General features: G+C 72.6%; 48 protein-coding genes and 1 pseudogene (1 of these 49 only partly in view). 27 read left to right on the forward strand and 22 right to left on the reverse strand.

Translation table 11 applies throughout. The features are described 5' to 3' along the window. Positions 1-184, forward strand: the end of a protein-coding gene (locus tag ACFXG1_RS08940; RefSeq protein ID WP_384741823.1) for an XdhC family protein. Its footprint begins 980 nt before the window's first position; the window shows 184 of its 1,164 coding nt (coding positions 981-1,164); its start codon lies beyond the left edge, outside the window; its stop codon occupies positions 182-184. Between the two features lie 21 nt (positions 185-205). On the opposite strand, the gene ACFXG1_RS08945 is transcribed toward ACFXG1_RS08940, so the two are convergent. Continuing rightward, positions 206-976 carry a class I SAM-dependent methyltransferase gene (locus ACFXG1_RS08945; protein ID WP_384741825.1) on the reverse strand — a complete coding sequence of 257 codons (771 nt, stop codon included), beginning with the start codon at positions 974-976 and terminating at the stop codon, positions 206-208. A gap of 846 nt (positions 977-1,822) precedes the next feature. Between ACFXG1_RS08945 and ACFXG1_RS08950 the strand changes: the two genes are divergently transcribed. Then, positions 1,823-2,488 (forward strand): hypothetical protein, encoded by a 666-nt coding sequence (locus tag ACFXG1_RS08950; protein ID WP_384741827.1) that lies wholly within the window; start codon positions 1,823-1,825, stop codon positions 2,486-2,488. Between the two features lie 231 nt (positions 2,489-2,719). Further along, complete coding sequence (locus tag ACFXG1_RS08955; protein WP_384741829.1) at positions 2,720-2,938, forward strand: heavy-metal-associated domain-containing protein; 219 nt, start codon at positions 2,720-2,722, stop codon at positions 2,936-2,938. Positions 2,939-2,994: 56 nt separating this feature from the next. Here ACFXG1_RS08955 and ACFXG1_RS08960 read toward each other — a convergent pair whose 3' ends face one another. Continuing rightward, positions 2,995-4,020, reverse strand: coding sequence for a LacI family DNA-binding transcriptional regulator (locus tag ACFXG1_RS08960; RefSeq protein ID WP_384741830.1), 1,026 nt, complete (start codon positions 4,018-4,020; stop codon positions 2,995-2,997). A 224-nt stretch (positions 4,021-4,244) separates the two neighbouring features. Between ACFXG1_RS08960 and ACFXG1_RS08965 the strand changes: the two genes are divergently transcribed. Continuing rightward, positions 4,245-4,973, forward strand: coding sequence for a type 1 glutamine amidotransferase (locus ACFXG1_RS08965; RefSeq protein WP_384718732.1), 729 nt, complete (start codon positions 4,245-4,247; stop codon positions 4,971-4,973). 15 nt (positions 4,974-4,988) lie between these two features. Here ACFXG1_RS08965 and ACFXG1_RS08970 read toward each other — a convergent pair whose 3' ends face one another. Beyond that, complete coding sequence (locus ACFXG1_RS08970) at positions 4,989-5,789, reverse strand: alpha/beta fold hydrolase (RefSeq protein ID WP_384718730.1); 801 nt, start codon at positions 5,787-5,789, stop codon at positions 4,989-4,991. Positions 5,790-5,917: 128 nt separating this feature from the next. On the opposite strand from ACFXG1_RS08970, the gene ACFXG1_RS08975 reads away from it, so the two are divergent. Both ACFXG1_RS08975 and ACFXG1_RS08980 read left to right on the forward strand, forming a co-directional pair. Continuing rightward, positions 5,918-6,520 (forward strand): helix-turn-helix domain-containing protein, encoded by a 603-nt coding sequence (locus ACFXG1_RS08975; protein WP_384718728.1) that lies wholly within the window; start codon positions 5,918-5,920, stop codon positions 6,518-6,520. A 5-nt stretch (positions 6,521-6,525) separates the two neighbouring features. Beyond that, positions 6,526-7,725 (forward strand): MFS transporter, encoded by a 1,200-nt coding sequence (locus ACFXG1_RS08980; RefSeq protein WP_384718736.1) that lies wholly within the window; start codon positions 6,526-6,528, stop codon positions 7,723-7,725. Between the two features lie 1,003 nt (positions 7,726-8,728). Here the strand turns inward: ACFXG1_RS08980 and ACFXG1_RS08985 are convergent. After that, positions 8,729-9,685: a DUF3152 domain-containing protein gene (locus tag ACFXG1_RS08985; RefSeq protein WP_384741833.1), complete on the reverse strand. Its 957-nt coding sequence runs from the start codon at positions 9,683-9,685 to the stop codon at positions 8,729-8,731. 184 nt (positions 9,686-9,869) lie between these two features. Here ACFXG1_RS08985 and ACFXG1_RS08990 point away from each other — a divergent pair, with 184 nt between their 5' ends. The 8 genes from ACFXG1_RS08990 to ACFXG1_RS09025 all read left to right on the forward strand — a co-directional run bounded on the left by ACFXG1_RS08990 (position 9,870) and on the right by ACFXG1_RS09025 (position 20,710). Continuing rightward, positions 9,870-10,526: a response regulator transcription factor gene (locus ACFXG1_RS08990; protein WP_384724414.1), complete on the forward strand. Its 657-nt coding sequence runs from the start codon at positions 9,870-9,872 to the stop codon at positions 10,524-10,526. Beyond that, positions 10,523-11,863 (forward strand): sensor histidine kinase, encoded by a 1,341-nt coding sequence (locus ACFXG1_RS08995; RefSeq protein WP_384741835.1) that lies wholly within the window; start codon positions 10,523-10,525, stop codon positions 11,861-11,863. Before ACFXG1_RS08990 ends, ACFXG1_RS08995 begins: the two co-directional genes overlap by 4 nt. 405 nt (positions 11,864-12,268) lie before the next feature. Beyond that, positions 12,269-13,630 (forward strand): cytochrome P450, encoded by a 1,362-nt coding sequence (locus ACFXG1_RS09000; RefSeq protein ID WP_384719644.1) that lies wholly within the window; start codon positions 12,269-12,271, stop codon positions 13,628-13,630. Beyond that, the gene (locus ACFXG1_RS09005) at positions 13,627-15,150 is read left to right on the forward strand and encodes a hypothetical protein (protein WP_384741837.1); all 1,524 of its coding nucleotides are present in this window, start codon (positions 13,627-13,629) and stop codon (positions 15,148-15,150) included. The genes ACFXG1_RS09000 and ACFXG1_RS09005 overlap by 4 nt, the downstream gene beginning before the upstream one ends. Positions 15,151-15,564: 414 nt before the next feature. Beyond that, complete coding sequence (locus ACFXG1_RS09010; protein WP_384722226.1) at positions 15,565-17,304, forward strand: hypothetical protein; 1,740 nt, start codon at positions 15,565-15,567, stop codon at positions 17,302-17,304. After that, positions 17,285-17,710 carry a hypothetical protein gene (locus tag ACFXG1_RS09015; RefSeq protein ID WP_384722223.1) on the forward strand — a complete coding sequence of 142 codons (426 nt, stop codon included), beginning with the start codon at positions 17,285-17,287 and terminating at the stop codon, positions 17,708-17,710. The genes ACFXG1_RS09010 and ACFXG1_RS09015 overlap by 20 nt, the downstream gene beginning before the upstream one ends. Position 17,711: 1 nt before the next feature. Continuing rightward, positions 17,712-18,743: a hypothetical protein gene (locus tag ACFXG1_RS09020; protein WP_384741839.1), complete on the forward strand. Its 1,032-nt coding sequence runs from the start codon at positions 17,712-17,714 to the stop codon at positions 18,741-18,743. A gap of 65 nt (positions 18,744-18,808) precedes the next feature. Then, entirely contained in the window at positions 18,809-20,710 is a 1,902-nt protein-coding gene (locus ACFXG1_RS09025) for a protein kinase (protein WP_384741841.1), read from the forward strand. Positions 20,711-20,767: 57 nt separating this feature from the next. On the opposite strand, the gene ACFXG1_RS09030 is transcribed toward ACFXG1_RS09025, so the two are convergent. The 7 genes and pseudogenes from ACFXG1_RS09030 to ACFXG1_RS09060 all read right to left on the reverse strand — a co-directional run. Then, positions 20,768-22,000 (reverse strand): MerR family transcriptional regulator, encoded by a 1,233-nt coding sequence (locus ACFXG1_RS09030; protein WP_384741843.1) that lies wholly within the window; start codon positions 21,998-22,000, stop codon positions 20,768-20,770. 60 nt (positions 22,001-22,060) lie between these two features. Next, a complete protein-coding gene (locus ACFXG1_RS09035) occupies positions 22,061-23,902 on the reverse strand; it encodes a hypothetical protein (protein WP_384741845.1) in 1,842 nt (613 codons plus the stop codon). A 257-nt stretch (positions 23,903-24,159) separates the two neighbouring features. Further along, positions 24,160-24,438: a hypothetical protein gene (locus ACFXG1_RS09040; protein WP_384718576.1), complete on the reverse strand. Its 279-nt coding sequence runs from the start codon at positions 24,436-24,438 to the stop codon at positions 24,160-24,162. An 85-nt stretch (positions 24,439-24,523) separates the two neighbouring features. Then, positions 24,524-24,886: a hypothetical protein gene (locus ACFXG1_RS09045; RefSeq protein ID WP_384718578.1), complete on the reverse strand. Its 363-nt coding sequence runs from the start codon at positions 24,884-24,886 to the stop codon at positions 24,524-24,526. A gap of 385 nt (positions 24,887-25,271) precedes the next feature. Next, positions 25,272-26,222, reverse strand: a complete 951-nt coding sequence (locus tag ACFXG1_RS09050) for an SUKH-3 domain-containing protein (RefSeq protein ID WP_384724201.1) — start codon at positions 26,220-26,222, stop codon at positions 25,272-25,274. Continuing rightward, on the reverse strand, positions 26,219-26,602 hold the full coding sequence (locus ACFXG1_RS09055) for a YwqJ-related putative deaminase (protein WP_384741847.1): 384 nt from the start codon (positions 26,600-26,602) through the stop codon (positions 26,219-26,221). Before ACFXG1_RS09055 ends, ACFXG1_RS09050 begins: the two co-directional genes overlap by 4 nt. A gap of 275 nt (positions 26,603-26,877) precedes the next feature. Continuing rightward, positions 26,878-26,976 (reverse strand): annotated as a pseudogene (locus tag ACFXG1_RS09060) (ABC transporter ATP-binding protein); the annotation flags it as partial. A gap of 85 nt (positions 26,977-27,061) precedes the next feature. Between ACFXG1_RS09060 and ACFXG1_RS09065 the strand changes: the two are divergent. Both ACFXG1_RS09065 and ACFXG1_RS09070 read left to right on the forward strand, forming a co-directional pair. Further along, a complete protein-coding gene (locus ACFXG1_RS09065; RefSeq protein ID WP_384718632.1) occupies positions 27,062-28,321 on the forward strand; it encodes an MFS transporter in 1,260 nt (419 codons plus the stop codon). 172 nt (positions 28,322-28,493) lie between these two features. Continuing rightward, complete coding sequence (locus tag ACFXG1_RS09070) at positions 28,494-28,769, forward strand: hypothetical protein (protein WP_384718634.1); 276 nt, start codon at positions 28,494-28,496, stop codon at positions 28,767-28,769. Positions 28,770-28,893: 124 nt separating this feature from the next. Here the strand turns inward: ACFXG1_RS09070 and ACFXG1_RS09075 are convergent, their stop codons facing one another. After that, positions 28,894-29,106, reverse strand: a complete 213-nt coding sequence (locus ACFXG1_RS09075; protein ID WP_384718636.1) for a DUF5133 domain-containing protein — start codon at positions 29,104-29,106, stop codon at positions 28,894-28,896. A 507-nt stretch (positions 29,107-29,613) separates the two neighbouring features. On the opposite strand from ACFXG1_RS09075, the gene ACFXG1_RS09080 reads away from it, so the two are divergent. Together ACFXG1_RS09080 and ACFXG1_RS09085 are read left to right on the forward strand one after the other, a co-directional pair. Then, complete coding sequence (locus ACFXG1_RS09080) at positions 29,614-30,312, forward strand: HAD family hydrolase (RefSeq protein WP_384741850.1); 699 nt, start codon at positions 29,614-29,616, stop codon at positions 30,310-30,312. Positions 30,313-30,516: 204 nt separating this feature from the next. Beyond that, positions 30,517-32,289 (forward strand): dihydroxyacetone kinase subunit DhaK, encoded by a 1,773-nt coding sequence (locus tag ACFXG1_RS09085; RefSeq protein WP_384741852.1) that lies wholly within the window; start codon positions 30,517-30,519, stop codon positions 32,287-32,289. Positions 32,290-32,317: 28 nt separating this feature from the next. Here the strand turns inward: ACFXG1_RS09085 and ACFXG1_RS09090 are convergent, their stop codons facing one another. The 9 genes from ACFXG1_RS09090 to ACFXG1_RS09130 all read right to left on the reverse strand — a co-directional run bounded on the left by ACFXG1_RS09090 (position 32,318) and on the right by ACFXG1_RS09130 (position 42,450). Further along, complete coding sequence (locus ACFXG1_RS09090; protein WP_384741854.1) at positions 32,318-33,514, reverse strand: SLC13 family permease; 1,197 nt, start codon at positions 33,512-33,514, stop codon at positions 32,318-32,320. Positions 33,515-33,817: 303 nt separating this feature from the next. Further along, positions 33,818-34,579, reverse strand: coding sequence for a creatininase family protein (locus ACFXG1_RS09095; protein WP_384718648.1), 762 nt, complete (start codon positions 34,577-34,579; stop codon positions 33,818-33,820). Beyond that, a complete protein-coding gene (locus tag ACFXG1_RS09100; protein WP_384718646.1) occupies positions 34,576-35,523 on the reverse strand; it encodes a dihydroorotate dehydrogenase in 948 nt (315 codons plus the stop codon). The genes ACFXG1_RS09095 and ACFXG1_RS09100 overlap by 4 nt, the downstream gene beginning before the upstream one ends. Continuing rightward, the gene (locus ACFXG1_RS09105) at positions 35,520-36,071 is read right to left on the reverse strand and encodes a nucleoside 2-deoxyribosyltransferase (RefSeq protein ID WP_384718644.1); all 552 of its coding nucleotides are present in this window, start codon (positions 36,069-36,071) and stop codon (positions 35,520-35,522) included. The genes ACFXG1_RS09100 and ACFXG1_RS09105 overlap by 4 nt, the downstream gene beginning before the upstream one ends. Positions 36,072-36,115: 44 nt before the next feature. Then, positions 36,116-37,711, reverse strand: coding sequence for an aldehyde dehydrogenase family protein (locus ACFXG1_RS09110; protein WP_384741857.1), 1,596 nt, complete (start codon positions 37,709-37,711; stop codon positions 36,116-36,118). Beyond that, positions 37,708-39,066 carry a hypothetical protein gene (locus tag ACFXG1_RS09115; protein ID WP_384741859.1) on the reverse strand — a complete coding sequence of 453 codons (1,359 nt, stop codon included), beginning with the start codon at positions 39,064-39,066 and terminating at the stop codon, positions 37,708-37,710. Before ACFXG1_RS09115 ends, ACFXG1_RS09110 begins: the two co-directional genes overlap by 4 nt. Next, positions 39,050-40,534, reverse strand: coding sequence for an amidase family protein (locus ACFXG1_RS09120; protein WP_384741861.1), 1,485 nt, complete (start codon positions 40,532-40,534; stop codon positions 39,050-39,052). Before ACFXG1_RS09120 ends, ACFXG1_RS09115 begins: the two co-directional genes overlap by 17 nt. Positions 40,535-40,627: 93 nt before the next feature. Continuing rightward, entirely contained in the window at positions 40,628-42,151 is a 1,524-nt protein-coding gene (locus tag ACFXG1_RS09125) for a condensation domain-containing protein (RefSeq protein ID WP_384741863.1), read from the reverse strand. After that, positions 42,079-42,450: an ectoine synthase gene (locus tag ACFXG1_RS09130; protein WP_384717060.1), complete on the reverse strand. Its 372-nt coding sequence runs from the start codon at positions 42,448-42,450 to the stop codon at positions 42,079-42,081. Before ACFXG1_RS09130 ends, ACFXG1_RS09125 begins: the two co-directional genes overlap by 73 nt. Before the next feature lie 206 nt (positions 42,451-42,656). On the opposite strand from ACFXG1_RS09130, the gene ACFXG1_RS09135 reads away from it, so the two are divergent. The 8 genes from ACFXG1_RS09135 to ACFXG1_RS09170 are packed head-to-tail and all read left to right on the forward strand — an operon-like array spanning position 42,657 to position 52,705. After that, the gene (locus ACFXG1_RS09135) at positions 42,657-43,784 is read left to right on the forward strand and encodes a sugar phosphate nucleotidyltransferase (protein WP_384717062.1); all 1,128 of its coding nucleotides are present in this window, start codon (positions 42,657-42,659) and stop codon (positions 43,782-43,784) included. Next, positions 43,781-45,310, forward strand: coding sequence for a class I adenylate-forming enzyme family protein (locus tag ACFXG1_RS09140; protein ID WP_384717065.1), 1,530 nt, complete (start codon positions 43,781-43,783; stop codon positions 45,308-45,310). The genes ACFXG1_RS09135 and ACFXG1_RS09140 overlap by 4 nt, the downstream gene beginning before the upstream one ends. Continuing rightward, positions 45,303-46,631 (forward strand): nucleotide sugar dehydrogenase, encoded by a 1,329-nt coding sequence (locus ACFXG1_RS09145; RefSeq protein ID WP_384717068.1) that lies wholly within the window; start codon positions 45,303-45,305, stop codon positions 46,629-46,631. The genes ACFXG1_RS09140 and ACFXG1_RS09145 overlap by 8 nt, the downstream gene beginning before the upstream one ends. Further along, positions 46,624-47,604, forward strand: coding sequence for an NAD-dependent epimerase/dehydratase family protein (locus ACFXG1_RS09150; protein WP_384717071.1), 981 nt, complete (start codon positions 46,624-46,626; stop codon positions 47,602-47,604). Before ACFXG1_RS09145 ends, ACFXG1_RS09150 begins: the two co-directional genes overlap by 8 nt. After that, on the forward strand, positions 47,601-48,698 hold the full coding sequence (locus tag ACFXG1_RS09155) for a glycosyltransferase family 4 protein (RefSeq protein ID WP_384741866.1): 1,098 nt from the start codon (positions 47,601-47,603) through the stop codon (positions 48,696-48,698). Before ACFXG1_RS09150 ends, ACFXG1_RS09155 begins: the two co-directional genes overlap by 4 nt. Continuing rightward, positions 48,695-49,846 carry a DegT/DnrJ/EryC1/StrS family aminotransferase gene (locus ACFXG1_RS09160; RefSeq protein WP_384741868.1) on the forward strand — a complete coding sequence of 384 codons (1,152 nt, stop codon included), beginning with the start codon at positions 48,695-48,697 and terminating at the stop codon, positions 49,844-49,846. Before ACFXG1_RS09155 ends, ACFXG1_RS09160 begins: the two co-directional genes overlap by 4 nt. A gap of 4 nt (positions 49,847-49,850) precedes the next feature. Further along, the gene (locus tag ACFXG1_RS09165; protein WP_384741870.1) at positions 49,851-51,647 is read left to right on the forward strand and encodes a cellulase family glycosylhydrolase; all 1,797 of its coding nucleotides are present in this window, start codon (positions 49,851-49,853) and stop codon (positions 51,645-51,647) included. Beyond that, a complete protein-coding gene (locus tag ACFXG1_RS09170) occupies positions 51,644-52,705 on the forward strand; it encodes an alcohol dehydrogenase catalytic domain-containing protein (RefSeq protein WP_384719417.1) in 1,062 nt (353 codons plus the stop codon). The genes ACFXG1_RS09165 and ACFXG1_RS09170 overlap by 4 nt, the downstream gene beginning before the upstream one ends. Positions 52,706-52,798: 93 nt before the next feature. Here the strand turns inward: ACFXG1_RS09170 and ACFXG1_RS09175 are convergent, their stop codons facing one another. Beyond that, positions 52,799-53,353, reverse strand: a complete 555-nt coding sequence (locus tag ACFXG1_RS09175; protein WP_384719419.1) for a LuxR C-terminal-related transcriptional regulator — start codon at positions 53,351-53,353, stop codon at positions 52,799-52,801. A gap of 1,306 nt (positions 53,354-54,659) precedes the next feature. Between ACFXG1_RS09175 and ACFXG1_RS09180 the strand changes: the two genes are divergently transcribed. Continuing rightward, positions 54,660-55,649 (forward strand): fatty acid desaturase family protein, encoded by a 990-nt coding sequence (locus ACFXG1_RS09180; protein ID WP_384719421.1) that lies wholly within the window; start codon positions 54,660-54,662, stop codon positions 55,647-55,649. Positions 55,650-55,735 lie beyond the last annotated feature (86 nt).

Below are 55,735 nucleotides of genomic sequence, written 5' to 3' on the forward strand. Positions count from 1 at the left end.
TCTGGGGGCGCGGACCCCGGAGGAGACGGCGCTGTCGATCGCCGCGGAGATCGTGGCCTGCCGCCGGGGCGGCGGCGGACTGCCGCTCACCGGGGCCGGGACACCCATCCACCACGACGGACCGCGACCGGGTCCGGTCCACCACGGCCGGCCGCGCCCCGGTCCCGTGGGCTCCGCCGCCTGACGACGCGCCGCGACCGGGGGATCAGAGGGCGCGGCGGGCCACCACGAGACGGCAGTTCGGGCCGCCGTCCGGCCGCCGGCCCAGCTCCTCCATCGGCATCAGCTCCACCGAGAACCCCGCCCGGGTCAGATCCGCCCGTACCGGACCGAGCGGAAAGGTGCGGTAGTACATGACGAACGGCGGCCGCCACACCAGGTTCCTGACCCGCATGGCCGTGTCGAACCCCCACAGCGCCCAGTACGGCCCCGAGCCCACCGGCGGCGGCGCGGGCAGCGGGAAGGCGAGGATCCCGCCCGGACGCAGGGCCCGGTGGATCCCGGCGAAGAGCGCCGGGCGCTCCCGGGGCAGGAAGTGCCCGAACGCCCCGAAGCTCACCGCCAGATCGAAACCCGGGCCGAACGGCAGCGCGCGGGCGTCGGCGCGTACCCAGTCGACGGCGGGGGACGGCGGACGCCCGGCGCCCTCCGGCCTCGGCGTGTCCTCCGTCGCGGCCGCCCCCTCCGCGGTGCGCGCCAGGTCGAGCATCCCGGAGCTGAAGTCCACCCCGACGACCCGTTCCTCGCACAGTCGGCGCAGGACCCCTACGCCCGCCCCCGTACCGGTGCAGACGTCGAGACCGATACGGAACGGCCCGAGCTGACGCACCGCGGAGACGAACGGATCGAGCAGACGATCGGGGGTACGGAACGGAGTCGCGTCGAACTTGGGCGCCAGCAGGTCGTATCCCCGCTCGACCGAGGAGAGCGCCTGGACGGCGAGTTCGCGGAGTGTGGGTCCTGATGAGGTGAACACCGGCGTCAGCCTACGGCCTGCGACGTACGCGCCCGCCGACCGGACGGCTTCTCCCACCCGCCCGGGCCCGGCCGTTGAACATCGCGCGCTCTCCGTCCGTATACCGGGGAGCGGCACCGTGTAGCGGCCCCCGGGCCCCGCGGGCGGGCGGCCGACATCCGCGGGACGGATGTGTGACGGCCGGATCCCTGTGCGGTGCATTCCGGCCGGACGCGACATGAGCGGGTGAGTAAACGGTAAGCAAATGCGAACATCGGACCAGAGGTGGCGGCTACGTTCGCCCCCATGAGTCCGCCCGGCGTCCACGGGCGCGGTGCCGGACGCCCGGCACCGGAGCCCGCGGCGCTCCGGCCGAGCCGGGCCCGGGACCGTACCGGGGAACCGGACGGTACCGGACCGCGGTCCTGGCCGCGATCCGGACCGGGCGTCGGTCCGGGCGTCGGTCCGCCGTACGGACTCCGGGAACGTCCCGCCGGACTCCCGCGGCCGATTGGGTCCCGGCCGTTCCGGCGATCGTTTCCGGCCTTTGTCCCCATTCCCCGAGACGTGAATCCCCGAGATCCGATTCCCCGACCGGTCATCCCTTTGGTGCGTCAGATGCTGATCCACAACAGCGCCCCCACCCGTTTCCCGACCCGTACCAGCCATTCCGGCAAGGGAATTCGGGGTAGCGAATCCTTCCGTTCCGCTCTTTCCCCCGGGGTCACGTACACCCCGCCGACCACGGCGGACACGGCCGTGAGGCACACCCGGCACACCATTGGCGCCGGTGCTCCGTCCGGTCGTATGGTTCGGTAACGCCGGATGTTCGGACGGCTGATACCAAGGTCGACAGCAGGGACACAGATGACCGACGAGCCTCGGATTCCAGCACAGCTGGGCAGGCCCGAGCGCATGTGGCAACGCGCCGTCGTGCTGGTACTGATCGCTGTCACCAGAACGGCAAGACCGGTATTCCGGCTCGGCGACCGCGAACTGTCCTGTTCGCATTCCAACGGCGGCTGGACTCTCGCGCTGCTGCCGGACGGAAAGGCGATCTTCTACGGCCAGGACGTCGATTGCAGCGACACCACATATGAGGGCGACAAGCCCGTCGATCTGTTGGCCGACGCCCCCGACTGGCTGCCCCAGCAGCGGCTGCGGGAGCTGAACGACGGCTATGAACTGGGCTATCTCTACTGGTGGGAGGAGGGGCGCTGGCGGCGCGCCCCCTATCCCGACTATGTCGAGGACGACGGTCTTGCCGCCTCCTGCGACGGTTACGCGGGCATTTTCGACGACCGGTCGCTCGCCGACAGCTTCGCGGACGCCGGATACCGCGATGCGACGGCGGCCGAGCGGTTCGTGACCCGGGTCGAGGCGGGCACCGTGAACACGTCGGCGCTGGAGGAACTGCTGGACTCCGCGTCCGAAGCGGGCCCGCTGCCCCGGGAGTCCCGGGTGCCCAACGCGCTGGAGTGGGCGGCCCGGCTGGGCGTCGCGGAACGGCCGTCGGCCGGATACGGCCGCTGAGCGGGCCCGGGGCGATCCGCCCCGGGCCCGCTCGACTTTCTCCGGGCTTCTCCTTCTCGCACCGGTGACGGTGGACCGGATTCACAGGTGGGAACCGCCTCCATGCGGGCCCGGGGCCGTCCTTCGGCCATCGCGGCCGGGGGGACCCACTTGCCTCGCATACCCCCTAGGGGTATAAATATCTCACGACAACGAGATACCCCTAGGGGGTACAGGAACGGGAGGGTCGTCATGGCGTCCTACACCACCACCTACCGCGTCGGCGGAGTCAACAGCGGTCACTGCAAGGCGATCGTCAGCAAGGCGCTCCGCGAACTGGACACGGTGCGCACCGTGGGGGTGGAGATCTCCACCGGTCTGCTGACCCTCGACACCACCACGGAACCGGACGACGCCCTCGTCTCCGAGACGATCGAGGAAGCGGGCTACGACTTCCTCGGCCGCGCGTAACGGAGTGCGCCGGGTGGGGGCGCGCCTTTCGGTGCGCCCCACCCCCGGCCCGCCGCTCAGCCCCGGGTCGAACCGCCCCGTACCAGGGCGCACGCCACCGGGACCGGTGCCGGGGTCCGTCCGTCGAGCAGATCGATCAGCATGCCGGCGCAGAGCGCGCCGATCCGGCGCGGCGCCAGATCGAGCAGCGTCAGCGCCGGGCGGGAGCCCGCTTCGGCCTCACCCGCCGCCGTCACCTGGAGGTCGCCGGGCACGGCGGCACCCGTCTCGGCGGCGACGGCCAGCAGCGCCTCGCCGTAGGTCTCGTTGAGGGTGTGGACACCGTCCGGCCGTTCGCCGGACGCGAGCAGTCTGCGGGCCGCGTCCCGCGCGGACTCCCCGTCCCCGATCCGCACCACCCGGCCGGGCAGCCCCCGCTCCGCGCACCAACGGGCGTACGCCCGCTCACTGTCGAGGGTGTACGAATCCAGCTCCGGGCCGGTCAGCAGACCGGTACGGCGTACCCCGCCCGCGTACAGATGGTCCAGCGCCAGGGGCACCCCCGCCGCCATATCGCTGTGGACGTACGGGATCCCGGCGTGCTCGGGGTCGAGCGGACGGCCGTCGGTGACCAGGGCCAGACCGCGCCTTACCGCCTCGGCGATCACGGGGTCGCCCGCCACCGGGTCCACCACGATCAGTCCGTCCATCGGGATCCGCGTCCACAACTCGCTCCCGGGCCGCGCCGGGACCACGACCAGGGCGTAGTCCCGGTCGACCGCCTCGACCATGGCACCGGCGGTCAGCCCCGCGTAGTACGGCCGGTAGGTGCGCTCCCACGCCTCGGCGCGTCGGTGCCCGGCGGCCAGGCCCACCACGCCCGTACGGCCGCTCAACAGGACCTGGGCCGCCGGATTGGGCCGGTACCCCAGCTCGTCGGCGATCTCACGGATCCGCTCCCGGGTACCGGCGTTCACCTTGCCCTTGCCGTTGAGGGCGTGCGAGACGGTGGTGATGGAGAGCCCGGCGGCCCGTGCGACGTCCTTGATCCCGGCCGAACGCGCGGTCTCCGGAACGTGGTGCGTGCGGGCCGGTCCGGCCATCGCGTATCCCTCCTGGTGGTCGCCGCCGCGATACGCACCGGGCGGCCGGTCGGTGAGCCCGTGGCCCGGCAGTCAATCTTCGGCCATCCCTTGACCACCAAAACCTTTTGGCCGAGCATATTGGTCACTCTCGCCACTCAAAAGGTTTTGGTTCCCGGGGCCGACCGGGTCGGCGGCACCGAATCCCGGAGGGCCCTCCGGCCGACAGCGGAGGCGGTACGACCATGACCACGCCCAGGATCCTGGTGATCCAGCACGAGGACGGTACGGGCCCCGGCCTGGTCGGCGAGGCGCTGACGGCGGCGGACGTCGCCCAGCACCTCGTCCACCCCTGGAACGGGGACCGGGTGCCGGAGTCCCTCACCGGATACGCGGGGCTCCTCGTCCTGGGCGGCGCGCCGGGCGCCGACGACGACGAGGCCGCGCCCTGGCTGCCCGCCGTACGCGTCCTCGTCCGGGAGGCCGCCGGCTCCGGTGTCCCGCTCCTCGGGATCTGCCTCGGCGGCCAGATCATGGCCGCCGCCCTCGGCGGCTCGGTCCGCGTCCGCCCCCACGGACCCGAAGTGGGAGCCCACCCCCTGCGCCGGCTGCCCGCGGCCGACGGCGACCCGGTGTTCGGCGCCGTTCCGGAAGGGGCGCCGGCCGCGCAGTGGCACTGGGACGAGATCGGCGAACTCCCGCCCGGCGCCGTACCACTGCTCACCGGCGACGACTGCGTCCACCAGGCGTTCCGGCTCGGCCCCCGGGCCTGGGGTGTCCAGTTCCATCCCGAGGTGCTCGGGGACGCCGTCGCCGACTGGGCCCGCTCGGACGGCCCGGCCGCCGCCCGCGCCGGAGCCGACCCGGACGCGGCCGTCGCCTCGGTCCGCGCGGCCGGGACGGAGCTGCGCGCGGTGTGGACGCGGGCGGCCGGAGCCTGGGCCCAGGTCATACGGGAGTACGCGCGGAATTAGACCGTCCCTTCCAGTTCAGGCCACGCTCCCGAGGAAGTCCGACACCACGGCGAACAGCGCGTCCGGCCGCTCCAGATGCAGATCGTGACCGGCCCCGGGCACACTGACCGCCACCGTGCCGGGCCTTCGCCGCAGCATGCCGTCCACCTCTTCCTGCGGTACGAAACCGGACTCGCCCAGGACCACCAGGGTCGGGCAGGCGACCCGCTCCCACTCGTCCCAGAACGTCCGCCGGGCGCCCTCCGCGAGCGCCCGGACCATCACATCGCGATCGAACCGCGGCCACCAGCCACCGTCCCGCTCCTCCAGGCCGGCCGCCCATCCCGCACCCACGGCGCCACCGCCCAGGAACGGGACGGCGGCCTCACGCGAGACGAACGGCACCGGCCACGAGTCGAGCCAGCGCCCCACATCGGCGGGCACCCCGGGATCTCCGGAACCGGGCCCCGCGTCGACCAGGACCAGCGCGCGTACCAGGCCGGGGTGGGCCGCCGCGGTGAGCATCGCCGTATGCCCGCCCAGGGACTGGCCGACCACCACCGGGCGTACCAGGCCCAGCCGTTCGGCGACGGCGACGACATCGGCGACGTACGCCGCGCGGGACACGTCCTCCGGACGCCGCTCACTCGCGCCGTGCCCCCGCTGGTCGACCGTGACGACCCGATGGCGCGAGGCCAGCCGCCGGGCCGTCGCTTCCCACTCGCCGCAGTGGCCCGCCAGACCGTGCAGCAGCAGTACGGGCGTCCCCGGCCCGCCCCGGTCGCGGCAGACGAGTCGTACGCCGTCGCGGATCACGGTGTGTTCGGACCAAACCATGCGAGATCTCCTCCGGGAGGCGGCCAACAGGGGCTCCATGAAAGGCCCTTGCTCCGATAAGCGGATCATTCGCCCAGCTCTCACAACAACTCTTTCGAAACAAATATTGTGAGACTAAGGTCCCCCCTATGGCCGACACCGAACCCGATCCCACCCGTGCCCCGGAAGCCGAACTCGGCACCGCCGCGCTGCGCGTGCTCGCCCACCCCGCGCGGATCCACCTCCTCGGGCTGCTGCGCCGCGAAGGCCCCTCCACGGCGACCCGGATCGGCGAGGCCATGGGCATCACCCCCGGCGCGGCCAGCTATCACCTGCGGCGGCTCGCGGCGGGCGGACTGATCGGGGAGGACTCCGGACGGGGCGTCGGCCGCGAGCGGTGGTGGCGCGCGCTCCACGGCCGCTCCCTCTACGATCCCGCCGCCGCGACCGGCGAACAGCGCGACGCCGGACTGGCGTACACCCGGGCCGTGGCCGTCGCCGCGACCGAGCGGCTGCGCGCCGCGACCGAGGAGATTCCGTATCTGCCCGTGCCCTGGGCGGAGGTCAGCACCTTCGCCGACTCCGAGCTACGGCTCGCGCCCGACGACGCGGCCAGGCTCCGCGACGAACTCCTCGGGGTGATCGCGCGCTACCGGCGGGACACGGCGACGGCGGAGAGCGGCCCGGTGGTGGTCCAGTTGCAGATCTTTCCCGCGCCCGGCACCGCCACCGGGTCGCCGGACCCGAGGTGACCGCCATCGCCGGAGCCGCAGGGCCCGCGTACCGGGACGGCAATGTGCTGCGCTGGCTCGCCGCGTACACCCTCTCCGTGACCGGCGACGTGATCTGCTTCCTGGCCCTGTCCTGGGCCGCGACCCGGGTGGCGGGCCCCGCGCAGGCCGGTCTTGTGGTCGCGGTCGGCGCCCTGCCGCGCGCCGTGCTGATGCTCGGCGGCGGCGTCCTGGCCGACCGCCTCGGGCCGCGGCCCGTCGCCGTCGCCGGTGACGCCGTCCGCTGTCTGACCGTTCTGGCCACGGCCGCGCTGATCGCCGCGACGGCGCCCGGTCTCTGGCTCCTCGTCCCGTTCGCCCTGCTCTTCGGGATCGCCGACGCGGTCCTCATGCCCGCGGTGGGGGCGTTCCCGCCCCGGATCACCGGGCGGGACCAACTCGTCCGCGTCCAGGGGATGCGCGGTCTGTCCCTGCGGCTGAGCAACGCCGCGGGGCCCGCCGTCGCGGGCACACTCCTCGCGACGGGCGGCGCGGCGGGGGCGTTCGGGGTGGCTGGGCTCCTCTTCGCCGCGTCCTGCGCGTTGCTGCTGGCGGTACGGACCACCCCGGCACCGGCACCGGCACCGTCCGCGCCCGTCTCGGCGTGGCGCGAGCTGACGGACGGTCTGCGCTACGTCCGCCGCCATCGCGCGCTCGCGCGACTGGTGACCGTGATCGGGCTGAGTGAGATGTGCTTCAGCGGCCCCATCGCCCTCGGTCTCGTTCTCCTCGCGGACGAACGCGGCTGGGGCGCGGCCGGTACGGGCTGGACGGCGAGCGCGTTCAGCGTCGGGGCGGCCGTCGCCGCGCTGCTGCTGACCGTGGCGGGGCGACTGCCGCGGGCCGGGGCGGCCCTGGTCGGCGCCCTGCTGCTGACTGCCGTCGCCACGGCTGTCCTGGGCCGTACGCCGTCCCTGCCGGTGGCGGCCGCGGCGGCGGCGTTCACCGGCCTGGGCAGCGGTATCACCATGACCCTCACCGGCGCGCTCCTCCAGACGACGACGGACCCGCACCGGCTCGGCCGGGTCACCTCGATCACCACCTTGGCCACGGTCGGCCTGGCGCCACTCCTCTTCCCCCTGGTGGGGCTGGTGGCGGGGGCATGGGGCGCGGAAGCGGTGTTCTCCCTCGCCGCGGCCCTGACGTCCCTCGCGGCGGCGCTCGCCGCCCGCCCGGGGGCACGCTGACAGGCGCCGCGTCGATACCCCTCTCGTTCCCGGCCGCACCCGCAACACAGGCAGCCAGCTTCCGGAAAGGGGGCGGTTTCGTCGGGTGCCGGGCTGTCGTCAGCCGAGCTTGCTCCGCGCGGACCGGGGGCCGGATGCCGACCGCCCGCCACGCGCGCGCCTGCCCGACGATGCGGGGGCCGGCGCCTCCGCCCGAGCGGCTGCACGCTCGGCCATCGCCTCGAAAACCGACATCGGCATGCCCGACGCCGCGACCATCCGTTCGGCGCGGGCGCGACATTCGGGGGTGGTGCAGTAGACCGGGCTGGCGGTGACGCCCGGGTGCGAGGGGTAGGTCATGGACTCCGGCGGAAGGTAGGCGGATTCGCATGCGAGGCACTGGTACCACGTGCGCACCGGGTGCTCCTTACTGTGGGGGCTGGTGGATGGCGCCGGTTCCCGAGCAGCGGTTGCATGCTCCGGTCCATCGATGGACGACAGCTTTCTGATTGCCGCTTTCGTCCAGTTCTATGGTGTGCTGCTCATGCTCGGTCAGGCCAGTCCCACCGCAGCCTGTACACGACTGGTCACTCATAGGGTCATGATGGCGCGTCCGGCGGTCCGCCCGAAAGGGGCGGCGACCAGCCGGACCGCCCGGCCGCGGCCCGGTGGGTGGCTTGTCGCGCAGTTCCCCGCGCCCCTCAAGCTCCTGGGCTGAGCGGTCATGTCCGTCGTCGTGGGGAGGGCGGGTGCGGGGTCGCCCCCGCAGCCGTCGGCGGGATGCAGCGGTGACCGCTGCCAAGGCCCCGAGTTCCGCCGATGGCGAGGAGGTGGCCCCGGGACCGACCGACCGACCCGCGCCGCACAGGCAACCCGCAGGGTCCTGGTGTGCGGCCAGCCGACAAGACACACCAGGGCCCCGCACCCCACCAGCAACATGGACCACGACATCCAGGGGCGCGAGGAACTGCGCGACCAGCCACCCACCGGCCCGTGGTCGAAACGCACCCCCACCCCGGAGGGGCTACGGGACCTTCGGCCCGTCGATCAGGCGGCCCGAGGTGTCGTAGACCCAGGGGTTCGCCACGCAGCCCTTCAGACCCTTTATCTGCTGCATCATCGCCGGCGCGAGCCGCCCGTCGCCCGGGCAGTCGCGGTGGCCGTAGCCCAGGACGTGGCCGGCCTCGTGGTTGATGATCAGGGCGTGGTAGTCGTCGGGGCGGCCCCGGTACTGGTCGCTCAGATCGACCCAGCGGCGGACGTTCACCACCAGGTCCGGCGCGTTGGCGCAGTTGACCTGGCCCCGGGTGTCGAGACCCCACGCCCCGCACAGCTCGTCGGTGGTGCCGGGGGAGACGACGTGCACGAGCATGTCGTACGGCGGGGAGTCGACCCGCTGGAAGGACGCGACGCCGTGCCGGGTCCAGCCCCGGGGGTGGCGCAGGATGTCGTGGATCTCGGCGGCGACGTCGTCGGCGTCGAGACCGGTGCCGTCCTCCAGTTTCACGCCGTAGCGGATGAGCCGCCCGCCGCTCCCGGCCCGTTCACCGGTGCCCCGGGCCCAGGTGTACGTACCGGGTCCGTTCTCCTGGTAGCGGACCCGGGCCTGCGGCCGGTCGTCGCCGCGGGACGGCTCCTCGGTGGCGGGCGCGGCGCGGCCCGACGTCCCGGGGCCGGGGGCCGACCGCCGTGACGGTTCGGCGGCCGTGTCCCGGGCATCCGCCGAACCGGACCGCGCCGAACCGGCGTCCGCCGAACCGGACCCCGCCGAACCGGATATCGGCAGCAGTGCGAGCCCCGCCCACCCTACGGCGCCCGTACAGACGAGGAGCAGCAGCGCCCGGACGGCGGTCGCGGCGGGGGAGCGGCGGCGGCGGGCCCGGCGGCTGCCGGGTCTCCGCGCGCCGCGACCGCCGTCCGGAGCCGCGACGCGGCGGCCGCGGCTCCTCGGTCGGGGCGCGGTCGGGAGCCGGTCGGCCATGGGAGTTCAGCCTTCGTCGGGGACAGGGGGACGGGAGCGGGGTTCGCGGCGGCGACGCGCGCGGCCCGTCCTCAGTTCACGCGAAGGTGTGTGCGATCACGGTGAGCGTATCCGCTCACATTGTCTTCACATCGGACGCGGATACTTGAGCCAGGTCAAACGTGGTGAGGAGCGGTGGAAACGTATGCGGGTGCTGGTGGTCGAGGACGAGGAGCTGCTCGCGGAGGCGATGGCCGAGGGGCTGCGCGACGAGGGGCTCGCGGTGGACGTCGTCCATGACGGCGAGGCGGCGCTGGAGAACCTGGCGGTCCACGCGTACGACGTGATGGTGCTCGACCGGGATCTGCCGCTGGTCCACGGCGACGAGGTGCTGCGCCGTACGGTCGCGGCCGGTGCCGAGGTGCGGGTTCTGATGCTCACGGTCTCCACCACCGTCGCCGAGCGGGTCGCGGGTCTCGGTCTGGGTGCCGACGACTATCTGACGAAGCCGTTCGCCTTCGCCGAACTCGTGGCCCGGATCCGGGCGCTCGGCCGCCGCTCCCGGCCCGCGGTGCCGCCGGTGCTGGAGCGTTCCGGGATCCGGCTGGATCCGCATCTGCGCCAGACGACCCGCGACGGCCGGTACATCGCCCTGTCCCGCAAGGAGTTCGCGGTGCTGGAGGAGCTGTTGCGGGCGGACGGCGCGCCGGTCTCGGCCGAACTGCTGCTGGAACGGGCCTGGGACCAGAACGTGGACCCGTTCACGACGGTCGTCCGGGTCACGATGCGGTCCCTGCGCCGCAAGCTCGGCGGGGAACCGGTCATCGAGACGCTCACCGGCGTGGGTTACCGGATCCGATGATCCTGCGCGCGCTCGGCGGCAGCCTGCGGGTCCGTCTTACGGTCGTCTTCGGTCTGATGTTCTTCGTCGCGGGTGCGGCGATCTTCGGCGGGGCGCTGATCCTCGTCGGGAACAGCATGCGGTACACCCTCTCCCTCCCGTTCGACACGGTGAACCGGACCACTCCGTCGCCGGGCACGACTCCGACGGAGAGCGCCCCCACCGGCGGCCGGGTCTTCTTCCCCGACCCGGAGTCGCCGTGGCCCGAGGAGGCGGCCCCGGGTCCCACGGGCACACCGGAGGACGGGCCGTCCGCCGATGCGGCTACCCCGGCCGGCCCGGCGGCGGACGGCAGGCCGGCCGTCGTGATCGACCCGGCCTCCCGGGAACACGTCCTGGCCACCATGCGGACCAACCTCATGGCCAAGGGCGGGCTCACGGTGCTGGGTGTCGGGGTGGTCGCCACCACCATGGGCTGGCTGGTCGCCGGGCGGCTGCTGCGCCCGCTGAACCGGATCACCTCCACCGCCGAGCGGATCGCGGGCCGTACCCTGCACCAGCGCATCGATCTCGACGAGCCGCCCGGTGAGGTCAAGCGGCTCGCGGACTCCTTCGACAGCATGCTGGACCGTCTCGACCAGGCGTTCGCGGGCCAGGACCGGTTCATCGCCAACGCGGCCCATGAGCTCAAGACCCCTTTGGCGGTGGGCCGGACCCTGGTCGAGGTGGCGGTCGCCCGCCGCGACGCGCCCCCGGAGGTGAGCCGCCTCGGCGAGAACCTCCTCGCGGTCAACGAGCGCCACGAGCGGCTGATCGACTCGTTGCTCACGCTCGCCCGCGCCGAGAGCGCGCCCGCCGAACGCCATCCCGTCGATCTCGCGGTGGTCACGGGGGCCGTGCTCACCCACACGGCGGCCGACGCGGAACGCGCCCGGCTGCGGGTGGAGGCCGTACTGTCCGGCGCCCCCACCCTGGGCGACCCCGTCCTGATCGAACAACTGGTCCGCAATCTCGTCGAGAACGCCGTCAAGTACAACGTGCCCGACGGGCTTCTCGCCATCAGGACGGGCACCGGCCCGCTCGGCGCGTATCTCTCCGTCACCAATACCGGCGCGGCCATCGAGGCCCATGAGATCCCGGTGCTGTTCGAACCGTTCCGGCGGCTCACCGACCGGGTGGGCTCGGCGCGCGGCAGCGGCCTCGGGCTCTCCATCGTGCGGGCGGTGGCCCGTACGCACCACGGCGACGTCGACGCAGAACCGAGGGCCGGCGGCGGACTCACCGTGACCGCGACCCTGCCGCCGCCGAACTCCCGGGGCACAGGACCGGCGCCGGCAACTGCCGTTTCCCGGCGGTGAGCTGAGAACGGGACGGCCGCCGCCGGAACCCCGGCGGCCGTCCGGCCCGGTCCGTACCGGAAAACGGCGGCGCCGGTACGTAAATGTCTTCGAAGGGCCTTCGAGGGACCTTCGAAGGACCCCGGCATCACCCCCGCGTGGCCGGAGTGGCACATGGCACTTCGGGTGGACGTGGTGTTTCAATCCGTATGCGTACTTTGCGTATCTCGCCCGTACGCCCGCTCCTCCCTGCCGTCACTGCGTCAGGTTGAAAGGCGGTCCGGACGACGGCGTCCGGATCAGCAGCGGGCCAATGGGCGGCGAACCCGCTCCGGTGCGAGGGCGTAGGTACGCACGACGAATCCGGCTTTCATCACGACCAGGCGACAGGTGTGTCCTGCCGTCCCCGCAGTAAGGGTTCTTCACGTGAGCACGACATTGATCGCGCCCGAGCGTTCCTACCGCCTCGGCACCGCCCCCGGCGGCCTCCCCGTTCTGGGCAACGCCCTTCAGCTCTTCCGCCACCCCCTCGACTTCCTGCCCGGGCTGCGCCACGAGGGCGACCTGGTCCAGCTGCGCATCGGCCCCGCCACGGCCTATCTGGCGAGCACCCACGACGTGGTGCAGGAAGTGCTGCACAACCCGAGGACGTTCGACAAGGGCGGCGAGTTCATCGACACCATGAAGCTGCTCCTCGGCGACGGCGTCGGCACCTGTCCTGCCGCCGCCCACCGGCGGCAGCGGCGCTTCATCCAGCCCGCCTTCCAGCGCGACCGGCTCACCCGCTACGCCAGGCTGATGCAGGACGAGGCCGCCGCGCTCGCCGGTACCTGGCGACCCGGGCAGATCATCGACGCCGGGACCGAGATGAGCCGTCTCACCACCCGCGTCACCGCCCGCATGATGTTCTCGGCAGATCTCGCCACCGATGCCGTCGCCGAGGTGCAGCGTTCCTTCCCCGTGGTCTGGAAGGGCGTCTACCGGCGAATGATCATCCCGTTCCCGCTGCTCCACGCCCTGCCCACGGTGGCCAATGTCCGGTTCGGGCGGGCGCTGCGGCGCCTCGACGACGTCATCGGCCGGATGCTCGCCGCCTACCGCGCCGACGGCGCCGAACGCGACGACATCCTCACCGTCCTGCTCGCCGCCCGGGACGAACGCACCGGCCTCGGACTGACCGACGCCGAGATCCGCGACGAGCTGATGACCGTGCTCGCCGCCGGGGTCGAGACCCCCGCGTCCGGCCTCACCTGGGCCTTTCATCTGCTGAGCCGGAACCCGGACGTGGAGCGCCGGCTGCTGCGCGAGGTCGACCACGTCCTCGCCGGGCGCCCCGCCCGGCTGGAGGACCTGCCCGACCTCCCGTACACCCGGCGGGTCGTCGCCGAGACCCTGCGGCTCTATCCGCCGGTCTGGTTCATCACCCGGCGGGCCGTCACCGACACCTATCTCGCCGGACACCCCGTACCCGCCGGATCGAGCATCCTCTTCAGCCCCTACGCCCTCCACCGCGATCCGGCCGTCTTCGCCGACCCCGAGCGCTTCGACCCCGACCGCTGGCTGCCCGAGAACGCCTGCCGGCTGCCCCGCAACGCCACCGTCACCTTCGGCGGCGGCAGCCGCAAATGCCTCGGCGACGTCCTCGCCGACCACGAGGTCTCCCTCGCCCTCGCCACGATCACGGCCGCCTGGCGGCTGCGCCCGCTGCCCGGCCACCGCATCCGCCCGGTGGCCAAGGCCGAACTGACCACAGGCCCGCTGCCGATGACGACGGAGGCCCGCGCATGACTCCCACCGCCCTCGCCGCGTCCGACGGCGTACGCCCCCTTTCCGCATCGCACCAGCCCGTCCCGTACGCGGCGGATCCGTATACCGCGGGTCCGGCCGCGGCCCGGCCGGGCACGGCCGCCCACCCCGGCCCCGGGACCCACCCCGCCCACCCCGCCCGCGCCGCGGGACCGGTCACCGACCCGACTCGCGCCGCCGACCCCGCCACCGGCGCCCTTCTCGATCTGTGGCCCCGCCCCGGCCATCCGCTGCTCACCCTCCAGCCCCATATCTCCCCCTGGGAGGAGCAGCTGGAGGCCGCGGTGATGAACTGGGCCGACGCCTATGACCTCCTCGACAGCCCGGCCGCCCGCGACCGGCTCGCCCGCAGCCATCTCGGCGCCCTGATCGCCCGCTCCTACCCCGCCATGGGCCTGCATCGAGCCGAAGCCGTCGCGGGCTGGTTCACCTGGGCGTTCGTCATCGACGACTGCCACGACCGACAGCCCGAGGGCACGATCGACTACGACTCCTCGGCCTTCCGCATCCTGCGGCTGCTGACCCCGGACGCCACTCTGCCCCCGACCACGGCGAGCAGGCTCGACGCGATACTGGCCCGGGTCTGGCACGACCTGGCCCGCGACCGGAGCGCGGCCTGGCGGATGCGCTTCACCCTCCATATGACCCATTTTCTGGCCGCTTTCAAATACGAGTCCCTCAACCGCCGCCACCACCACACCCCCGGGCTCCTCGGCTATACCCAGCTCCGCCGGGCCTCGGGCGGGATCACGCCGTCCCTGGATCTGCTGGAGGTGGCGTCCGACCGGGAGATCCCCCCGCTCCTGCACGAGAGCGACCAGTTCCAGACCATGTTCAACCGGGCATCCGACGTGGTCGTCTGGGTCAACGACATCGTGTCCCTGCGCAAGGAACTCGTCGCGGGCGAGACCACCAACGGGGTGCTCGTCCTCGCCCGGGAACGCGGCTGCGGCCTCCAGGACGCCATCGACGCCGTCTATCAGCGGGTGGGTCACTGGGTCTCGGAGTTCCGGCAGGCGCGGGAGGAGCTGCGGGCCCTGTCCGGCCAGTGGCTCGGCCTCACCCGGGGCGAGCGGCACGCCGTCGAGTCGTACGCGGACGGCATGGAGGCGTGGATGCGCGGGAACCTCGACTGGTCCTTCTGCTCCGACCGCTACCAGCGCGCCGACGGCGTCCGGCTGACCAGCGACACCGACCTGGTGCGCGGCGCCGGCCCGGCGGGACATCCGCAGGACCATCCGCAGGGACACGGATCCGGACCCGGGCACGGATCCGGGCACGGGCACGGACACCAGCGGCCCGCGGTCGCGTACCACCACGGGAACCACCAGAGCTGGCCCGCCGCGGCCCACGGACCGCACGGACCGGGCGCGGACCACGGCCACGGATACGGCCACGGCCACGGACACGGATACGACCGCGGGTTCGACCACGAGTTCGACCGCGAGTTCGACCGCGAGTGGTACGAACCCGCCCGCCGCGCCCATGTCGAGGCGTCCTGACGGGTCCCGCCCCGGTCGCCGCCGGAGCCGTACCGGCGGCGACCGGAAACACCCGCCGTCCGCACGGGTAGACACCGCCGTCCGGCGGGTATGTCCCCGTCCGGAACGTATCGCCGGATCCCCCGGGCCACCGCCGGCCCCGGGGGTCCGGTGAGGAGCCCGGGAACGGAGCCGGGCCGTCCGCCCCGGACGAAGGAACGGGCGTATGGATGTACGGGGCGGACGGCCCGGTTCCGGCCGCCGGCAACCGCGCCCCCGCGCGCCACCCGTACCGGCGCGGCGGCCCGGCGCCGTAAGGCTCCGGGCGTCGCCGCAGGTGGGCCGGGCACCGTACGACGAGAGTGTCCAACCACCCTCCTGACGCGTTGCCCATGCCATACGATCCTGCACCTCCACCCAGAAACGGAGCCGACTGTGACCCGCATCGCGGTGCCCGGCCCAGCAGGTGCAGAGCCGGGAAAGCAGGACAGGACCCGATTACGCGAACCGGTCGCCCCCGAGGCGAGCGACGCCTGCCGCTATCTCTGCGCGGGCGCGCAGACCGACGACCGCTTCCGCTCCACCGTGATCGACGAACTCAGCGTCCACGAGGAGCGCTTCACCGCCCCGTCCTTCGGTATCGACGCCGCCCGCGTCCTCGCCCACGCGCACCACGCCCGCCGCCGCGAACTCTTCTGGTCCCTCGGCATCCTCGCCCTGTGGCTGGTGGCGGTCCCGCTCACCGGCGGAGCGTTCCTCGTCCTGATGATCCCCAGCCTGGTGCTCGCCCTGCTGGCCTGGACCGAGTCCGTGAGCAAGAAGACCCCCGCGGCGGTGCGGGGACTGCTCGCCGTCTTCCGGTGGGTGGCCCGGCTATGGCTCGCCTATCTCCTCGTGACGATGCTCGTCCGGGGGATCGGCGGATTCTTCCAGGACGACGAGGAAGACCCGTCGCAGGCGAGCGGAGAAGGGCCGCTGGACAGCCTGCTCCCCTTCCTGGACGTCGCCGAACGGCCGCACGGTTATGCCCTGCTGGCGGTCTTCCTCTACGCGGGCCTGGTCTTCCTCGTCGGACTGCGCCGCGCCCAGGTGGCCCAGCTGCTCACCGGGACGCTCTCGGCCGCCGGATTCCCGGACATCGCCGCCGACCCGGCCGAGCGGTCCGCCTACACCGGGCAGCGGCTGCGGATGGAGCAGATCCGCGAGGAGCAGCACGCGCCGCTGGTGATGTACCACACGGAGAATCCGTTCCGGGGCGCCGGTGAGGCCGTCCAGCCGTGGACCCTCACCGTGGAGCTACGGCCCCGCAAGGGACGCGAACAGGACGCGCTGGACAACCGCACCGTGCTCGACCGGGTCCGGCCGCTGGTCGACGCGCTGACCGTGCCCGCGCCCCACGACTCGCCCGAGGCGGCCGACGCGGTCCGCGACCGGCTCCGGGAACTCCGTACCGACGAGGTCGTCTTCCTCCCGGCGGACGGGATCGCCGGACGGTACGACGCGCCCTACGACCCCGGCGGGATCGAGGCCCATCACCTGGCCGCCGTCGAGGAGGGCGGCGAGGCCCGGCGGCACTTCCTGCGCATCAGGGTCGGCGGCTGGAACGAGGACATCGTCGTCACCGTCTTCGTCCGGGTGCACACCCAGGGCGGCATGCTGATGCTGGAGTTCGCCCCGCATGTGATCCAGCCCGTGAAGCCCGCCTTCCGCGACGAGGAGCGCGACGCCCACCGCTATTCGGCGGGCGGGCTGCTCGGCAAGATCGCCTGGGCGGTGGCCCGTACCCCCTCGAGTCTCACGTCGAGCGTACGGACCGTCTACCGGACGACCCTCGCGGGCTGGGAGCGCCTCACCGGCGGTTACGCCGAGGCCCTGCCCGAGGGCCCGGAGGTCGCCGTGCGGGAACTGGGCGCGGAGGGCGGCGGGTCCCTGTTCCAGCAGATGGACGTCATGCGCTATCTCAGAAGCATCCAGGACCGGGTCACCGAGGGCGTCAAGGACGCCCTGCGCGACGCGGGCTGGCAGACCGAGGAGTTCGAACAGAAGATCGTCAACGTCAGTGGAGGTGTCTTCATCGACACCGCGAGCAACAGCGCCTTCGCATTCGGTGAGAAGGGCACGGCGAACGTCGCCAACATGAACAAGGGGGCAGAGCATGGCGACAAGGACGACTGACAACGGTGGGGACCCGGAGCGCGACGCGCGGCGGGGGGAAGCGGACGGGCCCGGCCCGAGGGTGAGTATCGGTACGGCGAACAACAGCGCCTTCGCCTTCGGCACGTACGGCAACGCGTCCACCACCAACACCACGGAGGTGGCCGGGGATCCCGCGCAGCGCGAGCTGCTGGCGGCGGTCCGCGCCCTCCGCGCCGATCTGGAGCGGCTGGTGGCCAGCCCGGCGGTCGAGGTGCTCGACGCCGAACTGGTGGCGGCCGAGGACGAGATCACCACGGAGGGTGCGGCGGGCCAGGACCGGCTCGAACGGCTGCGGGCGTCCCTGACGGCTGCGGGTGAGTGGGTCGGCGCCCTGGCCTCCGGGGTCGCCGTGGCCGAACTGGTCGGCGCACTCATCGGAGGCTGAGATGGCCGGTGAGAGCCGTTGGAATCCGGAGACCCAGCGCTGGGAGACCGGCTCGCAACCGTCGTCGTACCGCCCGGCGGGACCGGAGCCCGGCGGGGGCGGGGCAGGGCCGGAGTTCGGGGAAGGCACGGCAGGACCGGAGTACGCGGGAGGCACAGCGGGGCCCGTACCCGCGCCGCCCCCGCTGCCACCGGCGTACCCGCCCGGGGTACCGCCGGGCCCTGAGACGGATCCCGCGTTCCGGATCGGCGGGCCTTCCGGGGACTACGGCGAACCGCCGGGTCCCGGTGGGGCCCGGCTCGCGCCGGCCGTCGTGGTCTCGATCGCGGCGCTGGTCGCGATGGGTGTCGCGGCCACGCTGTGGTTCACGGTCGGGCCGGGGGACGACGACGCCAAACCATCCACGAAGACCTCCTCGTCGGCGGAGGCGTCGTCGAGCGACGGTGTCAACGGTGCCAACGGCGCCTTGGATCCGTCCACCCCGGCGACGGACGGCTCGTACTCCCCGTCCGGCGAGCCTTCGGAGGACCAGTCCGATCCGTCCGCGAGCCCTTCCGGCACCGAGTCGTCCGGCACCACGACGGTCCCCGCGGGCTTTCGGGTCACCGACGACCCCGAGGGCTTCACCATCGCCGTCCCCGAGTACTGGGCGCGGACCACGGTCGGCGCCAGCGTCTTCTACACCTCGCCCGACGACACCGCCCTCATCCAGGTGTTCCGGATCACGGAGCCGGACTACACCCCGCTGGACGCCGTCGAGTTCGCCAACCAGGATCTCGCCGGACGCACGAAGAACTATCAGGAACGCGCTGTCGGCCGGGTGGCCAGCGGCATGGAGAACCCCACGAGCGACGCGGCCGAACTCGCCTACGCGTACGACAGCGCCGACGCCGGCGGCCGGCGGCAGTGCGTCGAACGGGTCTTCACGGCCACCGACTACACCATCTACGCCGTGCTGACCTGCGCACCCGCCGAGCAGAGCCCGCTGGAGCGCACCGTGCTCGAAACCGCCCTCGACCACTTCGACCCCTGACGGCACCGCCTCCGCGCCGCCGGTCCAGTGACGGGCTGTCGGAACGTTCTCGTATGCTCCCCGCCATGAGCGGCGGACAGGGCGGCGCGGACAGCGGCGCCGACAAGGGACCCAGCACAGGAACCGACGGGACCGGCGGTGGGAGGGGCCCGGGCGCACGGGTCGTCGACGGCCGGTTCGCCCTGGAGGCACGGCTCGGCGGCGGTGGCATGGGCACGGTATGGCGCGCCCGCGATCTGCTCCTCGACCGCGCGGTCGCCGTGAAGGAGGTACGTCCGCCCGATCCCGCCCTCGCCGAGTACGACCCGGACGCCGCCCGCGCGCTACGGGCCCGGGTCCTGCGGGAGGCCCGGGCGCTCGCCCGGGTCGACCACCCCAATGTGGTCACCATCCACCATGTCGTGGACGGCGGCGACGGTACCTACCCGTGGCTGGTCATGGAGCTGGTCACCGGCGGATCCCTGGCGGACCGGCTGGCGCGGGGCCCGATGGAGCCGCCGGAGGCCGCCGGGCTCGGCCGGGAACTGCTGGCCGCCCTGGGCGCCGCCCACGAGGCGGGCATCCAGCACCGCGACGTCAAACCCGCCAACGTCCTGCTGCGACCCGACGGCCGCCCCGTGCTCACCGACTTCGGGATCGCCGCCATCCGCGAGTCCACGGTGCTCACCGCGACCGGCTCCATCATCGGCACCCCCGACTACATGGCACCGGAACGGATCACCGGCGAGCGGGGCGGGGCCGCGTCCGATCTGTGGTCGCTGGCGATGATGCTGTACGTCGCCGTGGAGGGCCGCCATCCGCTGCGCCGGGCCACGACACTGGCCACCCTCGCGGCCGTGCTCAACGAGCCGGTACCGCCGCCGGAGCGGGCCGGGCCGCTGACCGCCGCGCTGACGGCGGTCCTGGTGAAGGACCCGGACGCCCGGCCCGGCCGCGCGGCGCTCGACGGGATGCTCGCGGCGGCCGCGCGGGGCGAAAGCACGGCCGCCGGTACGGATCCGGTGGTGACCGTCCCGTACGCCGAAACCGCCCCTGTGGCGTCGGACCCCGGAGGCCCCGGAGGCCCCGGAGGCCCCGGGGACGCGACCTCGTATCCCCTGCCGGCGCCCACCCCGGCACCGGATCAGGCCGTCGCCCGGGGCGCTTCGGCCGATCCGGGCGGGCTACCGGAGCCGATATCCCGCGACACCGCCCCGGTGGACGGTTCCGGCGCGCCCCCGGGGACGGCGACGACCTCCGGCGAACCCGCCGTACCGGCTCCGCCGCCCCCGCCGAAGTCCCGGCTGCGGGCCCGGCTCACGATCGGCGCCGCCCTGCTGAGTACGGCGGTGACGGCCTTCGTGGTGTGGACCGTGCTGCCCCGGGACGGCGACACCGACCGCGACCGGAACCCCGCGAACACGCCGGGGGCCGCCGCCGCGGGCGCCACCGCACCGGGCAAGTCCCCCGGCAAATCCAGCAGCGCGTCCCCCGGCACGTCCCCCGGCCCCGGTTCCGTCGCCGACGACGAACCGCGGAACTACCTCGCCCCCGCGAACCTCCGGCGGGCGATCAAGGCACTGACCGCCGAGACGGGCCACGACCGGGTGCTCGGCGTCACCGCCTACCCCATGTATGTGTTCTTCTACGTCCCGGTCGAAGGCAGCGACACCCGCTATGTGTCGTACACCTTCGACGAACGCGGCCTGAAGCCGGGCAATATGCGCGGCAGCATGATGACCGGCCAGCGGCCCGTGAAGCTGAGCAGCTTCGACTGGGACGCGGTCCCGGCGCTCTTCGGAACGGCGGAGAAGGAGCTGCGGATGAAGGATGTGGACTCCCGCTATCTGCTGGTCAAGCCGCCGAACACGCTCTTCGGCGACCCGCCCGGGATGGCCGCGTATCTGATGACCGAATTCAAGGAAACGGGCTATGTGCTCGCCGACACCCGAGGAAGGATCGTCTCCGAGCACCCGCCCCGCCTCTGACCGCCCGCCCGGCCGCTCGCGGCGGAGCCCCGGGTTCCGTCCGCGATACGGGACGGGTCACCGGCCGTCCTCCGACGCGGGCAGCCCGACCGGCATCACCAGGGTGGTGAAGTCGCCCTGGTCGGCGGAGCGGACCACGACCGGGCCGTCCGCCGCCGACACCTCCAGCAGCACATCGGGGCCCACACCCGCGTCCACGGCGGGCAGCAGCACCTCCGGGTCGAACGCGACGGCCACCGGCGGGCCCGTATGCACCGCGGGCACAGCGCACCCGCCCGGTCCCGGTGCCGTGCCGGAGCCGTCCGTGAGGAGCAGCCGCTCACCGGCGGCGCGCAGCACCACGGGACCCGCCGCGCCGCGATCGGCGAGCGCGGCCCGCAGGGCGCCGCGGTCCGCGATGATCCGGTGCCGTACGGGCGCCAGGGCGCCGAGGACCGCCCGGTAGTCGGGGAACTCCCCGGCCGGGTCCTGACGCAGCGGCAGACAGCGGTCACCGCCGCACACCCCGGCCTCCCGGGACACCACGACCTCCGGCAGCCGCAGCGCCCAGGCGGCGACCTCCTTCGCCCGCCCGCCGTCGAGCGTCAGCCGTACCGGGGCGCCGGCGGTGTCCCCGCCGCCTTCGGGGCCGTACGGTTCCGTCGACCCGGGGAGCGGGCGCAGGGTACGGATCGCCATCCGGTAGCGGTCGGTGGCCACGACCCTCAGCTCGGAGCCGTCCAGCTCCAGCAGAATCCTGCCGAGTACGGGGAGTTCGGCGCGGGCGGCTCCGGCGGCGACGGCGGGCGCCACCTGCCGCAGGGCGCCCGCGAACTCGGCCCCGCCGACGACCGCGCGTGCGCCGCCGCCGGGCACCGCGCCCGGCAGGTCCCGGAGGATCCCGTCCACCGCGTCCCGGGCCGCCGCCGCGGTACGGGCGGCCCGCCGGGCGTGCTCCTCCAGTACGGCCCGCGCCGCCGGCTCGGCACCGTCCAGGACCACCAGGGCGTCGGTCAGCGGCAGCCCGGCCGCGCGCAACCGGCGTACCAGCACCGCCCGGGGCTCCTGCCGCGGGGAGTAGCGCCGATAGCCGGTGAACTCGTCCACGGCGGCGGGCCGCAGCACTCCGCAGTCGTCGTAGAACCGCAGGGCGCTGGGGGCAAGACCCACCCGGCGCCCGAAGGCGCCGATACTCATCAGCTCCTCGTCGCCTACTGCGTTCATATCGTCTGCATCGTTCATGCCGTTCGTGCCGCTCGTGCCGCGGGCCGGTTCGACGGCCGCCCGTCGTACGGATTCGTTGTCGCTCATGACGCCGATGCTGGATCTTCGAGTGGCTGGAAGGTCAAGTCCCGCTCCCGGCGACGGTTCTCACAGCAGCCGGAACGCGATCACCACGGCCACCCCGGCGACGAGGAGCGGCGGCCCCAGCGGGAAACCCGTGCCGCGGGGGTCCTCCAGGGGCCGCAGTTCCGGGCGGTGTGCCAGGGCCCGCAGCTCATCGGCCGCGCGGCGCGCCGACGAAGGCGTACCGAGACGTTTCTCCAGGGGCCGGAACCCGACCGGCGCGAGCCGGATCTCGTCGGCCCCGGCCCGGTCGACGTAGACGCTGTCGTCGGCGTGCCGGACACCCGTGACGTCCTCCCAGGGGATGTGCCGCGTCCGCCAGGCGCCGGTCACCCGGATGCCCGTACGGCCCGCCGAGATCCGCCAGTTGAGCGCGACCGCGGCCAGCGTCACCAGGACCGGGAAGGACAGGGCGGCCAGGACCCAGGACAGACCCGGCTCCGCGGTGATGTTGAGCAGCACATTGCCGTGCAGGATCAGCAGCATGAAGACCCCGACACCCCGGGAGACCGCGTCCGCCGACCAGCTCCGCGGCTCGGCCGGGGGCCGGGGGCCCGCGGCGATCTCCGCGGCGACCTCGTCCACGGGACGTCCGGTGTTCCGGTTGCGGCGGGCCCGTTCCCGGGTACGTCCGGCGCCGTCCGCAGAAGGCCCGGCGGGGGCCACCGGGAACACCCCGGACACCCCCGGCGCCACCAGGGCCACATCGGCACCGTGGAAAGGGGTGCCGTACAGGACGCCCTCGCGCAGTTGCGACAGGGGTCCTGTGGCGGGCGGCCGGTGCCGGGGCCGGGGCCCGAACGACTCCAGCCGTCCCGGACGCAGCAGGAACAGCGGGCGGGCGGAGGCCGGGTCGTCGGCCGCGTACACCCGGATCCGCCGGCCGCCCTGGTCCGCGCGGACCAGGACCCGCAGCACCGGGAAGGCGCCCCGCTCCCGGGCCCGGAACCGCCGCAGCCCGGTCAGCCCTTCGGTGAGGAGGGCCAGACCCGGGATCACGGTCAGCAGGGCCAACAGCTCCCAGTCGAAGATCTCGTACGGCTCCGAGACCAGCCGGACCCAGTCGCCGTCCACGACGAGACCGACCTCCGAACCGACCGGGTAGTACTCGGGGAAGACGGTGTCGAGCGCGTACCGGCGGCCGTCGGGGCCGACCGCGTCCAGCCGGGAGAGGTCGTCGGGGTCGCCGTCGACCGCGGTCACCTCGGCGGTCACCCGGGTCGCGCCCGCAGCCCGCTGCTCGTATCCGGTCACGACCTCGTGCGCCTGCCAGAGCGCGAAGGCGGTGGCCACCAGCAGGGCGGGGGCGACCGCACAGCGGAGGAGGCCGCGCCGGGGGTCGGGGACGCCCGGCGGGAGCGGGTGGCGGCCGGAACCGGCCGCCACCCGGGCGGCGTTCCGCCGACGGCGCTCGGCGACGACCCGGACGGTCAGCCCGGCCGTGACGAAGGCGGCGGCCAGGGGCGCGGCATACGCCGAGGGGTCCGCGTCGGGACCGAGGCCGAAGGCCGGTTCGAGCCGTGCGGGCAGCAGACCGGCGGCGGCCGGTACGCTCCCGGCGGTGTACGCGCCCAGCAGGACGAGGGCGATCCGGGGCGCGCGCCAGATCCAGAAGAGGCAGAGCACGCCCAGGGCGGCCACGGTGAGTTCGGCCCAGGAGGTGTCGCAGGGGCGGGCGACCGTACAGGGCTCGTCCGGGCTCGTGGCCACCGACCACACCAGGGCCGCCGCGAGGACGGCGACGGCGATCAGTGGATGCGCCCACCGGCCGGGACTCGCCGCCGACCACCTCTCCGCGTCGGCCGACCGCCAGGCGGCGGCGCCCTCGGGTATCTGTTCGGAAGGTAGGGGAACGGCGCTGCTCACCCGGGCATTATCCCTGTTCGGAAGCGGGCGGGCCCGAGAGGGGCGCCCGCTCGGGCGGACCGGCCCGATGGTTCACGGCCTCGTACGGGAACGATTTCCGGACTGGGTGTATATCATCCGGCCCGGTTTCAGCGGCTGGACGGCCAGTTACTACGTCGACTACGCGGGCCATGTCCTCCCGGACACCCCGTGGTGCTGACGGCCGCGGTACTCCCGTAACGCGCTGAGAACACGCAGGTCCCCTCGGCCGAGGGGACCTACGCATTCGTCGGCCAGCCCGCCATCATCACGAGCAGTATCGCGACGGGTATCAATTGGAAGACCGCCGCGCCCCACATCCGGGCGAGCAGCAGCCCGGCGAGGATCACCCCGGCGACGGCCAGTGCGTAACCCAGCTCCCGTACCGGGACCGGGGAGGGTCCGCCGTCGTAACCGTGCGCCCAGCCCGACATCCCGACCGCGAGCAGCCCGTACCCCACGACCAGCACATTCAGCGGCAGCAGGGCCAGGGCCGCGATGGTGTTCCTGTACTTCATGCGGCCATGCTGCGCGGGGGCGGGGGAGGGCGCGTGAGTACGCGTACTCAACTCCGGGCGTGGTTACGGCGCCGAACGCCCCGCGTCAGTAGTCCGTACCGACGCTCCATACCGTCGCCGCCCCGGTGGTGGAGCACGTCGCCACCGAGTAACCGGCCACTCGCCACACGCCGTAGATCGTGAAGAGGGTGCCGTTGGTGCGGCGGCAGGTCACCCGGACGCGATATGCCGACACCGTGCCCAGGTTGGTGCACGACGTACGGCCGGTGTAGCCGTCGACGTTCTCCGGGGTGCAGGAGATCAGCGGGCGGACGACCGAGGCGGGCGACGCCGACGCCGGGGCGGCGGGGGCCGGGGCGGCCGAGGCCACGGGGGCGCCGACGGCGCTCAGTCCGCCGATGGCGAGGGCGCCGACACCGAGCGCGGACACGTACTTCCGTAAGGACATGACTCTCCTCCAGTGTGTGTGCCAACTGGTGCGATCGGGGCCGGCGCGCGGCGCGCGCCTCCGCGGCGGAAGACCGTGGGGGACGTAGCGGAACCGCCGCACGGCGCGCCCGGACCGGCGGGTCACCGGTGCGCGGACCGCGCGGGGCGCGGTGGTGGCCGTCCCCCGAACGGCCCGGACCACGGATGGAGCAAGTGTGGCCGGGGCCGTCCGGACTGTGCCCCTGGCGTATTCCCAAGCGATGGCAATGGTTCGCACCAATGGCGGTACGGCGGATCAGCAGCCTCTTTCACGCCGTCGCGGCGCCGTCGTGGGGCTGTCGCGGCGCCGTCGTGGGGCTGTCGCGGCACCGCGACGTGCCGTCGGGGTGCCGCCGCGACACCCCTCAGGACGCGGCGGGACCCGCGTACCGGGTGAGGTCGTCGGCGCAGCCGAGTACGGCGGTACGGGCCCGGCCCACGGACGCCCCCGCGCCCGCCGCGAGGGACAGCTCGACCGCTCCCGGGGCCGTACCGGCGTGTCCCGTACGGGCCGTGGCCACGACCGACGACCGCGGGGCGCGGCTGTCGTCGGGCGCGGGGACGGTCACCCGCAGTTCGGCGCCCTTCGCCGTGACACCGGCCGCGGCGATCAACTCCTCCATGGCCGCGGCCACCGGCGCCGCGCTCTCCGTCAGGGAGCCGCCGGGCAGCGGGACGGCGCGGCCGTCGAGTACGGGGGCGCCGACACCGCGCAGGGGGGTGACGGTCAGCCGGAGTTCGCGGGTGCTGAACACCTTCCGGTGATGGAGGACGTAGACGGCGACCAGCGCGGCGCGCACGGCGTTGAGCAGCGGGGTCACCGCGGGATCCGACGGCGCGTCCCAGGTCCACCGGCGGGCGGCCACCCGGTGCGGTGTCCGGCCCTCGGCCAGGGCGACGAGCCCTTCCCTGACGGTCTCGCCGAGTTGCCAGCGGCCCCCGTGGTCGACGGAGAACAGCCGGCCCTCCTCGTCGACCGCGAGCGGCGCGTCGCTGTCCGTGCGGCCGAAGGGGAAGAGCCGCGCGCCGGTGGCCCGGCCGAGCCGGGCGAACGGCCGCAGCGCGTGCCGGGCCGCCACCGGGTCCACGACACAGCCGGTGGCGGCGACCTCGCGGCCGGGCCCGGCCGGGGGCAGCCGCAGCCCGTGGAACTCGCGCAGGGCCCGGTCGGCGGCGGGGAAGATCTCCCACGCGGCCCCGCCCACCACCGGCTCGACCAGGGTGACGGCCTTCAACGCCGCCAACTGGGCCTCGACGCCGACGTCCCGGCCCTCGTACCAGCCCGCCGCCGTCAGGACCTCCTCACCGGTGGTCATGCGGCATCGATGCCGAGCCGGTCCAGCAGGGCGCCGCAGGAGCGGCAGACCGGTGCCGGGGTGCCGTGCTCGGGATCGCCCTGGGCGCGGATCTTCCGTGCGACGAGCGCCGCGCCCGCGAAGTGCGGGACGGCCTCGTCCAGCGATGTCGTCCCGCCGTCGGTCCGCTCCTGGTCGAGGCCCCACAACTGGTCGGACACCAGCGCCGATTCGGCGCAGTAGCCGGTGAAGGGCTCGCGCAGACTCACCGGAAGGCCGTCGAAGAAGGCGCGTACGGCGGGGTGGAGCCGGGGCTCGTCGTCGCCGACGAGGTTGGTCTGGCTGAAGATCCTGCCGCCGACGAGCAGGGACGCCGCCACACCGGGTACGAGGTCAGCCACGGCGGCCTCCCGTGCGGGATCCCGTGCCGCCGACTCTTCTCAGAAAGGCCATCTGCCGCTCTCGCTCCCTGTCCGGCGCCGTGTACCCCATGGCGTATCGGCTTCCCGCCGCCCCGTCCGGGACCTCCCCGGGGCGTCCGCGCCCCCGGTCCCGTGGCCACATCGTGCCACGACCACCGGGAACAGGTGTACGCGATCGGAGCGGGACGCGTCGCGCCGGAGGTACGCGACAGGCGCGGGACCTGCCGCGAAGGGTGTACGCGGCCGGTGCCGGAGCGGCCCGGCGGTATCGCCGGATCGAGGGAGTGGACGACGGTGCGGTCGCCGTAGCCGAGAGTCAGGCCCTCCGCCGTCAGGGAGTGGCGCGTGGTCACAGGGAGCCTCCCGTACCGAACGACATTTCATCGGATAAGCGGGTCATACGGAACATCGGCGATGGATGTCCTTAGGGTGGCCGCCATGACCCACCGTCAGTCCGGGCCCGTGAGCACCTCCGACGGCCGTATCCGCCACCGCCCCGGATTCCTCGCCGCGGCCGGGGTCTTCGCCATCGGGATGGCGGGGACCACCCTGCCCACCCCGCTGTACGGCCTCTACCGCGAGGAACTCGGCTTCTCCGAACTGACCGTGACCCTGGTCTTCGCCACCTACGCCGTCGGCGTGATCCTCACCCTCCTCCTCGCGGGCAACCACTCCGACCGCGCGGGCCGCCGCCCCGTCCTGCTCTGCGCCCTGCTGTTCGGGGCGGCCAGCGCCGTCTGCTTCCTCCTGGAGGACGGTCTGCCGCTGCTCTACGCGGGCCGGGTGTTCTCCGGGTTCTCGGCCGGGCTGCTCAGCGGCGCCGGCACGGTGACCGTCCTGGAACTGGCCGGTCCGGGACAGCGCTCCCGGGCCGGATTCGCGGCCACGGCCGCCAATATGGGCGGCCTCGGCTGCGGACCGCTGCTCTCCGGCTTCCTCGCCGAGTACGCGCCCGCGCCGCTGACCCTGCCCTTCCTGGTCCATCTCGGGTTGCTGGGCGTGGCCGGGGCGGTGGTGCTCCTGCTCCCCGAGACCGTGCCCGACCCGCACCCGAGGGCGCGACCCGTACCCCAGGGCCTGTACGTCCCCCCGGAGGTACGGGCCGTCTTCGCGCCCGCCGCGATCGCCGCCTTCGCGGGCTTCTCCCTGCTCGGACTGTTCACGGCGGTCGCGCCGAGCTTTCTCGCCGAGACCCTGGGGGAGCGGAACCTCGCGGTCTGCGGGCTGGTCGTCTTCGCGGTCTTCCTGGCCTCGACGGCCGGACAGGCCCTGACGGGCAGAATCCCGGCGGGCACCCCGGGCCCGGCCGGCGCGCCCGTGGTGGGTCCGGCCCTTCCGCTCGGCTGTCTCGTCCTGGTGGCCGGACTGCTGATGGTCGGCGCCTCGTTGTGGGCCAGGTCCCTGCCCCTGCTCGTGATCGGCGGAATGTGCGGCGGCCTCGGCCAGGGACTCGCCTTCCGCGCCGGGCTCACCGCCGTCGGCGACGCCGCGCCCGCCGCCCACCGGGCCGCGACCGTCTCCTCGTTCTTCGTCGTCGCCTATACGGGTATCTCGGTACCGGTCATCGGGGTCGGCGCGCTCGCCGTGACGCTCGGCCTGGTCCGGGCGGGGCTGATCTTCACCGGCTGTGTGACCCTGGTCGCCGTCGCCACCGGGGTATGGCTCGCCCACCGGGGTCCGGGTCGCGCCGCCTCGTAGGCCGTGTCTTCCAAGCCCCGCCGGGACCGCGCGGGGGAGTTCAACGGGAATACGCACTTCCCGTTGCCCCGCGGCCCGTGTGCCGCCAAGCTCGGGCCAGCCTCCGGGGCCACGGCTCCGGAGGACGTGCGAACCCCGAGCAAGCCCGAATGAAGAGGGAGTGCGCTTCGTCATGCCTTTGACCAGAAAGCTCTCCACCATCTCCGCGGCGGTGGCCCTGACGGGCGCCGCGCTGCTGACGGCTCCGTCCGCTCAGGCCGCCCCCACCCCGGCCGCCCCGACCCCGGCCGCGGTATCCGCGACCGCGGCTTCCGGATGGGTCCCGATGGGCACGCATCCGTCGTACTCGGCCTGCGTCGCCACCGGCCAGTACCTGGTCAGTATCTGGCTGATCCCCGAGTACTACTGCGACCCGTACGCGCCGTACATGCTCTACGGCATGAAGTAACCCGCGCACCGCCGCGCGATCGTCCCCGCGGTCGGGGCGATCCGTGCGGAGAACGCCGTGAGAGCGCGCCGATGCTCCCCGCCCGGCCGGGCGGAGAGCATCGGCACGCTCGGTCTTCCCGGCGCTACCGCCCGGCCCTCCGGGGCGGCCCGGCGAGCAGACCGCGTGCGGCGCTCAGGGCCTGCGACTCCCGGCGGGTGCCCGTGATGACACAGAGGGTGTACACGATCCCCTCGATCCGGATCGAGGAGTCGCCCCGGGGGGCGCGCTCCGCTGTCAGCGTGTCGTAGCGGTCGACCAGCTCCCGCACGACGTTCGGATCCGGCTTCAGCACCATGGGCCCTCCTCGGGTCCTTCGCGTCGATCCCCACCCCGATAGCACCCCCGCACCCCCGACACCCCCGGCGCCGCTGTGCGGCCCCCGGCACCTCTTCGATGGTCCCCCGCCGGGACCGGGCCCGCACCCGGGCCCGACCGGCCGCGTCCCTGCGGGACCCGAATGGGCGCGGCCCTTTCATTCCGCCGAGGAACATATTCCCGGGGGACATATATGCATCGATCAAGCGCTCAGTTTCGCGGTGAAACAAACTCAAGATACCCGAAATGCGGGGGTCCGGAAAATGATGATAGTACTTTGTTTACGTGGCTGATGGCCTTGCGCATTTTCCGCTTGTGTCACTTTTTGAATCCTCCTTGACTCGTAGCTGTACCGGCAAATAACTTTCCAAGAGTCACATTCCCGACTCCGATCCGGCCCGCCGTCGATGCGCGCCGCATAAGCGCCTGAGTCGCGCTGAAAACATTCGGAGTTCGCATTCACGGAAACCATCGAAAGGGTGGTTGCATGCTGAAAAGAAAAAGTCCTCAATGGTCCCCGCGGGCCGTGGTGTTCGACTGCGACGGAACGCTGCTGGACAGTGAGAGGCACTGGATCGACGCCCGGCTGAAGGTGCTCGACGACCACGGTGTGGTCCCGGACGAGAAGTTCGCGGAGCTGGCCCAGGGGGTGCACTACACCGAGTGCGGCCGGCTCATGGCCACCATGGCCGGTCGGCCCAGGCAGGCGGCGCAGATGACCGATGACCTGCTGCGCACCTTCCGGGCCCTCGCCTCGGCCGCTCCCGTCACCTGCCCCGGGGCGCCCGCCGTCGTCTCGTCCGCGGCCGGCCGGGTGCCGGTGGCCGTGGCCAGCAACTGCCCGCAGGACGTGGTGGAGACCTGCCTCGACAGCGCGGGACTGCTCCGGCACTTCCGCCATGTCGTGGTTCCCGGCGGCCGGGTGCGGCCGAAACCCGAACCCGATGTCTATGAGGAGGCCGCAGCCCGGTGCGGCTTCGATCCGGCGGACTGCCTCGCGCTCGAGGATTCCCTCTGCGGAATTCGTTCGGCCGTCGGCGCCGGAATGCCGGTGATCGGCATCGGCGAGAACCCGTCGCCGGAGGGCCTGCAACTGGCGGACGCCTGGGTCTCCTCCTTGGCGGACCCGGAACTCGGTATCTGGATCAGCGGCTGGACCGAGCAGGATCGCTTCGGCACCGACTGACCGTCGCGCGGTGCAACGGGGGGCCGGGAAAAGAGGGAATTCCCGCCCGGGAGCGGTAGGTGTTCGCGCCCGCCGCCCGCGCCGATCCGCTCCCACCGGCATACAGTCGTCTGGAGGCCGGGGTATCCGGCACCCGCGAGTGGCCGTCACGTTTCGTGGACAACGGCGCTGTCGTACCAGTGGTTTCACCCATTTGGAGGTGCGATGAGCTATTTCCTCCCCACCGATGAGGCCGTACTGACGGCATGCCGGGGGCTCGCCCTCTCCCATCCCACGATCGGGCTGTGCGTGGAACCCCTGTACCTCCTGGCCGGGCGGCCCGCCGCGAAACGGCGCGTGGCCCTGGTCGCCGGAGGCGGTGCCGGGCACGAGCCCCTGCACGCCGGACTGCTGGGCCGCGGCGGACTCGACGCGGTCGTCCCCGGAGCCATCTTCACCTCGCCCGGCAGCGCGCAGATCACCGCCGCGTCGCTCGCCGCCGCAGCCGTCGGAGAGCGCGACGCCGTGCTGTACATCGTGAAGAACTACACGGGCGACCGGATCAACTTCTCCCTCGCCGCCGACCAGGTCCGCACCGCGGGCGTCGAGGTCGCCGAGGTCGTCGTGGACGACGACCTCGCCACCGACGGCACGGCCGCCGGACGGCGCGGAACGGGAGCCACCGTCGTGGTGGAGAAACTGCTCGGCGCACTGGCGGACCAGGGCGCCGACCTCGACGCGCTGGCCGAACTCGGCGGCCGGGTCGCCCTGGCCTCCCGCAGCCTCGCCGTCTGCGCCCGGGCCCACACCTCACCCGTCCTCAAATCGCCGGCGTTCCAGCTGCGGCCCGACGAACTCGACTACGGGGTCGGCATACATGGCGAGCGCGCCGCGCACACCGTCACAGGACCGCACGGAGTCGAACTGCTCGTCGCCCGGATGCTCGCGGAACTCCTGGACGGCGTCCCCCCGAGCCCCCACGGCGTGATCGCCGTCATATCGAACCTCGGGAGCACCAGCGATCTGGAGATACGGATCGTGAGCGCGCTGGTCCACCAGTACCTCGGGGCGCGCGGCGTCCCGGTCCACGCGCTCGCCGCCGGGACCTATGTCACGGCCCTCGACATGGCGGGCTTCAGCATCACCCTGACCGCCCTGGAACCGGGCTGGGCCGAACTGTGGGACCTCCCCACCGACACCCCCCTGCGTCTGCCCGGCGCCGCGGCCACCAGGGCCGCCGAGTTCGCCCCGCCCCCCGGCCCCGTACCGGCGAGTGGCTTCCCCGGGGCGATCCGTACCGCGGCGGCGACGGAGGCCACGGCCACGGCGACGGCCGCGGCGGCGGACCCCGGCGGTACCGCCTTCCTCCACGAACTCCACCGGATCTGCGCCCTCACCCACGCCGACCTCGACGAACTCGACCAGTCCGCCGGGGACGGCGACTTCGGCGACAACTTCTGCGGCGGTGTCGCGGCGGCCGTACGCCTCGCCGAACGGTCCGGCGTCCCCGGCGCCACCGCCCTGGCCGAGACCTTCCGCGACCGCGTCGGCGGCTCCAGCGGCCCCCTCTTCGGCATCCTCTTCGACGCCCTGGCCGCCCCCGCCGACCGGCTCCCCGCGGACCTCCCCGGTCTCGCCGCCGCCCTGCGCGGCGCCCTCCTCCGGATCACCGCGCTCGGCGGCGCCGCCCCCGGGGACCGCACGCTCGTCGACGCCCTCGCCCCCGCCGCCGACGCCCTCGGCCTCACCCCGGCCACCGACCCCCGCCGGGCCCTGACCACCGCGGCCCGCGCGGCCATCGGGGGCGCGTGCGCCACCGCGGCCCTCACCGCCCGCCGCGGCCGGGCCAGCTACACCGGCGAACACTCCCGCGGCCTGCCCGACCCCGGGGCCGTCGCCGTCGCCCTCGTCCTCACGGCCCTGGCCCGGATCCATGAGCCCGCCCCGGCCGGCGGACTCCCCGCCCTGCACGCCATCACCCGCGGCGCCGCACCCTGAGGCCCCGCCGGGCACGCGGCACGTCGGTCTAGATCACCAGGGCCAGGGTCGCCGTCGCCGCCAGGGTGGCCGACACCGCGAGCACCAGACCTGTGCCCAGGAACCGCACCGGCTCGATGGCCGTACCGTGCCGGCGGCAGCGCTCGAACCACAGGAGTGTCGCCAACGAAGCCCACGGGGTGATCACCGAACCCGCGTTCACGCCGATCAGCAGGGCCAGCAGCTGGCCCTCGTTGCCCACCGGCACGGCCGCCTCACCGGCCAGGTAGACGGGCAGGTTGTTCAGCCCGTTGGACAACCCGGCCCCGACGGCCGCCGCGCGCAGCATGCCGCCGATACCGTCGTCGGACCCCATCGCGGCCGTCAGCAGGGAATGCAGCCCATGGGCGTTGACGCTCTCCACCACCAGGAACATCCCGGGCACCAGCACCAGCAGCCGCCACGGCATCAGGGAGAACGTCAGCTCCTCCTTTCGCCGTACCGCGAACGCCACCACCACGACCAGCGCCGCCGTCAGCGACGCCGACCACAGGGGCACATCGGCGAGGAGTATCGCCAGCAGGAAGCCCCCGCACGCCAGCGCGCAGACCCGGAAGAGCACCGGATCATCGGTCGTCGGCGGGGGCGGCGGGGTGTAGCCGAGCCGGTCCCGGTACGCCGGCCGCCAGTAGAAGAACCACAGACACACCATGGTGACGGCGATGGACACCAGTTGCGGAGCCCACATCACGGCCGCCATCCCGGTGGGCGACAGCGCGACCCGGTCCGCGGCGAGCAGATTCGTCAGATTCGACACGGGCAGCAGCAGACTGGCCGTGTTCGCCAGCCACACCGTGGTCATCGCCAGCGGTACGGCCGCGATCCCGAGCCGGGTGGCGAGCGCCAGCATCACCGGCGTCAGCAGTACCGCCGTGGTGTCCAGGTTCAGGGTGATGGTGACGACGGAGGCGAAGGCCGCGCAGAGCACGAACAGCAGGACATAGCTGCCCCGCCCCGCGCGGGCGACCCGGGTGGCGACCGTGTCGAAGACCTGCGCCCGGCCGGTCAGCTCCGCCAGCACGATCACCGACCCGAGGAAGACCAGCAGCGGCAGGACGCGCTCCATCGCGTCCGCCGCGGTCGCCCGGGGCAGCACCCCGGTGGCCATGCTGAGGAGACCCAGGGCCAGCAGTGCGGCGGCCAGCCAGTCCAGGGGGCGCAGACCTCGCCGCACTTCGGCAAGCACCGAACGGACCTCCTGTGATGCCGGCCGGATCGGCCAGTGGCGGACCCGGGGCGTCGTGGATCGCCTGGACTCCGGGGGAAGCCGATTATCGTACGGCGCTTCGGGCGCGGGGCTTCACACGGGCACCACCATCATCGCCCACCCCACCCCACCCCACCTCATCCCACGCCACAGCCGGGGCGTAGGCGTACGGGGCACCGGCCGGCAAAAAGGGTGGATCGCCGGCCCGGGGTGCCGGGCCGGCGATCCAGCCGATGTCCTGAGGTATGCGTCCCGTCCGTGAGCGCATCACCGCTCCGGACCTCACCCCATGGTTTCCAGGATGTTGTCGACGATATGCCAGAACAGGAGTTCACCCAGTTCGGCCGAGGCCCCCGTGGTGGACGACAGGACGCCCTGGTTGGACATCCGGGTCGCGTCCAGCGGGTGGCGGTAGATCCCGGCCGGTGGCGGGGTCTTGTGTTCCGGCCGGTCGGGGCGGACCGCCTCGGGGCGCAGATAGAGCATGAGACTGGTCTCGGTGAGGCCCGCGTGTTCCGCGTGCCAGCCGGGGAAGTCGGGCAGATGCTCGGCGACCCAGCCGTCGTCGACCAGGCTCCACCAGCTGAAGGCGGTGATCTCGGTGTCGGGGAAGGCGGTGCGGGGGCGGCAGTCGTCGATGGCTTCGAAGAGCAGCGCCTCGTTCTCGTAGTGGCCGTTGACGACGACGAGCCTGCCGGGCCGGAGGGGGGCCAGGGACGCCAGGGTGTCGCCGATGTAGTCGATCATCGTGGTACCCCGCAGATGCAGGGTGCCGGGCCAGTGCGAGCCGCCGCCGCTCTGCGGCAGCGACCTCGCGGAGATCGGCTGTACGGGCAGGACGAACCCGCCCACCTCCGATCCGATCTGCGCGGCCAGGGCCTCGGGGATGTCGAGGTCCACGGAGAGCGGCAGATGCGGTCCGTGCTGTTCCAGACCGCCGATGGGCCAGACGAGGGTCGCGCCGCGGATCGCGGACTCCACCTCGGTACTGGTGAGGTCGCCGTAGCGCGGGGGTGGTGCCGAGGCCCGGGTACGTGGGCTCACCTGGGCGCCCCGCTTCCGTCGCCGCCGCCCGCCGGGGTCGCCGACAGGCTGCGTCCGACGAGGTCGGCCGCCGACAGACTCGTACCGCTGAGCCAGTCCTCGACACCGCGGCAGATCTTGGTGAGCGTCTCGTGCATGTTGTGGTGCAGCGTCGTATAGACCTGCACCGCGTTCGCGCCCACGCTCAGATACTCGATCACATCGCCCGCGCCCTGGACTCCACCGCTGCCCAGGATCGGGATACGGACGCCCCGGCGCCGCAGGGCGTAGATCTCGGCCAGGACGAGCGGCTTGATCCCGGGTCCCGAGTAGCCGAACGCCCCGCCGAGATGCACCCGGCCGGTGGCCGCGTCGACCGCGAGCCCCGCGATGGTGTCGCTCAGGGTGATGGCGTCCGCGCCCTCGTCCACGGCGGCCGCCACCCGTGTGTGCAGCCCTTCGCCCGCCGCCAGCTTCACACTGAACGGCACCTCGACGGCCCGCCGGACCGCCCGGGTGTACGCGGCCACCCGCTCGGGTGTGTCCTCCCCGTACTCCTCGTCGTTGAGGCAGGAGATCCCGAGTTCGAGGGCGGGGCTGCCCGCCGCCGTGACCTGTTCGGAGAGCCGGGCCAGCTCCGCCGGGGTGTCGGCGTGGACCGATGTGACGAACGGCAGACCGTCGACCGAGAGCCGGCGCAGGATCGACAGCCATTCCTGAACGGTCCGGCGCGAGTACGTCGTACTGTTCAGCATTCCGGTCGGCAGCCGCAGCAGCCGCTCGTTCCCGCCGGTCGGGGGGTTGGGGTGAATGGTCTTGGTCACCACCGCGCCGGCTCCGCCCTCCAGCAGCCGGCGGATGTTCCGTTCCTGATCGGTGAGCAGACCCGAGCCCACGACGACCGGGGACGTCAGCTTCATGCCGAGCATCTCGGTCGCCAGGGCGTTGTCGGCCTCCGTGGTCATGTCGCCGCGCCCACCTTGCCCGTGACCGAGGCGAGCAGGCCTATGAGGGCCTCCGGGTACCGCTTCGCCTGATGCAGATCGACCACCTTGACCCGGGCCACGGTCGGCAGACCGCGCAGCAGATGACTGGCGTTCTCGGCCAGCGGCGTCGGGGTCACCACGACGATCGGCTTGTCCTGCGCCGAGGCCCAGCCGAGTTCGATGTGGGTGCCGTCGGTCCGCAGCAGCTCCCCGGAGACGACCGGGAGGACCGGGACGAAGACATCGCAGCGGCGCATCCAGTTGAAGTCCCGCACACTGACCTGGTCCGGTGTGAACAGCGGGGTGTCGACGCCGAACTTCTCCGCGACATGCGCCGAGAAGACCGTGGCCTTCGCGGCGGTGGCGGCCTCGATGATGTCGTGGATGGCGTTCTGGAGCGGCGCGTGGAATCCCTCGCCGTTGCCGAGCGCGTGCTGGATGGGGCCGCCGACGAAGACATTCACGCCGGAGAGATCGGGGGCGGCACCATAGGAGTTCTCGGCGAGGTCGATGTGGGTCTCGGTCATGACGTTCTCCAGATCTGTTGCGGGTGATGGGGCGGGTGGGGCGGTCATGCCGTCGTCGCGGACCCGGCGGTGTCCGCGGTGCCGGCGGTGGCCGCCGGGGCTGAGGATTCTGGGGCGACCGGCGTAACCGGCGTGCCTGGAGTGCCCGGGGTGCCTGGGGCGACCGGCGTGCCTGGGGGCTCGGTGGCCGCGGCGGCTTCCGGGGGCCGGTCCGGTGCGCCGTCCGGCCCGGCGTGGAGCGCGATGTTGCGGACCTTGATCTGGGTGAACTCGAGCAGCCCCCAGGGGCCGTACTCGACACCGACCCCCGACGCCCGGTGCCCTCCGAAGGGGACGTCGTGCCGCAGATCGCCATGGGTGTTGATCCACACCGTGCCGCACTCCACCCGTGACGCCAGCTTCCCGGCCTCGCGTTCGCCGCCCCACAACGAGCAGCCGAGCGCGTAGTCGCCCGCGCCCGCCCGGTCGAGGGCTTCGGGGACGCTGTCGTACGGCACGACCGGGATCACCGGGCCGAACTGCTCCTCCGCTTCCAGTTCGGTACCGGGCGGCAGGTCGGCGACGATCGTCGGCGGATAGAAGTACCCGGGCCCGGCGGGAACGCTTCCCCCGGTCACCACCCGGGCTCCGGCGGCGACGGCGCGGTCGACCAGGCCGGCGACCCGGTCCCGCTGGGCGGCGGAGACGAGCGGGCCCAGGTCCGATGCCGGGTCCATGCCGTCGCCGACCACGGTGGCCCGTGCCGCGTCGGCCAGCAGCCCGGCGTACCGGTCGAGCCGGTCCCGCGGTACGTAGATCCGTTTGATCGCGGCGCAGAACTGGCCGCTGTTCGCCATGGCCCGCCGGAAGAGCGCCGGCGCGATCCGCTCGGGATCGGCGTCGGGGAGGACGACGGCCGGGTCGTTGCCGCCGAGTTCCAGCACGACCCGCTTGAGATCCGCCGCCGCGGCCCGTGCGATGGCCTTGCCCACGGGGATCGAGCCGGTGAACGAGATGAGCCGTACGGCGCCGTGCCCGGTGAGGCGCTCGCCCACGCCGTCGTCGCCGGAGACGACGCTCAGGGTCCCCGCCGGCAGTACCTCGTTCAGCAGCTCGCCCATGAGCAGGCTGGACAGCGGGGTCTCGGGGGCCGGTTTGAGGACGACGGTATTGCCCGCCAGCAGCGCCGGGGCGATCTTGCAGACCGCGAGGAGCAGGGGGAAGTTGGAGGGGGCGATCGCCGCCACGACCCCGTACGGCACCCTTTCCAGCGTGATCTCCGACGTGCCGTCGTCGACGAGCCGCTGCCCGTTCAGCCCGAGGTCGGCCGTGTGCCCGAACCAGTCCGCCGAGGTCCGTACCTCGCCCAGGGCCTGCCGCAGCGGCTTGCCCTGCTCCCGGGTCAGCAGCTCGGCCAGCTCCCGGGCCCGGGCGGCCAGCGCCGGGCCGCAGGCCCGGAGCAGGGTCCGGCGCCGCGACAGCGGCAGCTCCGCCCAGGAGCGGAAGGCCGTGGCCGCGGCGTCCACCGTGTCGTCGAGCTGGTCGGCGGTGCACGCGGGGGCGTGGGCGAAGACCTCACCGGTCGCGGGGTTGTCCACCGGGATGCCCCGGCCCGGGGTGGCGCGGACGAGCCGCCCCGCCACCGTCATCGCCGCCGTCATGAGAGGCTGCCCGCGGTCGGCCGGCCGAAGGAGGTGCCGGCCGCCGCCATCGCGGCGTTGACGGCCCGGTGCGCCTCGCCCGCGATCCGCTCGGCCTCCGCCGTGCTCGCGGCGCAGACCACGACGCCCAGCGACGGCCGGTGCCGGCCGAGCGCGCGGACGGTCGACGGATAGGCCCGGACGCCCGCCGCCCAGAGCGTCTCGAACACCGGGCGGACATGGTCCTGGTACGAGGCGACACCGGTGAGCCGCAGCGGCATCGCGTCGTGGCTGTACGCGACCGGGGTCTCGCCGGCCCACCGTTCGGTGAGCGCGATCGCGTGCATGGCTCCGGTGCGCCGGGCGTTGATCTCGGTGACGTACAGCTCCCCGTCGGTGCCGAGGAGGCAGTCGAGGGAGAACCAGCCCCGGTAGCCGATGGACCGGGCGAACCCGTGGACACGGGTGCTGAGGTCGGTGAGCCGTTCCTCCAGGGCGGGATCGAGGATCCCGGGCCCCAGGGTCAGACTGCGGTACCGCAGTCCGTCCACGCCGAGCATGCTGTACTCGAAACGGGGCTTCCCGCCGGGGCCGTCGTCGTCACCGACGAGGACGTCCACGGCCGGGCAGTCGGCGGCGTGCTCGACATAGTCCTGGACTGTGAGGGGGAACGTACCGAAGAAGGGTTCGCGCCGCAGCGTCTGCCAGAACCCGTCGGTTCCTGCGCCGTCGCTCCGCGCGACCGCCGAGCCGTAGCCGCCGACGCCGTACATGCTCTTGACCACGGCCCGGCCGCCGCTGCCGACGATCGCCTCGACCGCGCCCCTGAGCTGGTCCCAGCTGGCGACCGAGATACCCCGCGGCACCCGGAACCCGGGGATGTGCGCGGCGAGATCCGTACAGCTCAGCTTGGATTCGAGGTACTCGCACGACCAGGCGTCCCGGGGCTCGGCGACATCCAGCACGACCTCGTGCCCATGGCTGCGGAGCGCCGCGGCCAGCGAATACAGCTCCGGTGACGACCCCCAGGACACAAACCGCACCACACGCGCCCCCGCGGTCGCCGCGCAGAGCGCGGCGAGTGCCCGGTCGTCGTCGAGCAGATCGTGGACCAGCCGGCCGGTGCGCGGCGCCGGCGACACGACCGGGGGGACTGCGGAGCCGAGTCCGGCGTGGACGTCGGCCAGCCATTCGGGGGACCAGCCGGCCGGGAGGACGAGGACACGGTCGGCGTCGCTCCAGAAGACGCACTGGTCGGCGAGGTTCGTCCCGTGCTCGACGAGATCGCGCTCCACCCCCGGGTCGAGATCGAGCAGCGGGCGTTTCAGATTGAACTCGACGATGTTCGGGATGACCAGGTCAATGGTCTCTGACATGCTCTCCTGCCTTCCCGGGCGTGGTGCGTGAGGGGGGTGCGAGGACCGAGGGCCGGCCGAGGGGCGGCAGAGCCTGTTCCAGGGTCTTGGCGAGCGCGAGCGTCGTACGGTCGCCGAGATAGGGCCCGGCGACCGCCAGACCGACCGGAAGGCCGCCGGCCGTCAGCCCGGCCGGGAGCACCGTCGTGGGCAGGTAGCACACACCGGTCAGACCGGCCCAGGTGATCTGGTCCCAGTAGGGCCGGCTGCGGCCGTCGACCACGATGTCCCGTTCGGCGAAGGGACGGTGGTCGTGCGGCGGGGCCGCGGTGGGGGCGGCCGGCAGCAGGATCGCGTCGTACTCCTCGAAGAACCGGTGCCAGCGGAGCCGTAACCGGGCCCGGTTGGCGTCGGCCTCCACCCAGGCGCGGTGGGTCTGCCCGACGTGCTCGGCGCCGAGCTCCGCGCCCGGGGCCCGGTCGCCGCGGGCGATCGCGTCGATGTCGCGGGCCGAGTAGTGGCCGAAGGCGACCGGTGCGAGCAGTGCGCGGAAGACCCGGTCGCTCGCGTCCAGCCGGATGCCCTTGGGGGCGGTCCGCTCCACCACGACCCCCGTGTCCGCCAGCCGGTCGGCGGCGTGTTCGAGTACGCGGCGGACCTCGCCGTCCACCGGGCAGTACGGGTCGTCGAACCAGGCCGCGACCCGCCGGACCGGACGGGCCGGCGGCAGTTCGAGCCGCCAGGCGGACGCGTCCCGTGCGTCGGGCCCGGCGACGGCGTCGAACGCGGCGATCAGATCGTCCGCGGTCCGCGCGAACGGTCCCGCGACCGTGAGATCGGGGGCCGTATGGGCGAACGGCAGCGGTGGGACCTGCCCGTACACCGGCACGGTACGGAAGCTCGGTTTGTGCCCGAGCACCCCGCAGTGCGAGGCGGGGATCCGGATCGATCCGGCGATGTCGGAGCCCAGCTCGATCGGGGTGAACCCGGCGGCGACCGCGCCGGCCGACCCGCCCGACGAGCCGCCGGTGGTGAATTGGGTTCCCCAGGGATTGCGGGCGGTGCCGAACAGCTCGCCGTAGGTCTGCACATCGGCCGAGTACTCCGGCAGATTGGTCTTCCCGAAGACGACGCAGCCCGCCCGGCGCAGCGCCGCCACGGCGTCGGCGTCGTGCACCGGCACATGGGCCGAGAGCGCCGCGGCGCCTCCCGTGGTGCGCAGACCGGCGGTCGAGAAGCAGTCCTTCACCGTCATGGGGACGCCGTGCAGGGGTGGGAGCGCGGCACCGCCGACGGTGGCGTCGTCCGCGGCCTTCGCCGCGGCCATGGCCCGCTCGTCGACGGTCACGACCAGACCGAGCCCGGAGTTGTGCCGTTCGACGGCGGCGAGCAGCGCCGACAGATACTCGCGGGCCGAGATCCTCCGCGCGGCTATCGCCCCGGCGGCTTCGACCGCCGACCACCGGCACAACTCCTCGTCGACACCCAATGTGCCACCACCTGCCGTCGTCGGGGCTCGGCCGCCGGGTCCGGGGCCGATCGATCCGTTTCCACCCGGCCAGGCGCCGGGCCGCCCGCCCGGCTACCCATGGAGGTGGGACGGGTGCCGTGGGCCGTCCGGCGCGGCCGGCCCGGTGAGCGCGGCGCACTCCGCGAGGGTCATCTCGCCCGCCGTGAGGGCGACCAGGAGCTTCTCGACGGCCCGGAGGAAGCCCCGTACGGCCGCCGGGGAGAGCACCTCCGGATGCGCGCCGAGAACGATCCGGACGCGGTCGGGCACGTCGTCGTGGACCACGAGGAAGAAACGCTCCGCCTCATGGAAGTCATCGGGTTCGACGGTGGTCGCGGCCGTCGCCGCGCGGATCTCCGCCGGTGTCGCGGGCCGCGGCCCCGGCCGGTCCTCCCGGACCGCCCGCGCGTCGTTGAAGCAGCACGAGAGGTCGATCCGCTCACCGCGTCCGCGCTCGTGTTCCCGCAGGGCGCGCTCGGCCCGCACCGGGTCGTACAGACCGTTGACATAGGCCCGCATCGCCGCGACACGCGCCGCACGGACCACGTCGGCGACGGTCTCCCCGGTCACATCGACGGTGACGGGGACCTCCTGGTGCAGATTGGCCACGGTGTCGCGCAGCACCTGGTGGGTGCGGTTGGCCGCGAGGAGCCGGAGCCCGCACCGCGGCAGACCGCTCCGCTGTGCCAGGAGCAGCGACACCACGGCGAGCAGCACCGCCGAGCCGCTCGCCCGGTAACGCCCGGCGAGTACCGGCAGTGCCAGGGCGACCGCCCGGGAATCCAGTACGGCGCTGTGGAAGGGCGGCCGGGCCGTCTCCCGTACCGGGTCCTTGCCGGGGAACATCGTCGAAGGCAGCAGCGCCAGTTGTTCGTCCCAGTAGCGGTCGGCGCGGTCCAGCAGCCGCCGTCCCTGTTCGGACTCCTCGAACGCCGCCTGTTCCAGCGGCTGCCGGAACTCCGCCGGCGGCCCGGCGGCGCGGCCCGTCACCCTGGCGGCCAGCAGCCGTGCGAGCTCCGTTTCGAGGACGCGCAGCCCCATCAGATCGGCGGCCATGTGCGAGATGCAGAACACGACCCGCACCGGTTCGCCGTCCAGGCAGACGACGGCCGCCCGGAACGGCAGATCCACGGCGTGGTCGAACGCGACGCCACTCGTGTCCACGCCCCACCCGGTGGTGGCGTTCTCCACGTCCGACGCGTCGGTCGCTGAGACGGTCCCGACCGGGAAGGATCCCGACCGGGTCACCCGCTGGGTCAGTTCGCCGTCCGTCCCGACGCGATACGTCGTACGCAACGTCTCGTGCCGGCCCACCAGTTCGCCCAGTACGGCATGGACGTCGGGCACCGTGCTGCCGCGCGGCAGCACGGCCCAGTGGATCTGGTTGTAGAAAGCGGAGTCCGGCATCCGTCGCTGGATCAGATTCCACATGTGCCGTTGCGCGCACGTCGCGGGACCGGCGGCGGACCGCCCACCGGAGAACGCGACGTCACACTGAACCGATTCAGCCACGGCCCCGTCCCTCAATAGCTCGAATGCACACCAGGTGTCAGCAGATGTGTCTCCGATCCGAGCAAGGCCGGTGAGAAGACGCACATCAGCGTCATTCCGTCCTGCGAACGAAGTATGTGCGGTTCACCCATACCCGGGGCGTACAGCGTCCCCGGCTTGATTTCAAAGACGCCGTCCTCCGTTTCCACTGAACCGGAGCCGCTCACGCAATAACAGACCTCTTGATGGTTGTCGTACCGCAGATACGACTCACTGCCGGGCTGTACATAGGTTTCGGTCAGGCCGAACCCCAATCCATCCGCCTGAACGAGTAGTCGTCGACTGGTTCCATTGCCCCAGTCCACATCGCATTCACTTCCTACGACATCTTCAACCGAGCGCACCAGCAAGGTTCACCTGCCCAGGATTCGGTGTTTCCGCGAGGGTCGGCAGCGATTCTAGGAAGGCCGCGCCGATATTTCCACGGACAGTACGGCTATGGCCACTTGGCTAGGCCCCCCGGTGCGGCCGTTTGAGCCTTCCCGGAAACCGCTTCCACCTCCGAACCTTGATCTCGTCGCGATGTCGACGGCGGCACAGGGAGGCTCTCGTGCGAGCGATCATCCTGACCGGAGGGAAAGGGACCCGCCTCCGGCCATACACCGACAACCGGCCCAAGGGTTTGCTCCAGCTGAGCCGATACTCCATCCTCGAAGTCATCATCCGGCGGCTCCGTGGCGCCGGCTTCAGCCACATCACCTTGTGCGTCTCCCATCTGGCCCACCAGATCAGAGCCGAGTTCGGCGACGGGGGAACACTCGGAGTCCGGATCGACTACAGCAACGACCCGCGGCCGTTGGGCACCGCGGCGCCGCTGGCCGGGGTCGTGGACTGGAACGGGCCCGCCCTGGTCATGAACGGCGATGTGCTGACCGCGCTCGACTTCGCCGAGCTGTACCGGGCGCACAAGGACGCCGGCGGTGTGCTGACCGTCGCGTCGCTCCGCCGCCCGGTACCGATCGGCTTCGGCGTCCTCGACATCCGGGGCGGCCGGGTGACCGCGATCAAGGAGAAACCGACACTCCGTATCGATATCTCATCGGGTATCTATGTGGCGGACGCCGCCGTGGTCGACGCCATTACCCCGGAGGAGCCCATCGACATGCCGGATCTGGTGGCCGCGATGATAGCGCGAGGACGTCAGGTCAACGCCTACTCCTTCACCGACCGCTGGCACGACATCGGCACGCCCGAAAGATACGAAGAGGCGCAGCGCTGCTTCGCCGAGAACCCGGACCTCTATTTACCCGGCCTCGGCGCCCCGGCGCCCGGCGGTCCCGGCGAACGTCCAGGAAGCGGGTCGGCGCACCGGCCCACCGAGACGGATTCCCCGGAACCGCATTTCCATCCCCGCCACGCATCGAGAGAGGCCAACGGGTCTGTGACAAACGACGATCCGGCGACGGACGACCTGCCTTCGCAGATCGCGCGGGACATGGGCACGGTTCTGGAATGCCGTCCCCTGGGCCCCGCGGACGACTTCTTCCTCCTCGGCGGCGACTCGCTGCGCGCCGTCGACCTGATAGCGCGGCTCACCGAACGTTTCGAGCCGGTGGACCCGGAGGCGGCCGACCGGCTGCACGCCGAACTGCTGCTCGCGGTCTTCGACGACGCCAGTCCGGCCGCCCTGGCCGATGTCGTACGGTCGCACCGTGTGGCGAGCCGGTCCGCCCGATGACCCACGGCGCACCAGACGAAACGGACCGCCCGGCCGCCGGACCCCCCGAAACGCCCACCCTCACCGGCTCGCTGCGCGCCGCCGCCGAACGCTCCCCGGACGCGGTCGCCGTCAGTACCCGCGGCAGCGCGGCCTGGCAGGACATGACGTGGGCCGGGCTGCGGGACGCGGTGTCGGCCGCGGCGGCCAACGCGACCGCCTGGGAACGCCCGCCGGGACCGGTGATCGTCCTGGTGGACAACACCCCGGTCTGCGTCGCGGCCATGCTGGGACTCTTCCTGGCCGGTGCCGACACCCTGCTCGTGGAGCGCGAGAACTCGCATCTGGGGGAGGCCCGATCGGTCGTCCACCGGCTGCCGCCGGCGGGGCTCGTCGGCCCGTCCGACGCGTCGGCCGTGCCGGGGCTCGCGCACCGCACGTTCGAAGAGCTGGTGTACGGGCCGGTACCGGCCGGCACGGTGGTACCGCCGGAGGACCCCGAGACGGCCGTCCTCCAGCTCACCTCCGGCAGCACCGGCGAACCCCGGATCGCCCGGCAGACCCTGGGCAACACCCTCACCGGCGGCGCGCTGTACCGGGACATCCACCGGATCACCGCCGCCGACACCGTGCTCGCCATGGTGCCGCTGGCCCACTCCTTCGGCCTGGTCGGCGCGTTGACCACGGCACTGGTCTCCGGCGCCGGGCTGCGGACCATGTCACGCTTCCGGCCCGGCGCCGTCCTCGAAGCGCTCGACGCGGGCAGCACCGTACTCCTGGGCACCCCGCTGGTGTACCAGCTGCTGACCCCGGTACTGCCGCGCGCGGCGCCCCGCGGGAAGGTGCGGGTCGCCCTCTCCTCCGGCGGCCCCCTGGCGAGCGCGCAGGAGCAGGCCGCCGCCGCCCGGCTCGGGGTCCCCGTGCACCAGGTCTACGGCAGTACGGAGACCGGCCTGATCGCCTGCCGCCACGACCGCGCCGAACCGTGGCCCGAGGGCTCGACGGGCACCATGGCACCCGGCGTCGACTGGCGGATCCGCACCGGCCGCTCCGCGACGGCCCGCCACGGGCACGGACAACTGCTGGTGCGCACCTCGACGATGTTCGAGGGGTACGTGGACGGCGGCGGCCCGGCCCCCGTCGAAGACGGCTTCCTGGCCTGCGGGGACCTCACCGAAGTGGACGAGCACGGCCATGTCAGCGTCGTCGGGCGCAAGGACGCGTTCGTGAACGTCGGCGGGCGCAAGGTCAGTCCACGACGGGTCGAGACCGTGGTCGCCGAACACCCCGGCGTGCGCGAGGTGCTGGTCTTCGGGGCACCGAGCAGGACCGGGGAAGGCGAAGAGGAGATCCACGCGGCCCTGGTGCTCCGTCCGGACAACGACGCCGCGGACGTCCTCACCTACTGCCGGGACCGTCTGATGCCCTACGAGGTACCGCACCGCGTACACGTTCTCACCGCTTTGCCACGGACTGGCATGGGCAAGATCGACCGGCATCGGCTGCGGGAGACCGCGGCGACCGGAAAGGGGACAACCGATGACTGACAGCACGGACGGCGGTGGGCGGGGCGGACGCCCGGTCGTGGTGGTGGGGCTCGGATATGTGGGCCTCCCCCTGGCCGCGTCACTGGCCGCGGCCGGTGTGGACGTCATCGGCGTCGACACCAACCCGGAGACCCGCAGGACCGTCACGGAGGGCCGGGCGCCGTTCTACGAACCCGGCCTCACCGAACTCCTCCAAGGACTGCCCCCGGGCCGGCTCACGGTCTCGGACCGCATCCCCGGGCAGGCCCCCCGGGCCGCCGTGATCTGCGTCGGGACCCCGATGTCGCCGGAGACCGGACACCCGGCCCTGGGCCATCTGGAATCCGCCGCCGACGCCGTGGCCGAAGCCATGGCGGACGACACCCTCGTCGTGGTCCGCAGCACCGTACCCGTCGGAACCTGCCGCGAGACCGTACTGCCCCGGCTGCGCAAGCAGGTCGCCGAACCGCTCCTGGCCTTCTGCCCCGAGCGGCTGATCCAGGGCAAGGCGCTCGCCGAACTGGTCTCACTGCCGCAGATCATCGGCGGTCTCGACGAGCCCTCCCGGGAGCGGGCCCGGGAGCTGCACGCGCTGATCACCCCGAACCACGTCCCGGTCTCGTCCCTGGAGACCGCCGAGATGATCAAGCTCATCTGCAACGCGCACACCGATCTGCTCTACGGCTTCGGCAACGAGATCAGCATGATGGCCGCCTGCTTCGGCCTCGACGCCAACGAGGTGATCGCCAGCGCCAACCTCGACTACCCGCGGCCCGACCTGGCCCGCCCCGGATTCGTCGGCGGCAGCTGTCTGACCAAGGACCCGTATCTCCTCACCTACGGCACCCGGGCCCACGGCTACGACGCCCCGATGGTCACGGCGGCCCGCCGCGTCAACGAGAGCGTCCCCGCGTTCGCCGTCGAGAGCTTCACCAAGGCGTACGCCGCCCGGACCGCCAAGCCGCTCTCCGAGGCCAAGATCCTGGTCTGCGGCATCGCCTACAAGGGCCGGCCCGAGACCGACGACGTACGCGGCGCCGCCTCACCGGACGTGGCGAAGGCCCTGAGGGGCAAGGTCGCGACCCTCGCCGCCCACGACTTCCTCGTCCCCCGGGACGCCGTCGAGGCGCTGGGGTTCGAACCGACGAGCCTGGAGGACGGCCTCCGCGACGCCGACGGGATCATCGTCCTCAACGACCACCCGGGATACGCCGAGATCACCGCCGACGCCGTCCGCTCACGGATGCGCGCCCCGCGTGTGGTGTTCGACATGTGGGGCACGCTCGAAGCCGCACTCGCCCACGACAGTGACATCACCTACCTGAGGCTGGGCCGTGTCTGAACGCGCGCTGATCACCGGCGGAGCCGGATTCATCGGACTCCACCTGGCGAGGGAACTGGTACGCAACGGAACCGATGTCGTCCTGCTCGACGACTACTCCCGGGGCCGCCCCGACGACGAGTTCACGGCCGTGAGCCGGGACGCCCGGGTGGTGCAGCACGATCTGCGCCTCCCCATCCCGGACGATCTGCTGCCGGGCGTCGACCACGTCTACCACCTGGCCGCCAAGGTCGGCGTGAGCACGAGCAACCGGGCGCCCGGCGACGTACTGCGGACCAATGTGCTCGCCACCATGAACGTCCTGGACTGGTGTCTGCGGCACTCGCCGGAGGCGCTCTTCCTCAGCTCCACGAGTGAGGTGGGAGACGGCGCGGTACGCAGCGGCCTCGCCACGCTGCCCGCGCCGGAGTCCGTCCCCTACGTCCTGCCCGACCCCGCCCTGCCCCGTGCCGCGTACTCCCTCGGCAAGGTCGTCTCCGAGGCGCTGCTGCTGCACGGCGGCGGCGACTTCCGGGTCCGGATCGGGCGCTACCACAACGTGTACGGGCCCAGGATGGGCTATGCGCACGTCATCCCCCAGTTCGTCGAACGGCTCCTCGACGGCGAGACCCCCTTCCGTCTCTACGGTGCCCACCAGACCAGGTCCTTCTGCCATATCGACGACGCCGTCTCCGCCACCACGGCCCTGATCCGGCTGCCCGGCGACGAACCCCTGATCGCCAACATCGGCAACGACACGGAGGAGATCAGCGCCCTCACGCTCGCCGAGCGGCTCTTCGCCATCGCCGGCAGGCACCCCGCGGTGGAGATCCACGAACCCCCGCCCGGATCGCCCGACCGCCGGCTGCCCGACCTGCGGGTCCTGAGCGCGGCGACCGGCTACACCCCGAAGGTCGACCTCGACACCGGACTGCGGCAGACCTACGAGTGGTACGCCGCCGCCCATCCCCGGCGCCGGCAGGCCGCTTCGTGACCACGGTCCATGTGGCGTTCGGCGGCTACGGCGGCACCCACGCGGGTGCCGAGCGCATGGCCTGGCGCACCACCGCGCGGCTGGCCACCCGCGGCCACCGGATGACGGTGGTCACCGACTCGGCCCCGCCCGCCGGGCTCGACCGCGACGCCGTCCGGGTGGCCCCGGCCGCCGAAGGCGCCCGGCCGGGCCCCGGCGGGACGCCCCCGGACCTGGTGCACGCGTACGACCTCGGACAGCCGGAGCACGTCGGCCGGGCGCTGACGGCCGCCCGCACCCACCGGGTCCCGTTCGTCCTGACCCCCGCCACCGACCCCCAGCTCTGGCCGGACCCCGCACTGGGGCGCGCCGCGTGCGAACAGGCGTCCGTCATCTACACCCTGACGGCGGCCGAGGAGACGGTCCTGCGGTCCGCGGGCGCGCCCGCGGACCGGATGCGGCGCATCGCCCAGGCCCCCGACCTCACCGGCAGCCCCGACGGGGCCGCGTTCCGCGCCCGGCACGGCATCGCGGGGCCGATGGTGCTGTTCGCGGGGCGCCGGATCGCGACCAAGGGCTACCGGCAGTTCCTCGCCTGCGCGCCCCGGGTCTGGGACCGGCTGCCCGACACCGTCTTCGCCCTCATCGGGCCCGGCGGCGAACCCGAACGGGACCCGGCGCGGGAGGCGATCCGTACCGACCCCCGCGTACGCGACCTGGGCACGGTGTCGGACCAGGACAAATTCGATGCCATGGCCGCCTGCGACGTCTTCGCGCTGCCGACCACCGCGGATGTCTTCCCGCTGGTCTTCACCGAGGCCTGGGCCTGCGGGCGGCCCGTGGTGACCGGCCGCTTCCCCGGTGTCGGGGAAGTGGTGCGGGACGGCGTCGACGGGGTGATCATCGGCCCCGGGTCCGATGAACTCGCCGATGTCCTGCTCGCCCTGCTCACCGACCGCGGGCGCCGGGAGTCGATGGGGGCGGCCGGTCTGCTGCGGAGCCGTACCGAATTCGGCTGGGACCGGGTCGCCGACGACGTGGCCGCCGGATACCGCGCGGCCCTCACCCTGCGGCCACCGGCCGCGGCGGGCCAGAAGGAGAGGGACACAGGGTGAACAGCAACCCCGAGTGGAAGGTGACGGTCGCCGACGCCTCCGTCGGCGCCGAGGAGATCGCGGTGGTCGGCGACGTCCTCGCGTCGCGCTGGCTGTCCCTGGGACGGCAGACCCGCGCGTTCGAGACCGAGTTCGCCGCCGCGCTGGGCGCCGACGACGCCGTCGCGGTCAGCAACGGAACCGCCGCGCTGCATCTCGCCGTACTGGCGCTCGGTGTCGGACCGGGCGACGAGGTGATCACCCCGTCCCTCAACTTCGTGGCGTCCGCCGAGGTCACCGCCCTCCACGGCGCCCGGCCCGTCTTCGCCGACGTACGCTCCGAGAACGATCTGACGGTCGACCCGCGCGATGTGGAACGGCTCATCACCGACCGCACCAAGGCCGTCGTCGCGATGCACTACGGCGGATACGCCGCCGACCTCGAAGCCCTCCGCGCGATCACCCGCGCCCGCGGTATCGCCCTGATCGAGGACGCCGCCCACGCGCCGGTCGTCCCGACCGGGCTCGGCACGGCCGGCACCGTCGGCGACATCGGCTGCTTCAGCTTCTTCGCCACCAAGAACATCGCCTGCGGCGAAGGGGGCATGGTGGTCGCCCGGGACCCGGATCTGCTCGCCAGGATCAGGGCGATGCGCTCCCACTGCCTGACCACCGACACCACGGAACGGATGCGCACCGGCGGCGCCTCCTACGACGTACCCGCCGTCGGCCTCAACTACCGGCCCACCGAGATCTCCTCGGCCATGGGCCGCGTACAGCTGGGCAAACTCGACCAGGACCGGGCGCGCCGGCGGGCCGTCATGGCGGTCTACCGGAAGCGGGTGCCCCTTCCCCTGCCGTTCGACGGCAGGCCGGACGACGGCGCCCTCCACCTGGCCGTCGCCCTTCTGCCCGAGACCGTCGACCGGGAGCTGCTGCGCGCCGACCTGAACGCGCGCGGCGTCCAGACCTCCGTGCACTACCCGCCGTCGCACCAGTTCTCCTACTACCGCGACCGGCACGGCAGTACGAGCCGGGCGCTGCCGGTCACCGAGGACATCGCGCCAAGGCTGCTGACGCTGCCGCTGCACGCGCGGATGTCGGACGACGACGCGGACTTCGTCGCCGACGCCGTCACTGCGGGCCTCCGCCGAGCGGGCCGGGGGTAGAACGATGGAGTTCACCGCGCACACGGGCCGACTCCACGCCGACGGCCGCCCCCTGACCGTCGTCGGGGTGAACTACCACCCGTCGAAGGCGGGCTGCCTGATCTGGCGCGACTGGGACGCGGACGCCGTACGCGAGGACTTCGCGGCGATGGCGGAAGCGGGCTTCACCACGGTCAGGCTCTTCGTGTTCTGGCGTGACTTCGAACCCGCGGCGGGACAGCCGGAACCGAAGGCCTTCGCCCGGCTCTCCGAAGCCGTCGCGATCGCCGCCGAACACGGTCTGACCTGCATCCTCTCGGTGTTCACCATCTTTATGAACGGCCGTCTGCTGGACCTCGCCTGGCGCGAGGGGCGGAGCCTGTGGCGCGATCCCGAGATGCGCGACCACGAGGAGGCGTTCGCGCGCCGGGTCGCCCGCGCCGTACGGGACCACGGCAACGTCCTCGCGTTCGACCTCGGCGACGAGATCTCCGCCGTCGCCCCGGCCGAGGCCGACGGGCTCTCCCGCGACGAGGTGGCGTCCTGGTACGCGCGCCTCGCGGGCGCGCTGCGGGAGGAGGCGCCGGGCACCCTCGTCCTCCAGGCGAACAACGCGCTCTCCGTCTTCGGCCCGTCACCGTTCGCGCCGGACAACGCGGCCGCCCTCGACGTGATCGCGATCCACGGCTTCCCGTCCTGGGCGGCGGGCTCCATCGAGTCCACGCTCTCGTACAAGGCCACGAACCTGAACGCGTTCCTCGCCCGGTACGCCGCCGCCTACGGGGTGCCGCTGGTCGACGAAGTCGGCAGCTACGGCGTGGACGAGGCCACCGCCGCGGCCTATCTGGGGGCATCCGCCGCGTCCGCCCTGGCCAACGGGGCGAGCGGGGTACTGGCCTGGTGCTGGCAGGACATCGCGTCGACGGAGGAGCCGTACGCCAGCCGCCCGGCGGAGCGCATCGCCGGACTGCGGCGGCTGGACGGCTCCGTAAAACCCGCGTTCGAGCGGTTCGCCCGTCTCGCCCGGTCCGCCGCCGCCCTGGCGCCCGGCCCGGCGGCCCCCCGGATCGCCGTCTATCTGCCCGAACACATCCGGGCCCGGCCGGCGTCGTATCTGGACCACGGGGTGGGCACCGTCGCCGCCTTCTACGCCCATCTGCTGCTCAAACGCGCCCATCTCGACTACCGGTTCGCCGCCGGACCCGTCGAAGGACACGACCTGGTCGTCTGCCCCTCCGCCGATCAGCTCACCCTCACCGACGTCGAGCGGCTCCGGTCGGCGGCGAACGGCGGAGCCACGGTGTACGTGTCACTCGGCGACCGGCACCACGGGTTCCCGGGCGAGGACCTGGCCGGGGCGGAGATCGTCGACTTCGCCCGGGGGGACGACGGCAAGGCGTCGTTCTCCTGGCTCGGCACCCGATGGCCCGTCGACTGGCACACGGGCGGCGGCACCCCGGTGACCCTGCGGGCGACGACCGGCCGGGTGGCCGCGACCTTCGCGGACGGTACCCCGGCACTGGTCGTCAACCCCGTCGGAGCCGGCCGGATCGTCTTCGGCGCCGTACCGATCGAACGGACGCTCGATGCCCCGGGGCGGCTGGAGTCCGGGCCCTGGCACCGCCTCTACCAGGGGATCGCCGAACTCGCGGGCATCCGCCCGGCGGTGGAGTCGGCCCACCCCGATCTGGAAGTCGTCGTCGGCGCGCACGGGACCGTACTGGTCAACCACGGCACCAGCACCCGGCAGGCGCTCGGCGTCACCGTCGCCGCCAAGGACTGGGCGGTCGTCGACCACCCGGGAACAGGAGGAACGTCATGATGCGGGGCGTGGTCTACCGGGGGCCGGGGAAGATCGAGGTCGACACCGGGCTCGATCTGCCCCGGGTACGGCACGACCGGGACGCCGTCGTCCGGGTCACCAGGACCGCGATCTGCGGTACCGATCTCCACCCCTACCGCGGCGAGATGCCCGGCTTCCGGGCCGGGACCGTACTCGGCCACGAGTTCACGGGGGTCGTCACCGAGACGGGCTCCGGCGTACCGTTCGCCGTCGGCCGGCGGGTCGTCGTCTCCGACATCGTCGCCTGCGGCCGGTGCGACCGCTGCCTCCGCGGCCGGCACTACCACTGCCCCGATTCCACCCTCTTCGGCTACGACACCGTGGCGGGAGCCGCGCTCCCCGGCGGCCAGGCCGACTATGTCCGGGTGCCCTTCGCGGATGTGGTGCTGTCCCCGTCGCCCGACGATCTGACGGACGACCAGTTGCTGTTCGTCGGCGACATCCTGAGCACCGCCTACATCGGCGCGGAGTCCGCGGGGATCACCCCGGGGGACGTCGTCGGCGTGGTCGGCGCGGGGCCGGTCGGACTGCTCGCGGCCCAGTGCGCCCGGGTGTTCGGCGCGGCGCGGGTCGTGGTCACGGACACCGACGCGCGACGGCGGGCGAAGACGGCGGAGCTGGGCTTCGATGCCGTCGAACCCGAGGGGTTCGGCCCGGCCCTCGGGGCGGGTTCGGACCGGGGGGCAGCCGCGGTGATCGAGGCGGTGGGCTCGCCGTCGGCGCTCACCCGCGCGCTCACCAGCATCGGCTACGGCGGTACCGTCGTAGCCGTCGGTTCGCACGGGTCGACGGCGGTACCGCTCGACGCCAAGGACGCGTTCGCCCGGGAGGCCACCCTGCGCTTCGCGGTGGGCAACCCGATCCGGGTCAGGGACCGGGTGATCGCGTTGCTGCGGGCCGGTCTGCTGGACCCGGCTCCGCTGGTGTCGCACCGGCTGCCGCTGTCCGACGCGGCGCGCGCCTACCGGCTGTTCGACGAGCGGAAGGCGCTCAAGGTCGTACTGTCACCGGGAGAGGACCGTGCCGCAGACGGGTGAACGGCTCCGGACGGTCCTGTCGAGGGTCCGGTGTGGTGCGGTTCGAGGGGCGGGTGACGGGGGAGTCCGCCGCCCGCGTGCTCGTGGTCGGGTTCAGCGCTGGATGAGTCCCCGCTGGATCGCGGTGACGACGGCTGCCGTGCGGTTCGGTGCCCCCAGTTTCAAGAGGACGCTGGCGACGATGCGTTTGGCGCCGTGACTGGAGATCGACAGACGCCGGGCTATCTGTTTGTTGCTGAGTCCCTCGGCGAGCAGTGCCAGGGTCTCGTTCTCGCGCACGGTGAGTGTTCCGGTGCGCTCACGGGCCGAAACCGGGAGCCCGTTGGCGCGCTGGATCAGCTCGCGGGCCAGGGGCGCCGGCATGGGGACCTGGCCCGCCGCGAGCTGACGGAGCGCGTCCTCCAGGGCCGTCGCGCTCAGCCCGCCGAGGATGAGGAAACCATCGGGATGGAAGGGGCCCGCGATGCTCTGGTCGGTGAGATCGGGGCTGTGCAGGATGAGAAGGATCTTGGGTCGGGAGGTACCGACGTCGCCGGCCGCGACATCGAGCTCGCCGAGGTCGCTCACGATGAGGACGTCGGGTGGTCGGGTGCCGACGAGACCTCGTGCCTCGGTCCAGTCCCTGCCGTGCCGGACGGCGCCGACCAACGGGATGCCGTCGAGCGTGGCACCCAGTCCTCGGCGGAGTATTTCGTCGCGGATTACAGTGACGATGTCCAGCTGAAGGCAAACTTCTGAACTATTCGCTAACGCCGTAGCGTCCACAGTCCCCCCGCTGGCTGTATTCGTGGTGAATCAATCGGTCGGGGTGACTGTCTATCAAATTCGTGATCCGGAGGGCAAGGGTGCGTACAGCTGTGCCTGGATTCGGCCACCGGGCCTGCGCTGTTGCGCCAATTGCCCGGCCAAGTGCACCGGATATTTACGATTAATAGGCAAGCAATCGGGCAATCTGTAATTTTTCGGGCACTTTACATTTGTAATGGTCGGCGAGATGTCTGCGCCGTCTGCTATGGCCGCCGCTGTTTAAAATCCATGACTTCATGGCCAGGCCACGGTCGTCGGCACCGGTTTCCTGTCTTCCGTTTCGGTCGGGACGGAAAGGATTCGATGACCAATGCACACCTACGGATTTCGTTGCGGAAGGGCTCCGAGCGCTGTGCCGGGCCCCGGAGCCACGCCCGTACCGAAGGCGCCGGACGTCGTCGGGCGCGAAGTGCACAGCCGTCGGCCACTCCGCGGTGCCTGTCTTGTTTCCGCTGGTCGGTGCCTTGTACCAGGGCGCCATTGGCCCGCCGACCCTTGGGCGGGCGGGCCAATGGCCGCACCGTCCGCACGCCGTCCGATGGCGTCCCCGGGGGGCGTTGTCGAGCGGAGTGCGACACCGGGAATTCGCCGGGAGAACGTCTTGATCCGAACACCTGGGGGTCGAAGGTCGCGTCGTCGCCTGAGGGGGGTGTTGTTTCGGTTTCGAAATCTGTAGCTTGCGAGTGGGGCCGAGGTGGAGACGCGGCGTTCGGAGGGCGGTATGGCGGCGGACACGGCGCAACGGGGCGCCGGTGGGTTCTTTGTGGCGGAGGTCCTCGTACCGCTGAAACACTTCCGGGATTGTGCCGTGGTACGCGGCGTCGATTCCGGTACCGGCAAAGGGAATCACCGGTCCTGCCGGGGCCGGGAAAGCGAAGGCTCCCCGGATACCGAGGCGCATCGGCGGTGAGGAATTTTCCATCGTGACCGGATCGGGTGACGGGCGGCCCGTACCGGAAGCGCCTCCCGCCCGCCGGCCGAGTGCGTCCGTCCGCGGCCCGGGCGGGCTCCGTGAGCGCCCGCCCGCCTCCGGCCCGCCGGACGATCCCCGCCCCGGCGCCCGCCTCCGCCGCCCCTCCGTCGCGGGGGCCGGGCCCGGGCCATGGTCTCCGCCACGCACCGCCTCGACACTCTTGGAGGTTCAGGAATGACCGTCTCGCAGGAGAACGTCCATCCCGACCGGAACGACGTCTTCTCCTCCGCCGAACTGCGCGAGCTGACCCGCCGCTCCAGCGGTCTCGCCATGCGCCGCGCCTCGGTGCACGTCCTGCTGTACGCGATCTTCGTGGCAGGAGCCTTCGCCATCGACACCTGGTGGGCCATCGGTCTTGGCTGGGTGCTGGCGGGCTTCGTCGTCGCGTCGCTGCACAATGTGCTGCACTGCGCCTCGCACGGCACCTTTATGAAGACCTACAACGGGAACCGGGTCGCCGGACAGGTCTCCGGCACCTTCCTCCTCATGAACAGCGCCATGTACCGGGTGTTCCATATGCACCACCACCGCAACACCCATACGGTCGAGGACCCCGAGCCCGACGGCAGCATCACCACCCTCGGGCAATACATCATGGCGATGCTCAATGTGGAGTACTTCTTAGGTTTCCTGCGGATGTCGGCGGCCTCGTTGACGCACCGGTACCCCTACTTCGTCACGACGGACCGGGCCCGTTCCGCGATTCGCCGTGACACCTTCATCCTGCTGGCATGGATTCTCACCGTGACCGTACTGACCGTCCTGTGGCCCATGGTGATGGTCACCCTCTACATCGCGCCGACATGCGTAGCCTGGGTCGTCAATAATTTCGCCATCATGCCCGAGCACTACTACGCGGAACGCAGCGACAACCCCTGGCGCAACACCAATTCCGTCTACACCAGGAGCAAGTGGTTCGGCTTCCTCAACTGGAACACGAACTACCATGCCGAGCACCATCTCTACCCCGGGATCCCGGCCTGGAATCTGCAGCAGGTCTCACGGCGGGTGCGCCACCATCTCGCCTTCACCGAGACCTCCTACTTCCGCTTCCACGCGCGGGTCCTGGCCGATGTGATCAGCGGCCGGGCGAAGGAGCAGGAAGCCGAGGTGGAGGAGGGCCGTACGACGACCTTCTACTACCCGCTGAAGAAGGCCGAGTAGCCCCGTCGGCACGCACGACGTCGGCACGCACGACGAGCGCCGAGGAGCGCCGTCGTCCGGATCGCGGCCGGCCGACCCGACAGGGG

The organism is Streptomyces sp. NPDC059248, assembly GCF_042753905.1.
GTDB lineage: Bacteria > Actinomycetota > Actinomycetes > Streptomycetales > Streptomycetaceae > Streptomyces.

Excerpts from the sequence above, each read along its gene's own strand:
- ACFXG1_RS08950 (WP_384741827.1), top strand. The coding sequence starts at position 1,823 with ATGACCGACGAGCCTCGGATTCCAGCACAGCTGGGCAGGCCCGAGCGC.
- ACFXG1_RS08955 (WP_384741829.1), top strand. The coding sequence starts at position 2,720 with ATGGCGTCCTACACCACCACCTACCGCGTCGGCGGAGTCAACAGCGGT.
- ACFXG1_RS08960 (WP_384741830.1), bottom strand. The coding sequence starts at position 4,020 with ATGGCCGGACCGGCCCGCACGCACCACGTTCCGGAGACCGCGCGTTCG.
- ACFXG1_RS08965 (WP_384718732.1), top strand. The coding sequence starts at position 4,245 with ATGACCACGCCCAGGATCCTGGTGATCCAGCACGAGGACGGTACGGGC.
- ACFXG1_RS08970 (WP_384718730.1), bottom strand. The coding sequence starts at position 5,789 with ATGGTTTGGTCCGAACACACCGTGATCCGCGACGGCGTACGACTCGTC.
- ACFXG1_RS08975 (WP_384718728.1), top strand. The coding sequence starts at position 5,918 with ATGGCCGACACCGAACCCGATCCCACCCGTGCCCCGGAAGCCGAACTC.
- ACFXG1_RS08985 (WP_384741833.1), bottom strand. The coding sequence starts at position 9,685 with ATGGCCGACCGGCTCCCGACCGCGCCCCGACCGAGGAGCCGCGGCCGC.
- ACFXG1_RS08990 (WP_384724414.1), top strand. The coding sequence starts at position 9,870 with ATGCGGGTGCTGGTGGTCGAGGACGAGGAGCTGCTCGCGGAGGCGATG.
- ACFXG1_RS08995 (WP_384741835.1), top strand. The coding sequence starts at position 10,523 with ATGATCCTGCGCGCGCTCGGCGGCAGCCTGCGGGTCCGTCTTACGGTC.
- ACFXG1_RS09005 (WP_384741837.1), top strand. The coding sequence starts at position 13,627 with ATGACTCCCACCGCCCTCGCCGCGTCCGACGGCGTACGCCCCCTTTCC.
- ACFXG1_RS09015 (WP_384722223.1), top strand. The coding sequence starts at position 17,285 with ATGGCGACAAGGACGACTGACAACGGTGGGGACCCGGAGCGCGACGCG.
- ACFXG1_RS09020 (WP_384741839.1), top strand. The coding sequence starts at position 17,712 with ATGGCCGGTGAGAGCCGTTGGAATCCGGAGACCCAGCGCTGGGAGACC.
- ACFXG1_RS09025 (WP_384741841.1), top strand. The coding sequence starts at position 18,809 with ATGAGCGGCGGACAGGGCGGCGCGGACAGCGGCGCCGACAAGGGACCC.
- ACFXG1_RS09030 (WP_384741843.1), bottom strand. The coding sequence starts at position 22,000 with ATGAGCGACAACGAATCCGTACGACGGGCGGCCGTCGAACCGGCCCGC.
- ACFXG1_RS09040 (WP_384718576.1), bottom strand. The coding sequence starts at position 24,438 with ATGAAGTACAGGAACACCATCGCGGCCCTGGCCCTGCTGCCGCTGAAT.
- ACFXG1_RS09045 (WP_384718578.1), bottom strand. The coding sequence starts at position 24,886 with ATGTCCTTACGGAAGTACGTGTCCGCGCTCGGTGTCGGCGCCCTCGCC.
- ACFXG1_RS09050 (WP_384724201.1), bottom strand. The coding sequence starts at position 26,222 with ATGACCACCGGTGAGGAGGTCCTGACGGCGGCGGGCTGGTACGAGGGC.
- ACFXG1_RS09065 (WP_384718632.1), top strand. The coding sequence starts at position 27,062 with ATGACCCACCGTCAGTCCGGGCCCGTGAGCACCTCCGACGGCCGTATC.
- ACFXG1_RS09070 (WP_384718634.1), top strand. The coding sequence starts at position 28,494 with ATGCCTTTGACCAGAAAGCTCTCCACCATCTCCGCGGCGGTGGCCCTG.
- ACFXG1_RS09075 (WP_384718636.1), bottom strand. The coding sequence starts at position 29,106 with ATGGTGCTGAAGCCGGATCCGAACGTCGTGCGGGAGCTGGTCGACCGC.
- ACFXG1_RS09080 (WP_384741850.1), top strand. The coding sequence starts at position 29,614 with ATGCTGAAAAGAAAAAGTCCTCAATGGTCCCCGCGGGCCGTGGTGTTC.
- ACFXG1_RS09085 (WP_384741852.1), top strand. The coding sequence starts at position 30,517 with ATGAGCTATTTCCTCCCCACCGATGAGGCCGTACTGACGGCATGCCGG.
- ACFXG1_RS09100 (WP_384718646.1), bottom strand. The coding sequence starts at position 35,523 with ATGACCACGGAGGCCGACAACGCCCTGGCGACCGAGATGCTCGGCATG.
- ACFXG1_RS09105 (WP_384718644.1), bottom strand. The coding sequence starts at position 36,071 with ATGACCGAGACCCACATCGACCTCGCCGAGAACTCCTATGGTGCCGCC.
- ACFXG1_RS09110 (WP_384741857.1), bottom strand. The coding sequence starts at position 37,711 with ATGACGGCGGCGATGACGGTGGCGGGGCGGCTCGTCCGCGCCACCCCG.
- ACFXG1_RS09115 (WP_384741859.1), bottom strand. The coding sequence starts at position 39,066 with ATGTCAGAGACCATTGACCTGGTCATCCCGAACATCGTCGAGTTCAAT.
- ACFXG1_RS09140 (WP_384717065.1), top strand. The coding sequence starts at position 43,781 with ATGACCCACGGCGCACCAGACGAAACGGACCGCCCGGCCGCCGGACCC.
- ACFXG1_RS09145 (WP_384717068.1), top strand. The coding sequence starts at position 45,303 with ATGACTGACAGCACGGACGGCGGTGGGCGGGGCGGACGCCCGGTCGTG.
- ACFXG1_RS09165 (WP_384741870.1), top strand. The coding sequence starts at position 49,851 with ATGGAGTTCACCGCGCACACGGGCCGACTCCACGCCGACGGCCGCCCC.
- ACFXG1_RS09170 (WP_384719417.1), top strand. The coding sequence starts at position 51,644 with ATGATGCGGGGCGTGGTCTACCGGGGGCCGGGGAAGATCGAGGTCGAC.
- ACFXG1_RS09180 (WP_384719421.1), top strand. The coding sequence starts at position 54,660 with ATGACCGTCTCGCAGGAGAACGTCCATCCCGACCGGAACGACGTCTTC.